The 45,658-nt window shown below is 65.6% G+C and carries 47 protein-coding genes; 21 read left to right on the top strand and 26 right to left on the bottom strand.

Features of this window, described 5'->3' with window-relative positions:
* From WAZ62_RS10105 to WAZ62_RS10070, 8 genes are all read left to right on the top strand, one after another.
* On the top strand, positions 1–529 hold a 529-nt coding region (locus WAZ62_RS10105; protein WP_422643398.1), incomplete at its 5' end, for an SDR family oxidoreductase.
* 53 nt (positions 530–582) lie between these two features.
* Entirely contained in the window at positions 583–1,005 is a 423-nt protein-coding gene (locus WAZ62_RS10100; RefSeq protein ID WP_422643397.1) for a tautomerase family protein, read from the top strand.
* Positions 1,002–1,310, top strand: a complete 309-nt coding sequence (locus WAZ62_RS10095) for a 2Fe-2S iron-sulfur cluster-binding protein (RefSeq protein WP_422643396.1) — start codon at positions 1,002–1,004, stop codon at positions 1,308–1,310. Before WAZ62_RS10100 ends, WAZ62_RS10095 begins: the two co-directional genes overlap by 4 nt.
* Positions 1,311–1,534: 224 nt before the next feature.
* Entirely contained in the window at positions 1,535–1,852 is a 318-nt protein-coding gene (locus tag WAZ62_RS10090; RefSeq protein WP_422643395.1) for a hypothetical protein, read from the top strand.
* A gap of 90 nt (positions 1,853–1,942) precedes the next feature.
* Positions 1,943–2,518: a YSC84-related protein gene (locus tag WAZ62_RS10085; RefSeq protein WP_422643394.1), complete on the top strand. Its 576-nt coding sequence runs from the start codon at positions 1,943–1,945 to the stop codon at positions 2,516–2,518.
* Between the two features lie 47 nt (positions 2,519–2,565).
* Positions 2,566–2,808, top strand: a complete 243-nt coding sequence (locus WAZ62_RS10080; protein ID WP_422643393.1) for a YMGG-like glycine zipper-containing protein — start codon at positions 2,566–2,568, stop codon at positions 2,806–2,808.
* Between the two features lie 43 nt (positions 2,809–2,851).
* Positions 2,852–3,310, top strand: a complete 459-nt coding sequence (locus WAZ62_RS10075; RefSeq protein WP_422643392.1) for an OmpA family protein — start codon at positions 2,852–2,854, stop codon at positions 3,308–3,310.
* Between the two features lie 19 nt (positions 3,311–3,329).
* A complete protein-coding gene (locus WAZ62_RS10070) occupies positions 3,330–3,662 on the top strand; it encodes a hypothetical protein (protein WP_422643391.1) in 333 nt (110 codons plus the stop codon).
* 31 nt (positions 3,663–3,693) lie between these two features.
* Here the strand turns inward: WAZ62_RS10070 and WAZ62_RS10065 are convergent, their stop codons facing one another.
* Genes WAZ62_RS10065 through dps form a run of 3 tightly spaced genes read right to left on the bottom strand, consistent with a single transcriptional unit; the run spans position 3,694 to position 4,956 of the window.
* Positions 3,694–3,930 (bottom strand): hypothetical protein, encoded by a 237-nt coding sequence (locus tag WAZ62_RS10065; RefSeq protein ID WP_422643390.1) that lies wholly within the window; start codon positions 3,928–3,930, stop codon positions 3,694–3,696.
* Positions 3,931–3,934: 4 nt separating this feature from the next.
* Complete coding sequence (locus WAZ62_RS10060; RefSeq protein ID WP_422643389.1) at positions 3,935–4,477, bottom strand: hypothetical protein; 543 nt, start codon at positions 4,475–4,477, stop codon at positions 3,935–3,937.
* The gene (gene dps / locus WAZ62_RS10055) at positions 4,474–4,956 is read right to left on the bottom strand and encodes a DNA starvation/stationary phase protection protein Dps (protein ID WP_422643388.1); all 483 of its coding nucleotides are present in this window, start codon (positions 4,954–4,956) and stop codon (positions 4,474–4,476) included. The genes WAZ62_RS10060 and dps overlap by 4 nt, the downstream gene beginning before the upstream one ends.
* Before the next feature lie 410 nt (positions 4,957–5,366).
* On the opposite strand from dps, the gene WAZ62_RS10050 reads away from it, so the two are divergent.
* From WAZ62_RS10050 to WAZ62_RS10035, 4 genes are all read left to right on the top strand, one after another.
* Positions 5,367–9,719, top strand: coding sequence for a chemotaxis protein CheB (locus WAZ62_RS10050; protein ID WP_422643387.1), 4,353 nt, complete (start codon positions 5,367–5,369; stop codon positions 9,717–9,719).
* A gap of 288 nt (positions 9,720–10,007) precedes the next feature.
* Positions 10,008–10,166, top strand: coding sequence for a DUF3309 family protein (locus WAZ62_RS10045; RefSeq protein ID WP_422643386.1), 159 nt, complete (start codon positions 10,008–10,010; stop codon positions 10,164–10,166).
* Between the two features lie 54 nt (positions 10,167–10,220).
* Positions 10,221–10,376, top strand: coding sequence for an entericidin A/B family lipoprotein (locus WAZ62_RS10040; RefSeq protein ID WP_422643385.1), 156 nt, complete (start codon positions 10,221–10,223; stop codon positions 10,374–10,376).
* Between the two features lie 25 nt (positions 10,377–10,401).
* Positions 10,402–10,572, top strand: a complete 171-nt coding sequence (locus tag WAZ62_RS10035; RefSeq protein WP_422643384.1) for a CsbD family protein — start codon at positions 10,402–10,404, stop codon at positions 10,570–10,572.
* A gap of 63 nt (positions 10,573–10,635) precedes the next feature.
* On the opposite strand, the gene WAZ62_RS10030 is transcribed toward WAZ62_RS10035, so the two are convergent.
* The 3 genes from WAZ62_RS10030 to WAZ62_RS10020 all read right to left on the bottom strand — a co-directional run bounded on the left by WAZ62_RS10030 (position 10,636) and on the right by WAZ62_RS10020 (position 14,528).
* On the bottom strand, positions 10,636–12,414 hold the full coding sequence (locus tag WAZ62_RS10030) for a glucan ABC transporter ATP-binding protein/ permease (RefSeq protein WP_422643383.1): 1,779 nt from the start codon (positions 12,412–12,414) through the stop codon (positions 10,636–10,638).
* Positions 12,415–12,465: 51 nt separating this feature from the next.
* Entirely contained in the window at positions 12,466–13,602 is a 1,137-nt protein-coding gene (locus WAZ62_RS10025) for an SbmA/BacA-like family transporter (protein ID WP_422643382.1), read from the bottom strand.
* A gap of 314 nt (positions 13,603–13,916) precedes the next feature.
* Complete coding sequence (locus tag WAZ62_RS10020; protein ID WP_422643381.1) at positions 13,917–14,528, bottom strand: TetR/AcrR family transcriptional regulator; 612 nt, start codon at positions 14,526–14,528, stop codon at positions 13,917–13,919.
* 268 nt (positions 14,529–14,796) lie between these two features.
* Between WAZ62_RS10020 and WAZ62_RS10015 the strand changes: the two genes are divergently transcribed.
* From WAZ62_RS10015 to WAZ62_RS10000, 4 genes are read left to right on the top strand one after another with little or no spacing between them, the layout of a single operon-like run.
* Positions 14,797–15,636 (top strand): alpha/beta fold hydrolase, encoded by an 840-nt coding sequence (locus tag WAZ62_RS10015; protein ID WP_422643380.1) that lies wholly within the window; start codon positions 14,797–14,799, stop codon positions 15,634–15,636.
* Positions 15,633–16,622: a VOC family protein gene (locus WAZ62_RS10010; protein ID WP_422643379.1), complete on the top strand. Its 990-nt coding sequence runs from the start codon at positions 15,633–15,635 to the stop codon at positions 16,620–16,622. The genes WAZ62_RS10015 and WAZ62_RS10010 overlap by 4 nt, the downstream gene beginning before the upstream one ends.
* Before the next feature lie 11 nt (positions 16,623–16,633).
* The gene (locus tag WAZ62_RS10005) at positions 16,634–18,364 is read left to right on the top strand and encodes a bifunctional 3-(3-hydroxy-phenyl)propionate/3-hydroxycinnamic acid hydroxylase (RefSeq protein ID WP_422643378.1); all 1,731 of its coding nucleotides are present in this window, start codon (positions 16,634–16,636) and stop codon (positions 18,362–18,364) included.
* A gap of 18 nt (positions 18,365–18,382) precedes the next feature.
* Entirely contained in the window at positions 18,383–19,183 is an 801-nt protein-coding gene (locus WAZ62_RS10000) for a 2-keto-4-pentenoate hydratase (RefSeq protein ID WP_422643377.1), read from the top strand.
* Positions 19,184–19,191: 8 nt separating this feature from the next.
* Here WAZ62_RS10000 and WAZ62_RS09995 read toward each other — a convergent pair whose 3' ends face one another.
* The 20 genes from WAZ62_RS09995 to WAZ62_RS09900 all read right to left on the bottom strand — a co-directional run bounded on the left by WAZ62_RS09995 (position 19,192) and on the right by WAZ62_RS09900 (position 41,004).
* Positions 19,192–20,574, bottom strand: coding sequence for a DUF1329 domain-containing protein (locus tag WAZ62_RS09995; RefSeq protein WP_422643376.1), 1,383 nt, complete (start codon positions 20,572–20,574; stop codon positions 19,192–19,194).
* On the bottom strand, positions 20,571–21,398 hold the full coding sequence (locus WAZ62_RS09990; RefSeq protein ID WP_422643375.1) for an alpha/beta fold hydrolase: 828 nt from the start codon (positions 21,396–21,398) through the stop codon (positions 20,571–20,573). The genes WAZ62_RS09995 and WAZ62_RS09990 overlap by 4 nt, the downstream gene beginning before the upstream one ends.
* 14 nt (positions 21,399–21,412) lie before the next feature.
* On the bottom strand, positions 21,413–22,462 hold the full coding sequence (locus WAZ62_RS09985; protein ID WP_422643374.1) for a 2Fe-2S iron-sulfur cluster-binding protein: 1,050 nt from the start codon (positions 22,460–22,462) through the stop codon (positions 21,413–21,415).
* The gene (locus tag WAZ62_RS09980) at positions 22,459–22,647 is read right to left on the bottom strand and encodes a 2-hydroxymuconate tautomerase (RefSeq protein WP_422643373.1); all 189 of its coding nucleotides are present in this window, start codon (positions 22,645–22,647) and stop codon (positions 22,459–22,461) included. Before WAZ62_RS09980 ends, WAZ62_RS09985 begins: the two co-directional genes overlap by 4 nt.
* A 1-nt stretch (position 22,648) precedes the next feature.
* On the bottom strand, positions 22,649–23,419 hold the full coding sequence (locus tag WAZ62_RS09975) for a 2-keto-4-pentenoate hydratase (RefSeq protein WP_422643372.1): 771 nt from the start codon (positions 23,417–23,419) through the stop codon (positions 22,649–22,651).
* Position 23,420: 1 nt separating this feature from the next.
* Positions 23,421–24,218 (bottom strand): 2-keto-4-pentenoate hydratase, encoded by a 798-nt coding sequence (locus WAZ62_RS09970; RefSeq protein ID WP_422643371.1) that lies wholly within the window; start codon positions 24,216–24,218, stop codon positions 23,421–23,423.
* 12 nt (positions 24,219–24,230) lie between these two features.
* Positions 24,231–25,691, bottom strand: a complete 1,461-nt coding sequence (locus tag WAZ62_RS09965; protein ID WP_422643370.1) for a 2-hydroxymuconic semialdehyde dehydrogenase — start codon at positions 25,689–25,691, stop codon at positions 24,231–24,233.
* Positions 25,692–25,703: 12 nt separating this feature from the next.
* Positions 25,704–26,627 carry a catechol 2,3-dioxygenase gene (locus WAZ62_RS09960; protein ID WP_422643369.1) on the bottom strand — a complete coding sequence of 308 codons (924 nt, stop codon included), beginning with the start codon at positions 26,625–26,627 and terminating at the stop codon, positions 25,704–25,706.
* 3 nt (positions 26,628–26,630) lie between these two features.
* Positions 26,631–26,969, bottom strand: coding sequence for a 2Fe-2S iron-sulfur cluster binding domain-containing protein (locus WAZ62_RS09955; protein ID WP_422643368.1), 339 nt, complete (start codon positions 26,967–26,969; stop codon positions 26,631–26,633).
* A 3-nt stretch (positions 26,970–26,972) separates the two neighbouring features.
* Entirely contained in the window at positions 26,973–28,040 is a 1,068-nt protein-coding gene (locus tag WAZ62_RS09950; RefSeq protein WP_422643367.1) for an NADH:ubiquinone reductase (Na(+)-transporting) subunit F, read from the bottom strand.
* Positions 28,041–28,055: 15 nt separating this feature from the next.
* A complete protein-coding gene (locus WAZ62_RS09945; RefSeq protein WP_422643366.1) occupies positions 28,056–28,415 on the bottom strand; it encodes a phenol hydroxylase subunit P4 in 360 nt (119 codons plus the stop codon).
* Positions 28,416–28,488: 73 nt separating this feature from the next.
* Positions 28,489–30,024 carry an aromatic/alkene/methane monooxygenase hydroxylase/oxygenase subunit alpha gene (locus tag WAZ62_RS09940; RefSeq protein ID WP_422643365.1) on the bottom strand — a complete coding sequence of 512 codons (1,536 nt, stop codon included), beginning with the start codon at positions 30,022–30,024 and terminating at the stop codon, positions 28,489–28,491.
* Positions 30,025–30,037: 13 nt separating this feature from the next.
* The gene (locus WAZ62_RS09935) at positions 30,038–30,328 is read right to left on the bottom strand and encodes an MmoB/DmpM family protein (protein ID WP_422643364.1); all 291 of its coding nucleotides are present in this window, start codon (positions 30,326–30,328) and stop codon (positions 30,038–30,040) included.
* Positions 30,329–30,338: 10 nt separating this feature from the next.
* Positions 30,339–31,337, bottom strand: coding sequence for an aromatic/alkene monooxygenase hydroxylase subunit beta (locus WAZ62_RS09930; RefSeq protein WP_422643363.1), 999 nt, complete (start codon positions 31,335–31,337; stop codon positions 30,339–30,341).
* Between the two features lie 30 nt (positions 31,338–31,367).
* On the bottom strand, positions 31,368–31,721 hold the full coding sequence (locus WAZ62_RS09925) for a phenol hydroxylase subunit (RefSeq protein ID WP_422643362.1): 354 nt from the start codon (positions 31,719–31,721) through the stop codon (positions 31,368–31,370).
* 276 nt (positions 31,722–31,997) lie between these two features.
* A complete protein-coding gene (locus WAZ62_RS09920) occupies positions 31,998–33,407 on the bottom strand; it encodes an outer membrane lipoprotein-sorting protein (protein ID WP_422643361.1) in 1,410 nt (469 codons plus the stop codon).
* Between the two features lie 30 nt (positions 33,408–33,437).
* A complete protein-coding gene (locus WAZ62_RS09915; protein ID WP_422643360.1) occupies positions 33,438–35,315 on the bottom strand; it encodes a hypothetical protein in 1,878 nt (625 codons plus the stop codon).
* Between the two features lie 79 nt (positions 35,316–35,394).
* Positions 35,395–37,755 carry an efflux RND transporter permease subunit gene (locus tag WAZ62_RS09910; protein ID WP_422643359.1) on the bottom strand — a complete coding sequence of 787 codons (2,361 nt, stop codon included), beginning with the start codon at positions 37,753–37,755 and terminating at the stop codon, positions 35,395–35,397.
* On the bottom strand, positions 37,752–38,846 hold the full coding sequence (locus tag WAZ62_RS09905; RefSeq protein ID WP_422643358.1) for a WD40/YVTN/BNR-like repeat-containing protein: 1,095 nt from the start codon (positions 38,844–38,846) through the stop codon (positions 37,752–37,754). Before WAZ62_RS09905 ends, WAZ62_RS09910 begins: the two co-directional genes overlap by 4 nt.
* A 313-nt stretch (positions 38,847–39,159) precedes the next feature.
* Positions 39,160–41,004 (bottom strand): hypothetical protein, encoded by a 1,845-nt coding sequence (locus WAZ62_RS09900; protein WP_422643357.1) that lies wholly within the window; start codon positions 41,002–41,004, stop codon positions 39,160–39,162.
* 1,092 nt (positions 41,005–42,096) lie between these two features.
* Between WAZ62_RS09900 and WAZ62_RS09895 the strand changes: the two genes are divergently transcribed.
* From WAZ62_RS09895 to WAZ62_RS09875, 5 genes are read left to right on the top strand one after another with little or no spacing between them, the layout of a single operon-like run.
* Positions 42,097–43,593, top strand: a complete 1,497-nt coding sequence (locus tag WAZ62_RS09895; RefSeq protein ID WP_422643356.1) for a toluene monooxygenase — start codon at positions 42,097–42,099, stop codon at positions 43,591–43,593.
* Positions 43,594–43,649: 56 nt separating this feature from the next.
* The gene (locus WAZ62_RS09890) at positions 43,650–43,910 is read left to right on the top strand and encodes a toluene-4-monooxygenase system B family protein (RefSeq protein WP_422643355.1); all 261 of its coding nucleotides are present in this window, start codon (positions 43,650–43,652) and stop codon (positions 43,908–43,910) included.
* Positions 43,911–43,930: 20 nt separating this feature from the next.
* Positions 43,931–44,269 (top strand): Rieske 2Fe-2S domain-containing protein, encoded by a 339-nt coding sequence (locus tag WAZ62_RS09885; RefSeq protein WP_422643354.1) that lies wholly within the window; start codon positions 43,931–43,933, stop codon positions 44,267–44,269.
* A 14-nt stretch (positions 44,270–44,283) separates the two neighbouring features.
* On the top strand, positions 44,284–44,598 hold the full coding sequence (locus tag WAZ62_RS09880) for an MmoB/DmpM family protein (protein WP_422643353.1): 315 nt from the start codon (positions 44,284–44,286) through the stop codon (positions 44,596–44,598).
* A gap of 30 nt (positions 44,599–44,628) precedes the next feature.
* Complete coding sequence (locus WAZ62_RS09875) at positions 44,629–45,621, top strand: aromatic/alkene monooxygenase hydroxylase subunit beta (protein ID WP_422643352.1); 993 nt, start codon at positions 44,629–44,631, stop codon at positions 45,619–45,621.
* Positions 45,622–45,658 lie beyond the last annotated feature (37 nt).

Raw genomic sequence — 45,658 nt, 5'->3', positions numbered from 1 at the left:
GCGCATCGCCGTGCACGGCCCGGGCCTGTCGTCGCCCGGCGGCGTGACCACGGTTTCGACCGATGCCCTCGCCCAGGCGGTGAATCTGAAGGCCGGGGGCTTCCTGCGGCTGGCCCGGGCGGTCGACGCGCGGCTCGAGGCGAATTCGCGCCTGGTCGCCATCGCCGGGCATTACGGGCTGGAGCCGACGTCCTATGCCGCCGCGCCCGGCGTCGCCAATGCCGCCCTCATCAATCTCTCGCGCCAGCTCAGCCTGGCGCTCGGCCCGCGCGGTATCACCGCCCATGCGATCGCCCCCGGGCCGGCCGATACCGAACGCCTTTGGCGGATCGCGGAAGCCGAGGCGACCCGCAAGGGCACGACGGCGGAAGCCATCATCGCCGACATGAAGAAAGATTCGTCGACCGGGACCCTGACCAGCCCGGACGAGGTCGCCTGGGCCGTCGCCCTGCTGCTGGCCCCCGAAGCCACGGCCATGACCGGCAGCACCCTGATGCTCGACGCCGGACGGAGGCGCGGCCTGCCGTAACCCCCCGAAACCAAACAACGACAACAATCATCCGTCGGGAGGCGGAGACCACCATGCCGATCATCCATTTCCATCTGGCGGAAGACACGGCCAGCGCGGATCAGGAACGCAGGCTGCTGATCGCGGCCTCGAGGCTCTATGCCGAGGTGCTGCAATGCCCGATGGACCGGGTGCGGGCCTTCGTCGTGCCCTATGCAAGGACGCGCTGCGCCGTCGCGGGCGTGATGCTGGATGACGGCGGCGCTGACGCCCCCTATTTCGAGTTCCTGGTGCTCGAAGGGCGCCCGCTCGAGACCCGCCAGCGCCTGCTGACCGGCTTCACCGATCTCGTCGCCGACATTCTCGGCGTCGAGAAAGGCCTGATCCGCGGCCATTGCAAGCGGGTCCAGCCCGAGGAATGGTGTATCGGTGGCCGCATGGCGCAGGACTTGCGCAAGGCGGACATCGAGAGGTTCAGCCAGGCCGGCACGGCATGAGCCGCCACCGCGTCACCATCGGCGAGACCGGCGAGTGCTTTCCCTGCGACGAGAGCCAGTCGGTCCTCGACGGCATGGTGCGGCTGGGCCGGCGCGGCATTCCCGCCGGCTGCCGGGGCGGCGGCTGCGGGGTCTGCAAGATCGAGGTCCTGGAAGGCACCTATGATCCCGAGGTGATGAGCCGCCAGCACGTCAGCGAGGAAGATCTTCGCTGCGGCAGGGTTCTCGCCTGCCGGATCCGGCCGCGATGCGACCTGACCGTCCGCGTCATCGGGAAAATGACCAAGGCCTGGTCGCTGCCCTGAGCGCGGCTTTTTCCTGAACCATCACGCCCCGCCCCCTTTCCGGGGCGGTTTTGCCTCGGGCGATGGCGCCGTGGCGGGGCGGGTCGCCGCGTCGCATCGACAGGAGCCCGGCCGGCCCCGGCGACAGTCAAAAAACAATCACGGACAAATCGCGACACCGACCGAATTACCGGGACTTGAGTATTTTCCGATACTTTCGCCGCGATCTCGCGCGGCATTACCATGTGCCCAATCTTGATAGAGCCAGTGAAGATACTGATACTGGCGATCAGTTCGATCACCTGTTCATAATAATTCCATTTTTGAAATGGGCTGAAAGCGGGAATGTCGTTTATTTTCCCTTGCTTCCAACCGTCATCGGAAAGAACGACCTCATGCTGATTCTCATCCTGGTCCTTCTGCTGGTCTTTGGCGGGGGCGGATATTATGGCTTCCGTCGTCAGTATTATGGCGGCCGGGGCTTCAGCCTGATCGGCATCTTGCTGCTCATCCTCATCGTCATCGCCTTGTTCGGCGCGCCTCGCATGGGCTACGGCTGGTAGACAACCAGGCGCCGGCATCCCTCGACACTCCACTCAGCAGGCCCGAAATCGCCTTCGTGGCGAAGCGGCCCTCATCAGTCAGGAAAGCCAATGACCAAAAGACACATCACCACCGCCCGCGCCGTCACCCTCGCCGTCATGCTGGCGGCGACGCCGCTGATTTCCGCCGGCATGACCTCGCCCGCGATCGCGGCGACCACCGAGGACCTCGATCGCGACAGCCTGCAGGCCCTGCAGGCGCTGTACAAGGTCAACCCGCTGGCCGAGACCCTGTCGCACAAGGCCAAGGCCATCCTGGTGTTCCCGAACATCGTCAAGGCCGGGCTCGTGTTCGGCGGCAGCTACGGTGAAGGCACCTTGCTGCGCGGCGGCAAGGTCACGGCCTATTACAATTCCGTCACCGGCTCCTGGGGGCTTCAGGCCGGCGCGCAGTCCTATTCCTACGTCGTGTTCCTGATGACGGAAAAAGCCGTCAGCTATGTCGACAAGTCGGATGGCTGGGAAATCGGCGTCGGCCCGACGGTCGTCGTCGTCGATGAAGGGGTGGCCAAGAACCTCTCGACCTCGACCCTGAAGGACGATGCCTATGCCTTCATCTTCGGCCAGCAGGGCCTGATGGCCGGCGTCAGCATCGAAGGCACCAAGATTTCCCGTATCAAGCGCTGACCCCTCGGACCCGACGCCGGAGCCAATGGGACAATGGGAGATACATCATGACGAAAATCCTGACAGCGGCAGCCCTGTTCCTGCCTCTCTGCCTGCTCGGCGCCTGTGGTGACACCACGGGCGACCGGGCCCTGAGCGGCGCCGGCATCGGCGCCGGTGTCGGCGCCGTTGGCGGCCTCCTCTTCAACGCGCCCCTCGAGGGCGCGCTGATCGGTGGTGCCGTCGGCGCGGGCACGGGCGCCCTGACCAACCGCAACCAGATCAATCTCGGCCGGCCGATCTGGCGCTAGCCGGCGGCCGGACCCGAAATCACGCCGGATCATGGAGGTTACAATGACATCATTTCCGAGGCGCTCCGCCGCGATCGCCGCCATCTTTGCCTTCGGCCTGCTGGCCGGCTGCGCCGATCAGGGCGAACCCGCCTCCATGACGACCTCGCCCGAGCTGGCCGGCGCCTGGTATCAGGTCTATTTCGACACCGGCAGCGTCGAGATCAATGAGCGCGGCAAGGATATCGTCGAGCGGGTGGCCTATATCGCCACCAACAACGCGGCGACCAGCGTCAACGTCATCGGCCGGACCGACCGTGTCGGCGAGCCGCCCGCCAATCTCGCGCTGTCGCGCCGCCGCGCCGATACCGTCCGCGATGCGCTGATCAGCGCGGGCGTGCCGGCCAATCGCATCGAAACGAGCTGGACCGGCGAGGGCAAGCAGGCCGTCGCCACCGCCAATCAGGTCGACGAGCCGCGCAACCGGGTGGTGGATATCACCATCGTCAAAAACACGCCTTGAGCCCCAAGGGGCGAAAGTCATGACCGAGAGCCCGCGCGCCAAGACCGACAACATGGCGACCGCGCTCGATCGCTGGACCGGCGAGGGCGGCGCGCCGGCCGCGCTCGCCGCCGGAGCCGCCGCGTCAGGCGATCACCATCTTTTGCTGCGTCTTGGCATCGCCACGCTGGAAGAATGGGACAGATTGCCCACGGACGTTCAGCGGGCGATTTTCCGCCGGGCCGCGGACGATCGCGGCGAAGCGCCGGCGACCATGCTGGAGCTTGCCCGCTTCCTGCACGACCGGGCGACCCGCCGGACCCCGGACACCCCCGTCACCGGAGAAGCGAACGGCTCGGCCAAACAAGCGTGAACGGCGACCCGGGGGTCCCCGCGCGGCGGCATCAGCGGCCGACCACGGATCGCCGCGCCCCGTTGAGCGCGAGGGTCAGGATGGCGCCGCCGGTGATCGTCCAGGCGGCGAAAATGCTCCAGACGCCGGTATCGATACCGGGCACATTCGGAAAACCGGGGCCATCCAGCCCGATGCAGATGCCGAGCACGACGCCGACGCAGGCGGCAAGCTCGAGCCGCCGCGTCCCCGAGCATCCCGCCGCCAGGGCTGGCGATGGAGCGAGCACGGACTCATGCCGCCGGATGTTCGACGGCGGGAAGACGCCGGGCGTCCTCGCCGGCATGGCGCTTGGCCGCCTCGTCACCGTGGAACAGGGCGCATTGCGCCTCGGTGCAGGCGCTGCCGGTGTCGCTGATCGCCAGCGCGATATCCGAGGCATCGCAACTCTCCATGGCTTGAAGATGAAGGCGGGCCGCGCGTTCGTGATGGATCGCCGCGCGGGCATGATGCGCCGAGACGCCAAGTCCGGCTTCCAGCGCCCCCGCCGCCTCGACGGCCTCGACCGAGGCCCTGGTGATCGGCCCCGACCCGGCGGTGGCGAGATCATCGTGATTCCGCCGGTAGTAGTCGGCGGCGTGGCTGCCCATGTCGATCCCCAGCAGGGCATGGCCATGGGCCAGGGAAGCCTGATGCGCGGCGTGGGCGAAATCCTTGCCGCTCTGAAAATGCCGGCCGGCCTCGTGATGGTGCGCCGCCGCCTGCTGATGGTAGAGCGACGCGGCGGCGTGCGCATCAAGCGCGGCGGAGCGGGCCGGATTGGGCTGGTGCTTCATCGCACCGGCACCGCGTGGGATTCGACGAACCAGAGTTGCTGATCGACACCGCTGGCGATCTGGGTGAAGAGATCGGCGGTGACGGCATCGCCGGCCGCGGCGGCAAGATCGATCGCCTCGCGCGCCGATTGGCCGAAGGCGGCGAGGGCGCCGGCAATCGCGAAGATATGCTCGCTCTCGTCCGCGATCCCGGGGGAATAGGGCACGAGGAAGGACTGCGCCGCCGCGATCTGGACCGTTCCGAGCGCCGTGCCGCCAAGGCCGGCGGCCCGTTCCGCGAGCCGGTCGGAAAAAGTCTCGACCTCGACCGAGACCCGGTCGAACAGTTCGTGAACGGCGATGAAGCCCGGCCCCCGGACGTTCCAATGCGCCTGCTTCACCTGGGCATGGAGATCGATCGCCGCCGCCAGATGCCGGTTCAGCAGTTCGATGGCTTGCAGCCGGATATCTTCGGGTAGCGTGTTGCGTGTTGGTCGCATGATGAGCACTCCACTGTCATGAGACGGAGGCAAGGCGGCGCTTGTTGGCGGTTGGCGCTTGGGGGCCTGGCATCGACGCCCTGGGTGTCCCGTGACCTGTCATTCCGAGGGTAAGAATTTCCGGTCACGGGACGGGGCCGCAGCGGTCCTCGGGCAAGGGAGGCCGCGACATGAATGAGGTGAAAAATGGGACCCCCGCCGTATCCGGCCGGGGCCCAAGTCGAGGGGATGGGATGCCGTTTCGATGGACATTCTGTGGCCGGGTTTCTTGCCTGGCTCATGTTCCATCATCCTAGGCCGCCCGGCCGGTCCTGCGCAGGCTCGGAAAATACTCAAAGTCCGGCGGATATCCTCCCTGAGTGGTGAGATCATGCTACGCTTGCGCATTATGAGCCGCGGGGATATCGGGCATGTCTGGCAACCACCCGCATCGTGACAGGACCGCCCGGGGGCAGGCCCGCCGCCGGGCGGCCATGCCTGTCTCGAACCCCGAAGCCGACATCCTGGTGGTCGGCATCGGCGCGTCGGCCGGCGGCCTGGAAGCCTGCCGGAAACTGCTCGACGCGCTGCCGGACAGCCCGGGCATGGGCATGGCCCTGATCCTGGTTCAGCACCTCGACCCCACCCATGACAGCATGTTGGTCGACCTGCTGGCCGCCTCCACCGCCATGCCGGTCCGTCAGGCGATCGACGGCATGAGGATTGAGAGCGATCACCTCTATGTCATTCCGCCCGGCACCTATCTCTCGGTCGGCGAAGGTCTCCTCCATCTCTCCCGCCCCCGGGCCCGCCATGGGGCGCGGATGCCCTTCGATTTCCTGCTGCAATCCCTGGCCACGGCCTATGGCGCCCGCGCCGCCTGCGTGATCCTGTCGGGCACCGGAGCCGATGGCAGCCTGGGGCTCGAGGCGGTCGGCAAGGCTGGCGGCCTCGTCATCGCCCAATCGCCTTCGGAGGCGGGTTACGACGGTATGCCGCGCAGCGCGATCGCGACCGGCGGCGTGGATCTCGTGCTGCCGATCGCCGAAATTCCCGCCGCGCTGGTCCGCCACGCGCGGGGCACGCCGCCCGCGGACCAGCCGATGAACCCGGAAGGTTGCCCGGATCGCATCATCGCCCTGCTCCGCCAGCGCACGCCCCATGATTTCACACTCTACAAGCCCGGCACGCTGCTGCGCCGGATCGAGCGACGCATGGGCCTTGCCGGCATCGCCCCGGACGGGGCCGATCGCTATTTCGAGCTGCTGAACAAGGACCCGGCCGAACTCGACCTGCTGGCCAAGGACCTTCTGATCAACGTCACCAGCTTCTTCCGCGACCCCAAGACCTTCGACATGCTGGCGACGCAGATCGTTCCGGAGCTGGTCCACCGCCAGCCGCCGGATCATGCGATCAGGATCTGGTGCGTCGGCTGCAGCACCGGCGAGGAGACCTATTCGCTGGTCATGCTCTTTCAGGAAGCGATCTCCAGCGCGCAACGCAACGTCAAGCTCCAGGTCTTTGCCTCGGATGTCGATGCCGACGCGGTCGCGGCGGCACGGGAGGGGTTCTATCCGGCCACCATCGCGGCCGAAGTCTCGGCCGCCCGCCTCGCCCGCTTCTTCACCCGGGAAGACCAGGGATACCGGGTCGCGCCGGAGCTGCGCGCCGCCGTGATCTTCACCGTGCAGGACGTGCTGGCCGATCCGCCCTTTTCCCGCATCGATCTGATTTCCTGCCGCAATCTCCTGATCTACCTGCGCCCCGAGGCCCAGGCCAAGGCTCTGTCGCTGTTCGATTTCGCCTTGCGGGACGGCGGCATCCTGCTGCTCGGCGGCGCCGAAACGGCGGGCGACGGCGACGGCCGCTTCGCGCTGATCTCGAAATCCGAACGGCTCTACCGCCATGTCGGCCGGGGCCGACCCGGCGACATCGCCTTTCCGGTCGCGACTTTCGCACGGGACCAGGGGCGTATCGGCCAGGGCCCGGCGACGTCGCGCCAGGCGATCCTGGCCGCGCTCTGCCAGCGCCTGGTGCTGGAGGCCCATGCCCCGGCGGCCGTGCTGATCAACGAGAAGCACGAATGCCTCTATTCCCTCGGGCCGACCGACAGATTTCTCCATGTCGCCCCCGGCACGCCATCGCACGACCTTCTGGTCATGGCCCGGCCCGAACTGCGCAACCAGCTTCGGACCGCGATCCAGCGCGCGGCCCTGGAAAAATCGCTGGTCCGGGTCGCCGCCGGCACGCGGAAGCCGGGCGGCCCGCCGCCTTTCAGCATCGAGGTCCAGCCGGTACTGAACAGCGGCGAAGCCCTGCTGCTGGTCTGCTTCGTCGAAACGCCGACCGCGTCGGCACAGATCACCGGGCCGATCACCCCCGCCGACGTTCCCCGCGTCGCCCAGCTCGAACAGGAACTGGAGACGGTACAGGCCGAATTGCATGGCGCCATCCGCAATCTCGAACTGTCCAGCGAGGAGCAGAAGGCGATCAACGAGGAAGCCCTGTCGGTCCAGGAGGAATATCAGTCGACCAACGAGGAATTGCTGACCTCGAAGGAAGAACTGCAGTCCCTGAACGAGGAACTGACCGCCCTGAACAGCCAGCTTCAGGAAACGCTGGAGCGGCAGCGCACCACGTCCAACGACATGCAGAATATCCTCTACAGCACCGACGTCGCGACCCTGTTCCTCGACGCGGCGCTGAATATCCGCTTCTTCACGCCGGCGACGAGGGCATTGTTCACCGTCATTCCCAGCGATGTCGGCCGCCCGCTGGGCGACCTCGCCTCCCTGGCGGACGACGCGGCGCTGCCCGGCGACGCCCGCGCCGTCCTCGAGACGCAAAAGCCGATCGAGCGCGAGATCGAGGCGCGCAACGGCGCCTGGTTCCTGCGCCGCATCCAGCCCTATCGCACCCAGGAGCAGGCGGCCGAAGGGGTGGTCATCACCTTTGTCGACATCACCGAACGCCGCCGCACCGCCGAGGCGCTGGATGCCGCCAAGCGCCAGGCCGAACTGGCGAATGTCGCGAAATCGCGCTTCCTCGCCGCGGCGAGCCACGACCTGCGCCAGCCCCTGCAATCGCTGGCCCTCATCCAGGGCCTGCTGGCCAAGGCCGTGACGGGAGACGACGCGAAGAGGCTCGTGACCCGGCTCGACGAGACGCTGGGCGCCATGTCCGGAATGCTGAACGCCCTTCTCGACATCAACCAGATCGAGGCCGGCACGGTTCAGGCCCATATCGTCACCTTCCGGGTCGCCGACCTGCTGGAGCGCCTGCGCGCCGAGTTCGCCTATCATGCCGCGGCCCGGGGCCTGTCGCTGCGTGTCGTTCCCTGCGGGCTTTCGATCCGCAGCGACCCCGGCCTTCTCGAACAGATGATCCGCAACCTGCTGTCCAACGCCCTGAAATACACGGCGAAAGGCAAGGTACTGCTGGGGTGCCGGCGACACGGCGACAGGCTCGCCATCGAGATCCGGGATACCGGGTCCGGTATCGCCGAGGATCAGCTTCAGGCGATCTTCGAGGAATATCATCAGGCCGGGGACACGGCGCGGGACCGTGGCCAGGGTCTTGGCCTTGGTCTTTCCATCGTCAGGCGCTTCGGCGACCTGCTCGGTCACCGGATCGAGGTCCGCTCGCGCCTGGGCAAGGGCTCGGCCTTCGCCATCTGGACCGAGCGGGATGACATGCCGCCATCACCCATCCCGGCCGCCGGGGACACGTTCGACGACGAGCGGCGCCATGCCACGATCCTGGTGATCGAGGATGACCCGGAACTGCGCGATCTGCTGCAGCAACTGCTCGGCGCGGAAGGCCACCGCACGATGGCGGCGGAAGACGGCACGGCGGCCCTCGACCTGGTGGTCCGGGGCGGGATCCGTCCGGATCTGATCCTCGCCGATTACAATCTGCCGGGCGACCTGGATGGCCTTCGCCTCGTGACACGCCTGCGCGAGAAATTTCGCCATGCGATCCCCGTCATCATGCTGACGGGCGACATCTCGACCGAAGCCCTGCGCGACATCGCGCTCGGGCACTGTGTCCAGTTGCACAAGCCGGTGTCCCTGCCGGGCCTGACCGCGGCGATCCAGCATCTGCTGTCCGATCAGCCGGTCCCCGCCCCGCCGCCGCCGCCCCATGCCCCGACGCCCGCCATCGCCCCGCCCACGCTCGTCCATATCGTCGACGACGACCGCCATATCCGGGAAGGCTTCCGCGCCCTGCTGGAGGCCGAGGGCATGAAGGTGGAAACCTACCCGAGCTGCGAGAGCTTTCTCGCGTCCTATCGGCCGGCGCCCGGCGCCTGCCTTCTGGTCGATGCCTATCTGCCGGGCATGAGCGGGATCGAGCTGCTGCGGCTGCTGCGGGCGACGGACCGGGCGCTGCCTTCGATCATGATCACCGGCAGCAGCGATGTGCCGACGGCGGTCGAGGCGATCCGGGCCGGGGCCTCCGATTTCATCGAAAAGCCCGTCAGTCGCGGCGAATTGCTGGCCGGCATCGAACGCGCCCTCGACGAGGCCCGGGATACGGGCAAGCGCCATGCCTTTCGGGCCGCCGCCGCCGAACATATCGCGGGCCTGACATCGCGCCAGCGCGAGATCATGGACCTCGTGCTGGCCGGCCACCCCAGCAAGAATATCGCCGCCGACCTCGGCCTCAGCCAGCGCACGGTCGAGAACCACCGCGCGGCGATCATGCGCCGGACGGGCGCCAAATCCCTGCCCGCCCTGGCCCGGCTGGCCCTCGCCGCCGGCGACGAGACCGACGCGACCTGATCCGCGGCGCCCGCGTCAACCCGGACGATCACGCGTCACCAAGAGGCCCAAGGCCCGCGCGTGAGTATTTTCCGAGTCTGCAGGCGCGAAGAGAATGCCCGCTATTCTGAATCCCAGGCGCCAGTTCGATCCGCGAGGGCGGATGCATCGCCGGCTCCCGCGCCATGACGGCTTGTCCCGATGCCCGGTCGATGATCGCCGGGGCGGGCACCGAACGGCGGGCGGGAATGTCCGCGATATCATGCAGATTACGCACCCTCGCCGATCCCTCCAAAGGAGTTCAAGGACATGAGTCTCGGTACCATCCTGCTGATCATCCTGTTGCTGTTCCTGGTCGGCGCCCTGCCGCGCTGGCCGCACAGCGCCAACTGGGGTTACGCCCCGAGCGGTGGCCTTGGTGTCGTCATCGTCATCATCATCGTTCTCATGCTGCTGGGACGGATCTAGGCGCGACGAACCTCGCCCTCCCTCCCCGCGCCTCCATTCGCCAAAGGTGACCAGATGTTCAAGAAGACCCTGCCGACGGCTCTCGTCCTCATCACCCTGCTGGGCGCCGCGCCGCTGATCGCGGCCTGCCACACCGTGGCCGGGGCCGGCGAGGACATTTCCCGGACCGGCGACGCCATCGGCAATTCCGCCAAGAAGAACACCCCCTGATCCCCCAACCCGAAGGAGTTCACCCATGAACAAAGACCGTATCGTCGGAGCGGCCAAACAGGTCCAAGGCTCGATCAAGGAAACCGTCGGCAAGGTTGTCGGCGACGCCAAGCTGCAGATCGACGGCAAGGCCGACAAGGCCGAGGGCAAGGTCCAGAACCTGGTCGGGGCGCTCAAGGACAGCGTGAAGCCCTGACACCGCCAGACATTCGATGAAAGGGGCGCCCCTCACCGGGCGCCCCTTGGCGTTTCCGCCCCCTCAGGCGGGAGGGCCGGCGGCATCGGCCCTGGCGGCGATGAACTGTGCCCGGGCCAGGCTGGCGAAGCGGCCGTTCGCCTTCACGAGGTCGTCGAAGGTCCCGGTCTCGACGATCCGTCCGGCTTCGAACACCAGGATGCGGGAAGCGTCCCGGATCGTGGACAGGCGATGGGCGATCACGAAGGTGGTGCGGTTGCGCATCACTTCATCGAGCGCCTTCATCACCTTGGCCTCCGTATCGGCATCGAGGGCGCTGGTCGCCTCGTCCAGGATCAGGATCGGCGGGTCCTTCAGCAGCGCCCGGGCGATCGACAGGCGCTGACGCTCGCCCCCCGAGAGCGAGCGGCCGCGCTCGCCGACAAGCCCCTCGAAGCCCTGGAACTTATGCTCGATGAAGGCCAGGGCCTGAGCCCCGGCGGCGGCGGCGCGCAGTTCCGCCTCGGTCGCGTCCGGCTTTCCGACGCGCAGGTTCTCGGCGATGGTGCGGTTGAACAGCAAGGCTTCCTGGAACACGACGCCGATATTCCGGTGCAGGGCTTCAAGCGTCAGGTGGCGGATGTCGACGCCATCGATCTCGATCACGCCGCTCTGGGGATCGAAAGCCCGGTCCAGCAAGGCGATGGCGGTCGATTTTCCCGCCCCCGTCGCGCCGACGAGGGCGATGGTCTCCCCCGGCAGGGCCTTGAAATTCAGCCCTTCGACCGCCGGTTGCTGGCCGTTGTAGGAAAAGCTGACATCCCTGAACTCCACGAGACCGACCAGTCGCCCGGGATCCACCGCATCCGGCAGGTCGCGGATCGCCGGCACCGTGTCGCAGACCTGGAAGAATTCGGCCAGCCTCGGCGCCTCGAGCACGACCCGGCTGACGAAGCTGACCGTCTGTTCCAGCCGGGCGATGATCAGGCTGGCGAAGGTCATGAAGGCGACCATCTCGCCGATCGTCGCCTGTCCCTCGATATGCAACAACGTGCCGAGGATGATGATGGCAAGCACGGTCAGCGTGGTGGAGGTCCGGGTCAGCACGACGGCCAGCGCCCACCACGACAGCACGGGCATCTGCGCCGCCAGCAGGCGGTTGACGATCCGGCGCAGATCCGTGACCTCGGCCTCCAGCCGCGCGAAGCTCTGGACCAGCGCGATATTGCCCAGCGTGTCGGCCGCCCTCTCGGCCAGATCGGCGTAATGGTGCTCCACCGAACCCTGCAGGCTTTCGGTCTTGCGCACGATGAGCGCCGTCAGCAGGCCGAAGAATATCGTGAGCACGATCAGCAGCAGCGCCAGTCGCCAGTTGATGACCAGCGAGACCGGCAGCAGGACGAGCAGCGAGACGAAGGACGACAGGTGATCGCGGAACAGCCCGACCCAAAGCCCCCAGAGCGAATCCGTGCCCTGCAGCATGACCTTCATCAGCCGGCCCGAATGGGTATTGCCATGATAGGACAGGGGCAGTTGCAGGACATGCTCGAAATAATCGGTCAGCACGGCCTGGCGGCGGCGATGGGCCAGGCGATCGGCGTGAAGCGCGATCAATGTCCCGCAGACGATGGTGAACAGGCCAAAGCCCGCCCAGGCGGCCAGAAGGGGCACCAGCTGCGGCCACAGGGGCGCCGCGGCGGGATTTTCCATCCCGGTCAGCCGGTCGATGATGCGGCCGAGCAGGACCGGCTCGGCGAATTGGGCCGATGCCAGGGCCACGTTCGCGAAGGCCAGGGCCCAGGCCAGGCGTCTCTCCCCGCCAAGCAGGGCGAGAACGCGGCCATAGAGACGAAGAATATCCATGCGAACCCCGATCGGGTGCTGAATGACGGGATGGGTCTTGGCAAGCGCGGCCTACTCCGGCGAAACCTGCCGCGGCTCGGGGGCCGGGGTCTTGAGACTGGTGCCGCCGACCAGATGGATGCCGGTTGCCCTGCCCGGACGCTCGACCTCGTCGAGCGCCAGCAGCAGGGAGGCCACCCGGTTGGCGGAAGCCGTCCATTCCGCCAGGCGGCCGTAACTGTCGGTGATCCAGTTGAAGGCGCCCTGCACCATGACGAAAGCCGCCGCAGCCTGGACAGCCTGGCCCAGGCTCATCGTATCCGCCAGATATTTCGGCATACACAACAGAAGACCGACAACGGGCGTTAGCAGACCATTCGTGTGGGTGACCAGGGTCATCCGCATCAATTGCCAGCAATAGGCCCGCCACCAGCGGATGACTTCGTCCAGCGCCGCCCTGATGGACCGCCTCTCGCCCCCCGAGACATCGGCGATGAGAGGTGCCTCGCCGGTCTGGCGAAGATGGGCGCCGACCGAGCGCAGATGGGCCTCGGCCCGCTTGCTCTCGGTGATCACCCGTGTCAGATGCCGGCCGATGATCATCATCGCCGCCGTCAGCACGACGGAGTAGATGACGACGGCGATCACGAGATAGCCCGGCAGCGTCATCCCGCCGGCCCCAAGCGGTAACGCGCCACCGACTTCCCACAGGACGCCGATGAAGGTAATGGCGGTCAGACAGGACGAGAACAGCCCGAGCACCAGGTCGATCGGCAGATCCGTCGCCACCCTGGCATCTTCCGCGATCCGGTATTCCGGCCCCTGGTGATCGCCGTTCATGAAGCGCAATCGCCGATGCCGGTCGTGTTCCAGCCAATAATCGTAGAGATGGTTGCTGAGCCAGGCGCGCCAGCGTCGCTGGGTCGTCATGCGGGCCCAGACGGAGACGATGGCCAGCACCAGGCTGCTGGCGCCGAGCGGGACAAAAAGCAGCGCCTGACGCCACAACTGATCGCCATCCTTGCGCTCGATCGCGTCGAAGAAATAGCGGTTCCAGAAGTTCAGGCCATAAAGAGTGAGCAACTGGAGCAGCATGACGGCGATCATCAGCGCGACCAGCAGCCACACGCGCCATGACGACGGTCCCCGCCAGAAACCCGCCGCGCTGTGCCAGAAGCGCTTGAGCAGCTGCTTCTGCCCCGGCGGCATCGGCCTTGATCGGGGGGTGTCCAGAGGCAACGCCCGCGCCTAGGCGCTAAAGCCCGAAGGGTCGCGATGGCACGGTGCCGGACAGCCCGCCCTGGGGCCATCGGTGGCGCTTCGCCCTTGTGTCATCTCGTCAATTCCCTCCGCCAAAGCCGCGAAAGGCACGGCACCGCCCCATCGCGCAAATTGCGACGGGACAATATCCTGGCCTTGCCATGGCGCGCGCGACAGCCTCGGAAATTACTCACCCGGGCAACTCGCGCCCGCCCGACCGGAACGATCGCGTCCCGGCGCGGCGAAGGCGGGCTTGCCCGGGATCAGCCGAAATGGACCAGTTCCGGCAAGGGGCGCGCCGCCAGTTCGTCGGCCTCTTCCCTCGCGATGCCCAGCGACCGGAGCACCATGGCCGCGACATCGGTGCCGGCATCCCGCCAGGTGCGCAGACCTTCCAGCACCAGAACGATCCCGGCCAGGGTCGAGCCGGAAATGACCGCGAGCGCGGCCGACACCCGCCCCTCGGCGAGGTCGTAGCGGCCGCTTTCGATGCCGCGCGCCAAATCCTGCGCCGGCGGCCCCGTCCAGATTTCCCGGACCGCCTTGTTGGTCATGGCGAACTGGACCAGGAAGCGGCCCCAATAGGGCTCTTCATGGGCGCGGCGGATATAGAGCCGAATGCCGATGGCAAGACGCAGCGCCGGATCCTCGACCCCGCGATAGCTCTCCACCACCTGCTGGTCCATTTCCTCGGCCAGTTGCAGGGCGATGGTTTCGAACAGCAGCTCGGGCGATCGCACATTCTTGTAGATCGTGCCCCTGACGACACCGGCGGCGGCGGCCAACTCGCTGATCGTCACGTCGGCCGTGCCTTTCTCGGCGAACAGCTCCAGCGCGGCCTTCCGGATGCGCTTCTGCGCGGCACTCACCCTCACTGAACACACCCGTTCTATCTGGACAGCGGCGTGCACAGCATGGGTGCGCGTGTCGCCCGCCGTCAAGGGTGACGGGCGGACATAAATACTCTTGTTTGAACAGTTATGTTCATTTAAATAATTATTCGTTCGATAGAAACGGGAACGCCCCGGGACTTCGCGACACGGCCGCGATGTCGACCGGGAAGCGGGCCGGCAGGCAGGCACAAGAGAAACCTGGAGGAAAAAGGCAGTGACAGCGCAACGGACGGAACCCACTTCGCGGCATGTGAGCTTCGGCAATCGCAAGATCTTCATCAGCGAGGCCGGCACGGGTTATCCGGTCGTGCTGCTGCATGGCGGCGGCCCCGGCGCCTCGGGGCTTTCGAACTATTCCCGCAATATCGACGCGCTCGCCCGGCATTTCCGGGTGATCGTGCCGGACATGCAGGGTTACGGCCGGTCGACCAAGGGGGTGAACCGGCAGGACCCCTTCGGCGATCTCGCCGATGTCATGCTGGGCCTGCTCGACGCTCTGGACATCCCGCGCGCGCATTTCGTCGGCAATTCGCTGGGCGGCGCCTGCGCGCTTCGTCTCGCGCTCGACCGGCCGGACCGGGTCTCGGCCCTGGTGCTGATGGGGCCGGGCGGCATCAACACGACCCGTGCCCTGCCAACGGCGGGCCTTGGCAAACTGCTCGACTATTACGGCGGCACGGGCCCGAGCCTCGAGAAGCTGCGCAGCTTCATTCGCGAATATCTGGTCCATGACGGCGCGGCGGTGCCCGAGGACATGATCCGCCAGCGTTACGAGGCGAGCATCGATCCCGACGTGGTCGCGGCCCCGCCCCTGCGCCGCCCCCCCAGCCTCGCCGCCGCCCTCCGCATGGATTTCACCCGCGATCGGCGCCTCGCCAAATGTACCATTCCGACGCTCGTGCTGTGGGGCACCGCGGACAAGGTCAACCGGCCGAGCGGCGGCAAGGCCCTGCAATCGCGCATGCCCAATTGCGATCTCTATCTCTTCGCCAACACGGGCCATTGGGTGCAATGGGAGCGGGCGGAAGAATTCAACGCGGCGACCACCGCCTTCCTGCGCCAGCAAAGCCCGGAGGGGGCACGGCGATGAGCGACGAAACCGATCTCTTCGGCGCGGCGCGCATGGGTTACGTCGTCGTCGAATCCGACCGGCTCCACGACTGGCGGCGCTTCCTGAAGCAGGGCCTCGGCCTGCACGAGGCGCTGGCGGACGAAAGCACCCTCGCCTTTCGCATGGATGACCACGAGCGCCGCCTCATGATCCGCAAGGGGCCGGCCGAGGATGTCGTCGCCACGGGCTGGCAATTGCGCGACCAGGCCGCGCTCGACATCGTGCTCCGCCGCCTCTCGGACCGGGACATCGCGGTCGAGACCGGCAGCGCCGAGGAGGCTGCGTTTCGGGGGGTGGCCGGCTTTGTCCGCCTGACGGGACCGAAGGCCATGGCCATCGAACTCTTCACCGAGGCCCGGACGACCGCCGCGCCCCTGAACATGCTGGCCAGCGGCTTCGTCACCGGCGACAGCGGCATGGGACATCTGGCGATCACATCGAGACGGCCGGAGAAAATGCTGCGCTTCTGGCAGGAAATCTTCGACGCCCGCCTCAGCGACCGCATTCACCAGCCCCTGTCGGGGGTCATGCTGGACATCGACTTCCTCCGGCTCAACGAGCGCCATCACACGATCGCGATCGCCGCGACGCGCGGCCTGCACCTCGACCCCATCCGCACCAGGGTCCAGCATGTGAACATGCTGGTCCCGACGCTCGACGACCTCACCGGAGCTTTCGAGCGCCTGTGCGATCTCGGCTACGAGATGGCTCATGAAATCGGCCAGCATCCGAATGACCGCGAAGTTTCCTTCTATGTCGTCTCCCCGTCCGGCTTCGAACTGGAACTCGGCTGGAACGCGCTGACGGTCGACGAAGCGGCCTGGCGACCAACGTCCTACAACGCGATCAGCGTCTGGGGCCACCGGCCGCGCAGGAACTCCCGGCTCGATCGACTGGCCATCAATGCCGGCAACTTCCGCCGGGGTCTGCGCTCGCTCCTCCATCCCGAATACAGCCCTCTGTGACAGGTCCCGCCATGAGCCAGCGCCACGCGCCGCCCTTCGCGGCGGATGTCATCATCACCGGGCTGGGGCCGACCGGCCTCGTCCTTGCCCATGTGCTCGGCAAACGCGGACACAAGGTCGTCGTGATCGAACGGGAACCCGTCTTCTACGGCAACGCCCGCGCCGTCTATACCGACGACGAATGCCTGCGCATCTTCCAGTCGATCGACCTCGCGGACGAGGTCTCGGCCCGTATGATGCCCGAAACCCCGGTGCAATTCGTGCGCAAGGACGGCCGCGTGCTGGGCCAATACCGGCCCTTGAAGCGGATCTTCGGCTGGCCGGTGGTGAATTTCTTCTATCAGCCCTATCTCGAGACTCAGCTGTCCGACCTGCTCGCCCGCTACCCGAATGTCGAGGTCTGGCGCGGGCGCGAACTCGTCGACTTCACCCAGGACGCGGACGGCGTGACCGCGTCCCATCGGGCGACCCAGGATGTCCGCTTCGGCGACGCGACGGACGCCCGGGTCAGTCGCGATATCGCGGAGGATGTCCAGACGCTTCGGGCCCGCTACCTCGTCGGCGCCGATGGCGGGCGCAGCGTCGTGCGCAGCCGGCTCGGCATCGAGATGACGGGCCGCAATTTCCCCGAACCCTGGCTGGTCGTCGATCTCGTCCGAAAGCCCGGGCATGACGGCCTGCGCCACCTCCCCTACTTCAATTTCGTGGTCAATCCGCGAATGCCGGTGGTCAGCTGCGTGCAACCGGATGGTTTCCACCGCTTCGAATTCATGCTGATGCCCGGCATGACCAGGGAGTGGATGGAAAAGCCGGAAACCGTTCGGCAACTCCTGTCCGACTATGTCGATCCCGACCATTTCGAGATCAAGCGGAAGCTGGTCTATACGTTCAATGCCCTGATCGCCCGGGACTGGCGTCGGGGCCGCGTCCTGCTGGCCGGCGACGCCGCCCATATGACACCCCAGTTCATGGGCCAGGGCGCGAGTTCAGGCATCCGCGATGCCAGCAACCTCGGCTGGAAGCTGAGCGGCGTGCTCGACGGCCTGTTCGGCGATGCCATTCTCGACAGCTATGGCCGCGAGCGCCACGGCCATGCCAAGGCGATGATCGACATCTCGGTCCTGATGAAGGACCTCGTTTCCATGACCAACCCGATCGGCACGCTGCTGCGCGATGCCCTGCTGCGCATCACGCAGTTGGTCCCGCCGATGCGGCGCTGGTTCGAGGAGGGCGGCTTCAAGCCGATGCCCGTCTATGACCGGGGACACTATCTCGGCCTGCCGCGTCGGCGCCGCGACGGACCCGAGGGCGCCCTGGCGCCCCAGCCCGAAGTCCGCCTGATCGACGGCCGCCGGGTACGGCTCGACAGCATGTTGGGCGACGGCTTCGCCCTGATCGGCCTGAACTGCGACCCGCGCGACGGCCTCGCGGCCGGGCAGCTTGAAGGCCTCGCCCGCCTCGGCACCCGCTTCGTCACCCTCTACGGCTACGCCGGTCGGCCCCAGGGCTTGAAGGACGTGGCGCGGTCGGGCGCGCCCGACCTGCCGGAAGTCGAGGATATCGGCGACCTGATGGTGGGCTGGTTCCGCAAGGCCGGTTTCCGCGACAAGGGCGTGGCGATCCTGCGCCCCGATCGCTTCGCCTTCGGCCTTACCGCCGCCGGCCGGACCGGCCCCGCGGTCGACGAATTGTTCCGGCAACTGGCGATGCGGCCGGCCGAGGCCGGGTCCATCGCCGCCTGAAAGCAGGAGACGAACGAAATGACCGAGATAGCGGGCGCCGATCCCGAAGCCGTGGCGCGGCGGCTGCGCGAAGCCTATGCCGCCGGCCCCATTCCGCCCTTGCGTGACGGGTTGGATGCGACCGACGCCGAAGCCGCCTATCGCATCCAGTCGATCAATACCCGATACTGGCGGGATCGGGGACGGCGCGTCATCGGGCGCAAGATCGGTCTCACGGCGAAGGCGGTTCAGGCCCAACTCGGCGTCGACCAGCCCGATTTCGGCATCCTCTTCGCGGACATGGCGATCGAGGATGGCGGCATCCTGATGCCGACAGCGGTGATCCAGCCCAAGGCGGAAGCCGAAGTCGCCCTGGTGCTGGAGCGCGACATCGACAATCCGGCCGCCACGGTGACTGACGTGATCCGGGCCACCGCCTGCGCCCTGCCCGCGATCGAAATCGTCGACAGCCGCATCGCCGACTGGAAGATCACCTTCGCCGACACGGTCGCGGACAATGGCTCATCCGCCTTCTTCGTGCTCGGACGGACCCCCAGGACACTGGCCGGCCTCGACCTGCGGACCTGCGGCATGGTGCTGGAAGTCGATGGCCGGATCGCGTCCCTCGGCGCTGGCGCCGCCTGCCTCGGCCATCCGCTGACCGCCGCCGCCTGGCTGGCCCGCGCGCTTTCGGCGACGGAGGATCACCTGAAGGCCGGTGACATCATCCTGACCGGCGCCCTTGGCCCGATGGTGCCCATCAAGCCTGGCGATCGCATCGCCACGAGCATCGGCGGCCTCGGCCACTGCGCCTTCGATTTCGCCCCGACGGGAGGATGACGGCCCGGCTAGTCGCGCAGCCGTTCGATATCGAGGAAGCGAGCCATGTCGAGGCCGAGGATCGACCAGTCGGCCGTCATGGTGATGCGGTTGTAACGCTTGCCGATCACATTCCACAGCACGTAGTTGCGGGCCATCCACAACCCGCTCTTCGGATCGAAATCCAGGGCGTCGTCCAGCACCCGCCACAGGTTGCCGCGCTGGTCGTACATTTCCTGATACTGGGCGTAGTGGAATTCCTTGTCGATATAGAGCCGGCGCCGGCCATAGACGTAATTGCCGGTCTTGTCGGTGACGTCGAGGATCCACACCGGCCGCAACTCGAGATCGATCGTGTCGAGTTCGCATTCGTTCGACGCATATTGCGCCGGATCATAGGCATGGCCCACCTCGGGCTGCGACAGGACGAAGCCCTCGCCCACGATGTTGAAATCGAACTTGCGCGGATCGGGTTTCAGCCAGGACTGGCGCCACTCGTCCCAGGTCGCCTCGATGCCCGGAGTCATCGGGTCCTGGGTGTCCGAGCCGCCGAGGATGCGCGTCCGCTTCATGGTCGGGACATAGCCCCGGAAATCGTCCGGTTTGTCGGCCGAGGCAAAACGGCGCCGCGTCGCGGCGAGACCCTTGATGTCGCGAGGCGAGAGGAAGACGATCGAGCCCGCCTCGACCGTGTCGTCCTCGCCCCGGACCCCGCCGAGCGGCGCGGCATCGACCCGGCCATGCATCTTCTGCCACCAGAGATGCATCACGTAACGCCGCTCCACCCTGTTGTCCGGCAGGCAGGAGGCGAGTTCCATCGGCTTCAGCGCGGCATTGTCGTTGCCGACACCGCGCGAGAGGAAGGCCCAATAGAGTTCGAGGCCATTGTTCGGCTTGATGAAAGGCAGGCCCGCCTCGGTCAGCATGGCGAAATTGCCCTGAGCATCGAGCAACTCGCCCTTGGGGCTGATGGTGAAGCTGGCGTTCTTCCTCGTCGCCTCCAGCCGGGCCCGCGACATCGTGTAGGGCGTCGTCGGCACGATACGGATGCGGTGCCAGCGGAACCAGTCGCCCGACACCAGCCGGTCATGGCTGGGACCGGGCAGGTAATCCTTCAGCCAGGGGTATTTGCCCGCGGACTCGGCCGTGATCTCGAGTCCCGGCTTCAATTCGGGCGGCAATTTGGCGGCGGCGACCAGGCTGCGCGCCGAATAGCCGCGGTAAGCCTCCCAATCCTTCGCCAGCTGGACCGCCGCCGGATCGGCAAGCATGTCGGCGAATTGCTTGTGCCCGGTGAAGCCGGTCTTGGCGGCCAGGGCCTGCCATTCGTCGACCCAGTCGGCGGCCGCCGCCGGCAGGGCGAGGGCCGTCAGGACCCCGGCCAGGGTGAGCAGTCGGCGAAACCTGATCATGCGTCACCCGAGAGGAAATTATCGACGAGAGCGTTGAACCGCGCGGCATGTTCGATCTGGGTCCAGTGACCGCAGCGGCCGAACATATGAAGCTCCGCCCGGGGCAGCAGCTGGAACAGGCGAAGGGCGTTGGCGGGCGGGATCACCCGGTCCTCGCGCCCATGCAGGATCAGCGCCGGCTTGTCGATCGCGGCGATTTCCGCCTCGTCGGTCGCGAGGGCCGAGACCCAGCGCTGGCGCGGGGCAGGAAACAGCGCGGCGAAGCGCTCGTGCACCCCGGGGCGGATGCTGGCTTCATAGCGAAGGCGCACCAATTCCTCGGTCGCGCGGGCGGGATCGAAGGAAAAGATCCCGATCAGCTCGCGCATGGTCTCGATCGAGGGTTGATAGCCCCAGACCCTGTCCAGTCCCTCGGTCAGCTGGAATTCGACCCCCGCCGCGCCCATCAGGACGAGGCGGCGGACCCGCTCGGGCGCATAGGCCGCCAGCGCGAGCGCCAGGGCACCACCGAAGGAATTGCCGACGACATCGACCGGCCCGAGATTCAAGCCCTCGATGAAACCGGTCAGGTGGCGGAGGCACCGTGCCATGGAGAACTCGGGACCGGCGGGGGTTTCGGTATAGCCGAAGCCGATCATGTCCGGCGCCAGCACACGCCGGTTGGCCGACAGCGGCCCCATGTTGAGCCGCCAGTTGGCGAAAGCCGAGACCCCGGGACCGGAGCCATGGATCAGCAGGACAGGCTGCCCCTGACCCAGGTCGTGGTAGTTGGTGGCGATACCATCGACCACGATGCGCCGGCCGATTTCCGGGTTCGTTTCCATGTTTTTTTTGGGCCTCAGAAGAAGCGGTCGTAGTGGATCTGGTTGAAAGGCACCTTCAGGTCGATCATCAGCAGGCGTTGCAGGGCCTCGGCCATGGGCGGCGGCCCGGCGAAATAGATTTCGGCCTCGCGCAGGGCCTCGCCGAAATGCCGGCCGACGACCTCGTGGACGAAACCGCTCAGGCCAGTCCATCCCGCGCTGAGGGGATCGTCGAGGCTGGAGATCACCGGGTGGTAACGCAGCGTATCGCCAAAGCCCGGCAGGCCGGCCAGATGCGCCTCGCCGCAGACATCGGCCGCCGTGCGCCCGCCATAGAAGAAATCGAGCTTGCGGGCCGGATCGGCGCCGACCGCCCGGGCGATCGAGACCATGGGCGCGAGCCCCGAGCCACCGGCGACGCAGACGACGGGACGGGCCGAGTCCGCGACCAGATGGGCGAGGCCATAAGGCCCGTCGATGCCGATCTCCGCCCCCGGCGCCATGTCGAACAGCGCATTGCTGACCTTGCCGCCCGGCACGCGCTTGATCTGGAAATCCCAATAGCCTTCGGCATTGGGCAGGTTCGACATGGAATAGCAGCGGCGCAAGCCTTCGGCGGTGCGCAGGATGGCGTATTGGCCGGGGATGAATTCCGCCGCCTTCTCGCCACGGAAACGGAATTCACGGATGTCGCGGGTCAGGTCCCGCACCCCGGCGAGTTCCAGCCGCGTAATCCGGGGCATCACCTTCGGGGCACAGGCCGCGTCGAGCCCGACCTTGATCGTGACATCGCCGCAGGCGCGGGTCTGGCAGGCCAGCTGCAGGCCCTTGCGCCGGTCACGCGGCGAAAGGCCGGGGGCGTCGGGCCACAGGCTTTCGGTCTCGCCCGACAGGACCTGGATGCGGCAGGAGCCGCAGCCGCCGGACGAGCATTCGTAAGGCAGGCCAAGGCCACCGCGCAGCGCCGCCTGCAGGATCGAGGCATCCCCGATCCCCTGCACGAAGGTGCCGCCGCCTTCGACGGTCACGATGGGGGCGCGATCGTCCACGACGCCGCCCTGCTGCGCGGCCGACGCCGCCGTCATGGTGATTCAGCCTTGGAGACTCCGGCGACGCCGAAGTGAGCCGCCGGCACTTCCCAGATGATCACGCGGACGGCGGCGCGCGGCACGCCGGTCGCCCGCTCCGCCGCGTCGGTCAATTCCTTGATCAGGGCGCGCTTGGTCTCGGGCGTGCGGCCTTCGATCAGCGTGACATTGATGATGGGCATTTCATTCCCCCACGGTGATGGCGATGCGGCCGAGACCTTCGATCTGGGTCTCGACATATTCGCCGACGCTGAGCGCATGGGCGGCGGTGATCCCGCCCGCCATGACGATGTCGCCCGGCTCCAGGCTCTCGCCCCATTGCGCGACCATGCGGGCCGCCGCGACGAGGGAGCGCACCGGATTGCCGAGCAGGGCGGCGGTCGAGCCGATCTGGCGCGGCATGCCGTCGACCGACAGGACGACGCCGAGGTTGGACAGGTCCAGCCGGGGCGAGGTGAAACTGCCGATGACGAGCCCCGAGGACGAGGAATTGTCGGCGATCACATCCGGCAGGGCGAAGCGGAAGGCCTGGTAGCGGCTATCGATGATTTCCATCGCCGGCGCCACGCCCTCGACCGCGGCCATGGCTTCGAGCGCCGTCACCTTGCCCGACAGGCGCCGGCCCATCAGGAACACGACCTCGGGTTCGGCGCGCGGATGGACATAGCGCTTGCGGGACAGGGAAGCCCCCTCCTCCAGCACCATGGCATCGGTCAGCCGGCCCCAGATCACTTCGTCGACGCCGACCTGCTGCATCTTGGCCCGGCTGGTCAGGCCCATCTTCACGCCGATGCGGCGCTCGCCGCGTTCCAGCCGGCGGCGGATCGACAGGGTCTGGATCGCATAGGCATCGTCGATGCCGAGATCGGGCAGGTCATTGGTCAGCTGCGGGATCGCGGTCGCGCTGCGCGCCGCCTCGTCGACCCGGGCGGCCAGTTCATGCAGGGCCGTCATCTCAGGCCTCCCCCTCGAAACGGCAACGGACAGCGCCGAGGCCGGAAATGCGCAATTCGACGACATCGCCGCCCTTGACCGGCGTCAGCGGGCCAAGCGCGCCCGACATGATGGTGTCGCCCTTCTTCAGCGGGCGGCCGACCTCGACCATCTTGCGGGCCAGCCACAGGGTAGCGACCAGCGGATTGCCGAGGCAGGCGACGCCTGCGCCGGTCGCGACCGGCTCGCCCCGGCACGACATGACCATGCCGCAGAGCACGGGATCGAAGGCCGACAGCGGCCGGGGCTGGCTGCCGAGGACATAGAGGCCGGAGGAGGCGTTGTCGGCCACCGTATCGACGATCTTGATGTTCCAGTCGGCGATGCGGCTGCCGACGACCTCGATCGCGGCGACGGCATATTCGATGGAATGCATGACATCGGCGAGGGTGAGATGATCGCTGTCGAGATCATCGCCGAGATAGAAGGCGATTTCGCCTTCCACCTTGGGCTGGCTGACGCGGGAGACCGGAATGGTCTCGCCGTCGCCGAAGGCCATGTCGGCGAACAACATGCCGTAATCCGGCTGGTCCAGCCCCAGCATGGACTGGACGGCCTTGGAGGTCGCGCCGATCTTGCGCCCGACGAGGCGGCGGCCCGCCGCGATCCAGTGCCTGGTGTTCGCTTCCTGGATGGCATAGGCCGTGGCCGCGTCCGCATTGGCCACCCGATCGCGCAAGGGGGCGATCGGCTTGCCGGTCTCGACCGCCGTGCGCAGCAGTTCCGCTGCCTGCTCGACGCTGAGAAGTTGCTCTGTCACGTCCCCGGCTCCTTACAGCTTCACGCAGACATTGGAGAGTTCGGTATAGAATTCGAGGCTGTGCACGCCGCCCTCGCGGCCGATGCCCGAGCGCTTGGAGCCGCCGAAGGGCGTGCGCAGGTCGCGCAGGAACCAGGAATTCACCCAGACGAGGCCCGTTTCCATCTGCGCCGCGACGCGATGCGCCCGGCTGGAATTCTCGGTCCAGATCGAGCAGGCGAGGCCGTATTCCGTGTCGTTCGCCCGCGCGATCACCTCGTCCTCGCCATCGAAGGGCGAGATGTGGCAGCACGGACCGAAGATTTCCTCGCGCATGATCGCGCTGTCGTCGGACAGGCCGGTCCAGATCGTCGGCTGCACCCAGGCGCCTTCGGACAATTCGGCCGGCACCTGCGGCACGCCGCCGCCAGTGACGACAGTCGCCCCCAGCTCCCGCGCCCTGGCGTAATAGGACAGGACCTTCGACTGATGCTCGCGCGAGACCAACGGCCCCATGTTCGCCGCCGCGTTGTCGGGCGTGCCGACGACCAGGGCTTCCGCCCCCGCCTTCAGCCGCGCGACGAATTCGTCGAACACCGGACGTTCCACGAAGACCCGCTCGGTGCCGAGGCAGACCTGGCCGCAATTGGCGAAGACCGAACGCATGGTGCCTTCGATCGCCTTGTCGAGATCGGCGTCGGCGAAGACGATCGCCGGATTCTTGCCGCCGAGTTCGAGCGAGACCGGACGGATGAAGCCCGCGCCCGCCTTCATGATGGCCGCGCCCGTGCGGGTCTCGCCGGTGAAGGTGACGGCGTTGACATCGGGATTGCTGGTGAGGAATTCACCTGCGCTGTCGGGGCCGAAGCCGTGAACGACATTGTAGACGCCGGGCGGAACGCCGGCTTCGTTCATCACCTCGCCAAGGAGAGCGGCGGTCGAGGGCGTCTCTTCCGACGGCTTGACGACGACCGTGTTGCCGCAGGCGAGGGCCGGGCCGACCTTCCAGGTCATCAGGAGAAGCGGCAGGTTCCACGGGCAGATGACGCCGATCACGCCCTTGGGACGGCGCAGGGCATAGTTGACGGCGCCCTTGCCGTCCGGCGTGTCGAGAACGAAGCTCTCGGTCGGGACATTCTTCACGAGATCGGCGAAGATCTTGAAGTTGGCGGCGCCGCGCGGGATGTCGATATGGCTCGCCAGGCTCTTGGGCTTGCCCGTGTCCCGGCATTCCGCTTCGAGGAATTCGTCGAAGCGGCGGGTGATGCCGTCGGCCACCTTGTGCAGGATGGCGGCGCGTTCATGCACCGTCATCTTGCCCCAGGGACCGCGCAGCGCCTTGCGGGCCGCCGCCACCGCGGCATCGACCTCGTCCCGGCCCGCCTCCGCCACCAGGGCGAAGACGGCATTGTCGCAAGGATTGCGCTTTTCGAACCAGTCGCGACCCTCGCGATAGGCACCGTCGATGAAATTCAGGATCTTTGCCGTGCTCATGGATACACCCGATCAGGTCACAACCGTCATGAAGCGGTCGTTCAATGCGCGTTCGTAATAGAAGATGGCCTTGCCGACTTCGTCCGTCGTCCAGGTCCGCACCGGATGGTCCGGATAGAACTGGTAGCCGCCCGAGAAGACTTCGTTCCGGTTGCCCGAGGGATCGAAGAAATAGATGGTCTGGCCGCGCGTGATGCCGTGGCGGGTCGGACCGATGTCGACTGACATATTGTAACGGCTCATGATATCCGCCGCGTGGCCGATATCATTCCAGCTTTCCAGCAGGAAGGAGATGTGGTGCAGCTTGCCCTTCTCCTCGTGCCGGACGATCGCGATGTCATGCGCCTTGATGCTGCAGGACAGGAAGGTGGCGATGACCGTGCCGTCCGGCGCCACCACCTGTTCGGTGGTCGTGAAGCCGAGCACGTCGATGAAGAGCTTCTTCATGCCGTCCAGATCGTCGCCATAGAGCAGGCAATGGTCGAAGCGCAGCGCCCGCATCCCGCGCGGTTCCGCGTGCCAAAGCTCGGGATTGTTCACCATGGGGCCGGTCGGATCGAGGCCGATGGTCGCGTAAAGCTCGATCCGGTGGCCGGTCGGCGAGACGAACGACAGCCGGCGACCGACCGACGGCATATCGCCCGGCGGGATCTCGTCGACCGTGACGCCGGCGTTGATCAGCTTTTCGTGGAGGATGTCGAGATCTTCCTCGGACGCGACCTTGAAGGCCAGGAAATCGAGGCCCGGCTCGTCGGCTTCGCGCAGAATGATCGAGTGATGGTCGAACTCGTCATAGGCCTTCAGGAAGACGCGGCCGTCGTTGCCCTCGGTGACCACGTCGAGACCGATACGGTCCCGGTAGTGCACGAGCGCGGCCTTCATGTCGAGTACGCGCACCTGGACATATCCAGGTCGCAGGACACCAGAAATCGCCATAGTCTACCTCCCGTTCTGCCCCTGGGGGCGTTCTTGTTTCGCGGCCTCGCGGTCCATCTCGCACGCCAGCCGGACCTTCAGGTCCGATTGGGGATAGATCCGGCAGGCCAGGGCGAGGCCCCCGGCGCATTGCCCCGGCGGCACATGCCGGCAGCTCATGGGACCCGTCCTGAAAGCCCCCTGCGTCACCCGAACGAGACAGCGCCCGCAGCCGCCGTTGCGGCAGCCGACAGGGATCGCGCGCCGGCCCTGGCGTTCCATGGCCTGCAGCAACCCCTCGGATTCCGGGCACCGGAAGGTGCTGCCGCAATCCTCGATCTCGATCGTGTGATGAACCGTCATCGATTACATCCTCTGCGACAGCGGACTGCGCTGGGGTGCCTTGTCGTCCGCCTTGGTGAGGAAACTCTCGGTATGGATGTCGCGGTCGAACAGTCGGCCCTTCATCAGGGCGCGAATGCCGGCATCGATCATCGGCGGCGGCCCGCACAGATAGGCCTTGTGCCCCCGGAAGGCGCCGTCGAACAGGCGCACGGCCGCTTCGTGGACGAAGCCGGTCTCGCCGGTCCAGCCGTCAGCCGGCTGCGGGTCCGAGAGCACGGGGACATAGGTGAAATTGTCGTGTTTCTCGGCCAGCACCTTGAACAGGTCGTCGTAATAGAGATCCTGCCGCTGGCGGACACCATGGAACAGCGTGATCTTCTGGCTGAAACCCCGGGCCAGCAGATCCTCGACCATCGACTTCGGGCTGGAGAGTCCCGAGCCCCCGGCGATGAAGATCATGGGCAGCGGCGAGGATTCCCGGACATAGAAGCGGCCATAGGGACCCGAAAGCGGCAGGCGGTCGCCCACCGCCAGCTTCTCGTGAAGATAGGTCGTGCCGAGCCCGCCCGGCACCTTGCGGATATGCAGCTCGAGAAGCGCGCTGCCCGGCGCGTTGGCCAGCGAAAAGGCCCGCTCGCCCTCGACACCCGGGATCTTCAGCTGGACATACTGACCGGCCTGGAAATCGAAATCGACGCCGCCCGCGTCGAGCCACAGCCCGATGATGTCGCGCGCCAGCGGCCGGATATCGACCACCCGGGCTTCGACGTCATGGACCCTGCAGTTACGCGCGTCCGGATCGACATCGATATCCGCCTCGATCGTGACATCCGACATCGGCCGCGCGCAACAGGCTAGGGCACGCCCCTCCTCCCGCTCGAAATCCATCAGGGCGAAGGGCGAGGCCTCGCCGAGGTCCACCTCCCCGTCGACCACCGTGACCTTGCAGGTGCTGCAAAGGCCATGGTTGCACTGATAGGGCAGATAGATTCCGTTGCGCAGGCAGGCGTCGAGGATCGTCTGTCCCTCGGCGACTTTCACCGTCTGGCCCAGCGGCTCGATCGTAACGCTATAGGTGGTTCCGGTCATCACGTCCACGTCCGTTCAGGTCGCGCAGCCGCCGATACCGTGCAGCCCGGGGGTCCAGAACCGCAGCAGCGACTTGTGCCCGATGTTGTTGGCGGCGAGACTGGCGTCGAGCACCGGCTTGAACGGCCGCTGGTCCAGCATCCAGGTGACCGTGTCCCACTCCACCCGCGACCATTCGGGGTGCAGGTTGTAGCAACCAGGCAGGATATCGGTGAGCACCGTGCGGAACGGCATCGACGGCGGCAACGGCAACGCGAGCGCCGCGCAATACATCAGATGCTCTTCCCAGTGCCAGTAAACGACCTGGTTGCCGTGAAAATTTTCCAGCCGATCCCGCGATTTGAACTCGTAGCGGCCGATTGCTGTAACTGTCATGTTGCCTCCCTGATCCCTTGGGGCAGGCGCCCGCCGCGCCCGCCCCCTTTTTTCCGCCCGACGAATGCAGTCGTCAGACGGGGTTTGTCGCTTTCTGGGCCTGCCATTCCTCCCACAGCTTCTGGTCGGGCGAGCCTTCATAATCGAAGTTGTCCGTGCCGAAGTTGAGGTGGTACCAGGCGAGGACATCCTTGACCTCGGCGCCGCCGCAATTGCCCTGATAGATCTGGTGCACGGGCAGCCACGACTGGATGTATTTCTCGGGCTCGTTCTGGAAGATGTCCTTGCAGCCATCCGAGCAGAAGTGATAGCGCTCGCCCTTGTAGTCGGCCGAGCGGAAACAGATCGTGGTCGGATCGTCCGGCTCGGTGAAGCCCATGGGGATCTGGCAGGTCACGCACAGCTGGGGCAGGGTCGGGTTGTAGAAGCGCTTGCCCTCGGCCTGCATCTCGGTCCAGCACTCGAAGCGCGGCCGGTAGTGTTTGTCGAAAGTGTCGGGATATTTCGCCGACAGCCAGGTCATTTCCTCTTCCGTCGGCATCCAGGTATGGAAGGCCGCCGCGTGGGTGTAGTTGTAGAAGATCGACCAGACTTCGTGGCTGAGCCGGTGCTTCTCCTTCGAGGCGACCTCGTGGTACTTCGGCTTGCGAATACCGTAACGCGACAGATCCTCGAAGAGGGCATCGCCGGCCTGCTCGAAATACATCTCCCAGGCTTCGGCCCAGGACATGATGCGCTTGGGCAGCATGTAATCCATCATCATGGAGACAAGGCCCAGCAGGCGATAGCCGCGCCAGAACCACTTGTCGATCCACTTCTGGATGATCGGAACATTGGCCTCGTCCTGCTCGAGCATGAACTTGATGATCTCGAGGCCGAGGGTCATGTGCCGCGCTTCGTCCGACTGGGCGGAGAAGCCGAAGGTCACGGTCGCCATGTCGCCGTTGTAAGCGGCACCGGACATGAAGGGCACGAACAGCAGGTTGGTCAGTACGTATTCGAAGCTGAAGGAAATCGCCGTCAGGAATTCGAACGGCCCGGCCGAGCACGCGTCCTCGAAGAAGGACTTCGGCACCGAGAGGTACCAGACACGATCATGCATGTGACGCGGATCGTGCAGCCCGTCGAAGAACTTGTTGTAATGGCTCATCGTGTGGATCTGCGTCTGGGCATGACGCAGTTCGTCGATCGCCTGCATCTGGCAGGCGATGCGCGGCCCGGCGCCGACGAAATGCCGGCCGACATGGGCATAGCCCCGGTGCGCCGAATATTCGAGCGGCGAGACCCCGGTCAGGAACAGCTTCAGCGCGTTGACATAGCGCGCGTCGGTGATGTTCAGGTGGCCGTTGTTCTGGGCGAAGCTCTCGATCACGGCATAGAGCTTGCGCTCCTTCTCCGCCTGGTATTTCCAGTAGGCGTCCATGGTCAGACGGAACGGGTCTTCCCAGGCGTCCCAGTCGTGGATCTTGATCCCTTCATAGGAGACATAGGGAAACACCTTGTCCATCGGCTGGTAGGTGGTTTCCCAGCCCAGACCGCGGGTCAGGTGGGCGTAGCGTTCCTTGAGGCTGAGTTTGCGCTGCTTGGGCAGCGGCGGCATCGCGTTCATCGGTTCTGTCTCCTCAGGCTTTGCGTGAGCCGGCGCCCTGCGCCCAGGCGAGAGTGAAACTGTCGTCGTCTTCCTCGACATTGCCGGCGAGGGAAATCAGGGACAGCTGGAGTTCCTGCAGGTCGTAGCGGCGACCGAAGCGCGCCTCGATCGTCTCGCGACGCAGGCTGAGCCGATCCTCGCAATCGATCTTGGTCAGCGCCGGCATCCAGGAGACTTCGGCCGCCGGATTGTCGGCGACGATCGCCTCGACGAGGAGACGTCCCTCGTCGGTGTTCTGCAGCGTGATCGATACTTTGCTCATGCCTGTCTCCTCAGACCGCGAGGCCGATCTTGCGGCAGCGCGCCGCGAGATCCGCCATATGGGTGTCGATAGCGGCCTCGGCCTGCGGCCCCAGGACATCGGTGGCGATGGGCAGCAGGGCATCCCGCGCGCGCACCGACCATTGCGCCGCCCAGCCCGACAGATGGCTGGCATTGGCGGCGGATTCCCGGGCGGCGGCACCGATCACCGCGTCGACCCAGCGCGACGTCTCGTCGAACCAGTCGAGCATGAATTCGGTCAGCGGCGAGAGCGAGGCGCCGCCATGGGCGAGGCCCGCCTCGTCGAAGCCACGGTAGACCAGGGGGTAGAGCAGCCCGTCCAGGACGAGGTTCTGCGCGACGAAGACTTCGAACCAGTCGGGGGCGACGAAGAGATCCTCCATCGCGTGGCGCAGGCCCTGCCAGGAGGCATGGTCGAGCCAGGTCTGCTTGGCCGCCGACAGGCTGGCGCCGGTGCCGCCATCCATCAGCAGGCCGATGCGGCTGATCACCTGGGCGATGCCGAGACGGTCCATGGTCGCGAACATAGCCGCCTCGGTGATGGCGGAGCCAAAGCCGATATCCGTGATGTTGCAATTGTTCATGTTCGCGCCCCACTCGTAGTGGCGGAGCGGCAGCAGATAGTGATGCACGGACTGGAGCCATTCGGGCGAGATGCCCGCGACATGGCCCCGGCGCTCGGCGTAGGCGAAGGCTTTTTCCGTCGCCTCCATCATGCGCGAGCGGGTGATCGTGTAGGTGCCGTAGTAGAACTGCCTGGGATCGCGCAGGACATGCCAATCCTCGAGCACGATCGCGGTGCGCCGCGCGTCGAACAGCTCGAGTTCGGGCGCCCAGGTCGGGCGATAGTGGAATTCACCGGTCGCCTGCAGGTCGAACATCGACTCGTCATAGCGCGACGCGGGCTTGTCCGCCCCGATGCGCCGCGCGACATTGGCATAGGTCTGCCGGCGCGGCTGTATGGTGGCGGTCTTGATTTCGATGGTCATGGGCCGTGGTCCTCCGGATCTGATCGCGGGTCATTGCCTGCTGGAAAGCGCGGCGAAGGCCCCGGCGGCCTCGTCCGCGATCTCCAGCACGGCGTGCTGGGCGCTTCTGAATTCGAACAGCGCATCGATCGGCATGATCATCTCGACCATCAGATCGGGATCGCCGAGCGTGAACTCGAACAGGACGAAAGGCGCCTTGACGGCCGTCACGCGTATCCAGCGGGCGTCCAGATCAATCGAGAGTGCTTCAGCTTCTGCCGTAGCCATTGGCGCTTCACGTCCCTGTGATTGTTGTCTTTTTGGGCGTTGTTCGCCGCCCTGTCCCAAATCTTGCAAGCACCATGCCAAGCATGGGCGGATCGTCGTTTGTGGAACCTTGTGCATCGCACACAGATATTGCGCACGCGCACTTCTCCGCTTTCCCTACGTTCCTGGCCTTTCCGCCCCATGGCCGCCGCTGCGTCGCAGCAATTCTCCGCATGAATTGGTGCAGGAGGCTCGACGAAATGATGAAGCGGGGGCCTTTGGCTTCGATCATTTGCGACAACAAAAAAAGGGCAACGCGTCTGAGTGATCGCGTTGCCCTCAAGTGACCTGGGGGGGGACCCAGGCGGGGAAGAGCTGGTGAGTTTCGCCGCCCGTCAAAGGGCGGCGAAACAATTACTTGTAGTCGCGCAGCTGGTCGATATCGAACAGGCTGGGGGTCGGGTTGGTGTCGAGATCCTGCCAGCGGGATTGCATCTCGAGCCAGGAGACGCGCTTGGAGATGACGTTCCACAGGGCGACCTGGCGCCATTGGGCCTGGCCGGTCTGGGGGGTCCAGTCGCGGCTGTCGTACCAGACACGCATCAGATTACCACGGGCGTCGAAGAACTCGTTGGCGACCGGATAATAGAACTCCTTGTCGAGGTAGATCCGGCGCTTGGAGTAGATGTACTTGCCGGTCTTGTCGGAGATCTCGAGGATGATCACCGGACGCAGCTCGAGCTCGACGGTATCGACCGCGCAGGAGCCGGCGCGGGTCGCCGCCTGGTAGAAGTGACCGGTCTGGGGGAAGCCCAGGGTCCAGCTTTCGCCGACGATCTTGTAGTCGAACTTGCTGAGATCGGTCTTCACCCAATAGGCACGCCAGTCGTCCCAGATCAGCTCGAGGCCGGCCGCCAGCGGATCCTGACCGTCGGTCGCCGAGAGGATGCGGGTGCGCTTCAGGGTCGGCACGAAGACCTTGAAGTCGTCTTCCTTCTTCGCGTCGGCGAAGCGTTTGCGCACGCCCGACAGGCCACGCACGTCACGGGGATCGGTGAAGTAGACCGCGCCGCCCTCGACGACGCCGTCCATGCCGCCGATGTCGCCGAAGGGCGCCACGTCCTTGCGGCCGTGCATCTTCTGCCACCACAGTTCCGCCTTGTACTGGCGCTCCAGGCTGCTGCTGCTGTTGCAGACATCCATGGTGATCGGGTGGAAGTTCAGGTTGTCGTTGGCGATGCCATGGGCGACGAAGGACCAGGTCGCCTCGAGACCGTCCTTCGGATTGAGGAAGGGCAAGGCGCCCTGGGTCGACAGGGCGAACTTGCCATCCGGCGTCAGCAGGTTGCCATCGGGCGTCGCGTTGAAGGCGATACCCTTCGCCTTCGCGTCCTCGGTCTGCTCCAGCGTGCCCTTGGGCATGTAATAGGACGCGGTCGGCACGATCACCGCCTGCTTCCAGCCGAACCAGCCGCTGTCCTTGAAGCGTTCCGCCAGCGCCGGAAGGATGAAGTCCTTCAGCCAGGGCGCGTCGACATTGCTCGCGTTGATGACGGTGCCGGGCTTCAGCTCGGGCGGCAGCTTGGCCTGGGCCAGCAGGCCGGGAGCGTCATAGCCGCGCAAGGCGGCCCAGCGCTTGGCGATGGCAAGCGCCTCGGGCGAGCCGAGGGCGTCGACGAACTTCGAACGGCCCGCGCCGTCGCCGTTCTGGGCGACGAAGGCTTTCCAGGCGGCGACGCCGTCCTCGGGGCTGGCCAGGGCGACCTGCGCGCCGCCAAGTGTCAGGGCGGCGATAAGGCCGGCCGCCATGGTTCTGATCTTCATGGATTATCCTCCCGTTGGTGATCTTTATGGTCAGAACTGGTAGGTGAGCGAGAACTCGATCGCATCCGCGTTGTCGTAGAGGCCGAACAGACCCTGCTCGGTCTTGCCCTCATAGTGGATGATCTCGATACGCGGACGGACGTTGTCGCCGAAGTAGTTGAAGTCGACGCGCTGGCGATAGGCGAAGCCCTCGTTCTGGAAGTCGTAGGCGGCGAGGCCCTCGAGATAGAGCCTTCCGTCATCCAGCGCCTTCCACCACAGGAACGAGGCATAGGTCTGCACCGGATGGGCCTTGGAGCCGAAAGCCGCGTAGGGCGACTGGAACATCAGGTCCTTGCTGTCGTCGGTGATGATGTTGAACAGCTGGAAGCTGGTGAAGATCGAGCTTTCCTGGTTCTTCCAGAACGGCAGCCACAGGAAGTAGTCGAAGCCGACCATGACCGAGATCTGGTCGCGGAAGGTCACGCTCTCGTCTACCGAGGAGATCAGGGCCGGCGTGCCATAGGCCTCGCCCCCGGTGTTGGTCTTCACCCGGTAGCGGTTGAACGGCTTGTCGAACTCGTAGGACGCTTCCATGCGGAACACGGGGGCGACGTCCTTCGGGCCGAAGGCGAGTTCCACCATGTCGCGGGTGAAGGTCGCGCCGATCAGCTTCTTCCGATATTTGTAGTCGAGATCGAAATTGGCCGTGACCGAGCACAAGGGCGGCAGGATGCCGGTGGCGCAGCCATAGAGATTGATCGGATAGGCGCCCAGCAATTGCCCGAGCGAGCCGAGCAGCCCCCCGGTCGTCGTCCGCATGGCATCGAGATAGCCGACGCCGGGGGCATGGACCAGGGTTTCCAGCAACGGTTGGCTGAGCGGAACATTCAGCAGGGCCTGGCTGGAATCATTGGTCGCGCTGCCGACATGCAGCGTGGACTGCCGCAGCTTGACGATGGGCAATTCCTGCCAGCCGTAATAGGCGTTCAGCGTGCCCTCGCCGTGCAGGGCCTGGAACTTGAAGCGCGCCGCGACGGTCGAATCCGTCACGCTGAACTCGCGCGGCGTTACATCGCTCAGGTGGGCCGCGAAATAGGGGATGCCCTTGCCCGACTCTGGGTCGATCAGATAGGGGAAGGGAAATCCGTAAAGGCCGCCCGAGGTCGTGTCGCCCGGCGTCGGGTTGTTGATGACGAACTCGTCGTGATGGGTCTCGGGCATGAAGATCAGCTCGAGGCCGGGCTTGGTCATGCCCAGCCATTCGAAGGGCTTGGCGATGCCCAGCTCGTCGAAGTTCAGATCGAGCGCCGCCATCCAGTTGGGGATGCGGATCTCGTCGCTGTCGCCCAGCACGCCCTTCATGCGCAGGTCCTGCGCGTGAAGCACGTCGAGCAGGCGGATACCATCCGACTGACCCCAGCCGCGCACGAACTTGCCGATCTTGAGGGCGTAGCGGTTGTAGTCATCGGTGAACTTGACCGCGAATTCGCGGATCATGTCGTCCTCGAAATCATCGAGATAACGGTTCTGGTGATCGACCGTATTGCCGAACGGATCGTCGCGGCCCCCACCTTTCCGGTTCAGATGGTAGCCGTACTGCTGGGTGGCATTCTGACTGTAGGGATTCTGGATGCCGCTACCCATCAGGTCGCCACCCCAGCTGTCGACCCAGTCGCCACGCAGCCAGAACTTGCCGGTCACCGCGACGTTCTTCGACGGCTTCCAGCTGATGTCCCCTTCGACGACATAATTGGCCTGGGCCAGCTTCAGCATTCCGTCGGTGAGATCGGAGTAACCGAAGGCCACGCCCTGCTTTACACGCCCGCCCACGCTGACATCGCCAAAGTCACCCGCGAAGCCGGCCAGCGCGCCAGCCGCGGCGCCGCCCAGGATCGTCGTGGCCAGCAAGATATTTGCCAGTTTCATATCAGTCCCCCTGCCCTTGCGACGGCACGCGGCCGCGCTCCTCCCGATTGCATTCGTGTTTGTTCTGGTCTTGCCATCGTCACTCGGCGGCCTTGCCGAGAGCCTCGCCCTGCAGCTCGAGCGCGCGTCCCGCCCGGCCATGGTTGCCGCTGACCAGCGATTTCGGCTTGAACAGCAGCACCATGCAGGGAACGAAGATCAGGGCGCCCAGCATGTTGAAGAACAGGACGACGGCGTGAAGGACGCCCATCTCGGCCTGGAAGCGCAGGGCCGAGAAGAAGGCCCAGGGCATCACCGGCGCGATCATGGTGATCGCCGTGATCATCACCGCGTTGCCCGAGGTGGTGAGGGCGTGATGGATGGCGTCCTCATGGCTTTCGCCTTCTGCCAGGGCCTCCCTCACCCGGTGCAGGATGTAGATGCCGTAGTCCGCGGCGAGGCCGACGCCGAGGGCGGCCAGCGGCAGGGTGTTGATGTTGAGACCGATGCCCATCAGATACATGAAGGTGTCGGTCATGAAGGTCGAGGTCAGCAGGGCGAAGATGAGCACGCCCGTAACCCAGAGCGACCGGAAGGCCAGAAAGATGCAGCCGGCGATGAAGATCACGATGGCGACGAGAACAGCGTCCTTCGTGTTCGCGATCTCGGTGTTCACCGCTTCGGCGATGCCGACCTGGCCACCGGCGACCAGCAACCGGGCGCCATGAGGCAGTGGCGGCATGGCGGCGATGAAGTCACGGGCCAGCGCGGTGACCGCCTTGACCGTGGTGCCGGTCTTGTCGTCCAGCGGCACGAGGATATTGCCGATGCGCCAGGTTTCGTCGGTATAGGCCTTGAAGTCGCCCGGCTCGCCCTTGGACGAGAACAGGTAGACATTGAAGGCCACGGCATCGACATCCCCCGGCACGATCGCGTAGGACGGGTCGCCTTCATAGAGCACCTGGTTCACGGCCTGGACCATGGGCACCATGCTCTGGGCGTGGCGGGCCTTGGGCTCGTGCTCCCAGATGTAACGGGAGAGTTCCTCGATCGCCCGATAGGTGGCGGGCTGGATCATGGTCTCGTCCGGGCCCTCGACATAGATCAGCATCGTGTCGGTGCCGACGCCGGCGAAGCGCTCGTTGATCAGCGCGTTGTCCTGGTTGTAGCGGGCATCCGGCCACAGGATCGGGCTGCCCACGGCATCGCCGATGACGACGAAGCGCGCGCCGAAGATGCCGACCGCGAGGCAGGCCACGGTGATGGCGATGACGACGCGCGGATAGCGGTCGAAGCGGGCGACGCGCCAGATGGTCTCGACCCAGGTGGTGCGGGCGCGGAAGCGCTTCGGCCGAGGCATCAGGCACAGCAGCGAGGCGGTGAAGACCAGCGCCGGGGCGATCGCCAGCAGCCAGGCGCCGCAGATGATGCCGAGCGCCTGCAGGCTGGGCACGCCGATCATGACGAGGACGAAGAAGCCGCCGGCCGCCGCGACGATCGCGGTCAGGCTGGGCACGAAGACCTGGGCAAGGCCTCCCACGACCGCGTCGCCCATGGCGACGCCGGGCTGCAGCCGCTCGAACACGCGCGACATGAACTGCACGCAATGCGACAGCACGATGGCGAAGACGAAGACCGGCAGGATGATCAGCAGCGGATCGAGGTTGTAACCGACCAGCGCCATGGCGCCGGTTCCCCACAGCGTGCCGACACCCGCCGTCAGCATGGGGATGACCACGCCCATCCAGGACCGGAAGTAGATGTAGAGGATCAGGCCCGAGAAGATCAGCGAGATGACGACGAGCAGGATGGTGGCGCCCAGGTCGTTGTAAATCGTGCCGAGCAGGACCGGCCGGCCGACCATGTGCACCTTGATGCCGTTGGCGGCTTCCTTCTGGCCCAGCTCCTCGATGAAGGTGACCAGCGTCGCGTAATCCGTGTCGTCCTTGAAGTCGGCGATGATCATGCCGGCCTTCTCGTCGTTGGAGACGAGGAGACCGCGATACTGCGCCTTCACCGCCGCCTCGAAGGTCGCCCATTCCTCGGGCGCGCGCGGCAGGTCGGGCCAGGCGATCGCGTTGATGTCGATGCGCCCGGCGGAGCCGACGATGGCCTTGGTCTTGCGTAAGGTGAGCGCCTGCACCAGATGGCGCTCGGCGGAAGGATGGAAGAAGATCTCGTCCGCGACCCGCTTGTAGGCGGACATGAACTTCTCGTTGTAGATCGTGCCCTCGGTGTTCTCGACCATGATGAGGGTCGTGTTGGCGCCGCCGAACTGCGCCCCGAACTTGGCCATCAGCTCGACGTTCGGGTGATGCACCGGCAGCATCGCTTCCAGCACCACCTTCAGCGACAGCTGGGTGAACGACATGTAACCAAGAAAGGCCGTCAGGGCGATCATGCAGGTGGCGATAATGGCGGCACGCCGCCGCACCGTCGCCGCGATCCTGTTCGCGATCATTGCGTCACCTCCCGGGTGGCGAGGGAAATGGGGGCCGGCGAGAAGGTCCCGGCGGCATTATCGGCGACGAGGATCAGCCCGCCTTGTCCGACCGCGATCGCGCGGCCGTCCTCCGCGAGGGCGGCGCCACCGAGCCAGGTGTAGTTGAGCTGGACCTGAGGGGCGATGGCCGCGGCCTGGAAGCCCGACTTGCCGAGGGTGAGCAGGAGACCGTTGCCGCCGATGAGGGCTTCCCGGCCGGATGCCGAAATGGCCACGCAGAGCATGTGCTGGGTGGTGCCGGTCGCCTGAGGCTCGACCGTCCAGCGCCCGCTGGCGTCGGCGGCGAGCGCCAGCAGCGTGCCGTTCAGCCCGACGGCATAGCCCCGGTCACCCGCGATGGCGACATCGAGAAGCGAGGGATGGGCCTGCTCCGTCACGACCTTCCAGACCTGACCGCCGTCCTCGGTGGCCGCGACCACGCCGAATTCGCCCACGGCCACGGCCCGCTTCTCGTCGATGGCGGCGATGCCGCTGAGCCGGGGCTTGTCGCGACCGGCGTAATCCGAAATCTCGCTCCGCAGCCAGCTCTTGCCGCCATCCCTCGTCATGAGGATGGCGCCCTCGTGGCCGACGGCCCAGCCGGTGCTTTCGCTGGCGAAGTCCACGGCGCGCAGATAAAGGCCCGATTCTTCATGAATGGCGCGCCAGTCGCGACCCTGGAGATTACTCTCGAGGATGCGGCCGCGATGGCTGACGGCGACGAAGCCGGCGCCCGGCCGCCGCACGACACGGCGCAGGAGGTCGTCGCTGCCGCTCGACACCGAAAGCCATTTCGACGGATCCCCATCGGCGACGGCAACCGCGCCATGGTATCCGGTCGCGACGGCGACGCCGCCGTCGACCGCGATGCCGAACAGCGCATCGGGATAGAGACGAAGACCGGATTCCGCCGCCTTCGCCTTGCCGGTCAGGGCCACCGCGACCGCGGCGCCGAGCCCGAGGGCCAGGACTTGCCGGCGCGAGGCGCCTTCGGCCGGGCGACTGCCCGCCGTTCGTGTCGCATCAGTCAGACGGTGCTGGACCGTCTCCCATTTCGAGAACGCTCTCACTGCGTTGTTCCTCCCGTGGATCGCGGTTCTTGCCCGCGTTTGCCTCCCCTTCCTGCAAGATCGTTGCCAACCGCGCCATTGCGGCAGCGCGAAAATCGCAAACCATTGTAATTATTTGATTTTCACGAACATCGTGACGCTGTGCGATACGTCTTTCCGCGCGAATGACGCAATGCACATTTCTGATTTGAGACAGCGCCGGAGAGGAGTGGCGAATTTGAATAATCCGATGGCGCGCAGGCGCGACCCTCACCGCGAAACCGGGCGATGTATCCTGATCGGATACACGGCCCGGCCGCGAAGCCCGTCCGGATCAGAACTGCAGGGTCAGCGAGAATTCGACATTGTCGGCCTGCTGCGCGATGCCGAGCACGCCCTGCTCGGGGTCCGCTTCGAAATGCGTGATCTCGACGCGGGGACGCACATTGTCGCCGAAGTAGTTGAAGTCGAAGCGCTGCCGCAGGGCGAAGGCGTTGTTCTGCACGTCATAGACGGCGAGCAATTCGGTGCCGAGCTTGCCATCATCGAAATTATGGCTGGCCAGCAGCGTGGCGTAGTTCTGCACCATGTGCAGCTTGGCGCCATAGGCGGCATAGGGCGCCTGGAACAGCAGGTCCTCGCCATTGGGCGTGACGATGGTGAAGAACTGCACGCTGGTGAAGACGCTGGTGTCCTGCGTGGTCCAGAACGGCAGCCACAGGAAATAGTCCGCCCCGATCATGAAGGAATACTGGTCCCGCTCCGCCACCCCGCGCGAGGGATCGACGATCAGCGCCGCCGTGCCCTCTTCCTTGTTGCCGAACATCGTGGTGGCGACCGCCCGGTTGAACGGCTTGTCGAATTCATAGGAAAACTCGGTCCGCAGCACGGGGGAGACTTCCTTCGGCCCCAGCGCCAGCTCGACCATGTCGCGGGTGAAACTGCCGCCGATCAGTTTGCGCCTGTAGTTATAGTCGAGATCGAACTGGACATTGACCGAGCAGAAGGAACCGCCGGGATAGGGGCAACCCAGCACCCCGGTCTGGATATCTTCCGCGCTGCCGCCACCGCGCAGCATCGGGACATAAAGTCCCTGCACCACGGCTTCGGTGGTCGCGGCGTCGAGCGGGACGACGGTAATGGCGTTGCTGCCGTCGTGAAGCGCGTTGCCGATCACCGCCTGCGCCCCCCGCAGTTTCAGGATCGGCATGTCCTGATAGCCATAGAGCGCGTTCAGCGTCGCCTCGCCCCCGGCAATGTCGAATTTCAGACGACCGCCCAGGGTCGGCTCGTCCATCATGAGGCGGTCGGGTTCATTGTCGGTCAGGTTGGCGCCGAAGAAAGGGATGCCCCGGTCGCTGACCTTGTCGGCCAGCAACGGAAAGGGCAGGCCATAGAGCCCGCCCGAGGTGGCGTCGCCCGGCGTCGGATTGTTGATGACGAAACGGCTGTGGTGATACTCCGGCATATAGATGAGTTCGAGCCGGGATTTCTCGAAGCCGATGGCCTCGAAGGCGTCGCCGAGGCCGAGGCGGCCAAGATCGAGATCGATCGCCGTCATCCAGCTGGGAATGCGCATCTCGTCCGCGTCGCCAAGGATGAATTTCTGCCGATAGTCCTGCGCCTGCAGGACATCGAGCAGACGGATACCGTCGGACTGGCCCCAGGCGCGCACGAACTTGCCGATCTTCAAGGCGTAGCGATTTTCCGGATCGGTCACCTTCAGGGCGAATTCTCGGATCATCTCGTCGTTGAAATCGGACAGGAAGACATTCTGTTCATCTTCGCTGCCATAGGGATCACGCGGCGGATTGGCCAGCGGCCCCCCCGCCGTGCCGGCGCCCCGACGATTCAGGTGATAGCGGAACTGGTCGCGGAAGTCGGCCGAGCCGTAATCCTGAATGCCGCGACCGACCAGATCGCCACCCACATCATTATAGAGGTCACCACGCAGCCAGAAATCGGCGGTGACGGTGACATTGCTGGCCGGGCGCCAGGCCGAGGTCAATTCGAGCAGATAGGCCGCCTGGCCGATCTCGACGCCGCCGCCCGTGATCCCCTTGTCGTAAGCGATGGCGATCCCCTGCTTCAGCCGGCCTCCGATCGTGAAGCCATCGGCGATTTCGGTTTCAGCCTGCGCCGCCCCCGCCCATGCCGACAGCACGAGCGTGGAGAGCATCGCGCCCGTCCTGAAACCACCCTTGCACCTTGAACTTGTCATGCCTTATTCCTCCCCGGCATTCGATCTGTTTTCGCCTTCGGCAAATCGGCGACATGTCTTCTCGAATTCGATCGACTTCGCACCGATTTGGAGAATTAAAAGCAAGCGACATGCCAGATGGCGCGCTGCGGCGCAACGTGGCGAGGACCGCGCTACACGGCGGATTACAAGCCGGCGTCGCTGCGATGCGGCAGAAGCGGCAGGCTCAATTGATCAACAGGGCGCGGGAGGGTTTGATCAAATCCGCCACCGGGGACCGCGCCGCCGCCCCGCCAATCCGGGCGCATCATAATCTCATTGATTACGTGCCCGCGGCCGCTGCCCGCACCCCGTGTGCCCAGGCCCGCGACCGGCGGCGAATAAGGCGTCCAAGGCGTTTCCATCGCCATTTTGCCCCAGATCCCGCATGACAGGGTGAAACCGCCGGACTAGGCTCCAAGCCGAAAACACCGGGGCATCATGTATGGGCGTCGCCTCGGCCATAACGATAATCAAGAAGTGAGGACCCCATGCAGCCGTCCCGCGCCCTCGCCGCGTCTGCCCCGATAGAAAGACATCGCCTGGCGAGCGATCGCCGGTCCACGGCGCGCCGTCATCGCTGACGGCGACCCCACGGGCGATATGCCGCAGGCGATCAATGCATGAAATCAACAAGTCGTGTCCCGACCGCCTTCGGACCGCGCCCGACAATTTCATGAATCGATCAACCGGCACGCCGCGTCGCCCGGCCCGATGACCGGCAGCGGCAAAAGCAGCCACCCCCCCGGAAACCGCGATGCGCCGCAGCAATCGGAGCACCCCGGGATGGCGAGGAAAGCGTGAAAGGCGCGCGGCGATAAGCACAGGGCCAAAGATGCAGTGCAGCAACGACTGTATCCGCTGCGGTGCCACGGATCACCCGGCGCCTTCGCGCGGATGACACTGGGCAGATCACCGGGGGGATTGGCACGATCATTGCTGAGAACAGGGGTAGCGGCGGCGAGTTATCGATCACCGCCACGCCGAAGACGGTATCTGGCCGGAACACAATGGCCAAAGGGAGGGACAGCAATGTCGAAGCTGGCTTCAAGCGAATATTATGACCTCGTCAGGACGACGAACTGGACCCCGAGCTACGTGCCCGAGTCCGAGCTGTTTCCCGAGGCGATGTCGGGCGCCCGCGGCATTCCCGCCGAGGCCTGGGAAACCTTTGACGAACCCTATAAGGTTACCTACAGCGATTATGTCGCCACCCAGCGCGAAAAGGACGCCGGCGCCTATTCGGTGAAGGCCGCCCTCGAGCGCGCCAATTATATCGACAGCGCCGATCCGGGCTGGATCTCGACCCTCCAGGCCCATTATGGCGCCCTCGCCGTCGCCGAATATGCCGCCGCCACGGCGGAAGCCCGCATGGCCCGCTTCTCGCGCGCGCCGGGCAACCGCAACATGGCGACCTTCGGCATGCTGGATGAAATGCGCCACGGCCAGATCCAGCTGTTCTTCCCGCATGAGCACACCAAGCGCAGCCGCCAGTGGGACTGGGCGCACAAGGCCATGCACACGAACGAATGGGCCGCCCTCGCCGCGCGTCACATGTTCGACGACATGATGTTCACCCGCGATGCCGTCAGCGTCGCCATCATGCTGACCTTCGCCTTCGAGACCGGCTTCACCAACATGCAGTTCCTCGGCCTGGCCGCGGATGCGGCCGAAGCCGGCGACCATACGTTCGCCAGCCTGATCTCCTCGATCCAGACCGACGAATCCCGCCACGCCCAGCAGGGCGGCCCGGTTCTGAAGATCCTGATCGCGAACGGCAAGAAGGACGAAGCGCAGAAGATGATCGACATCATCTTCTGGCGGGCCTGGAAACTGTTCTCGGTCCTCACCGGCCCGATCCTCGACTACTACACCCCGCTCGAGCACCGGAAGCAGTCCTTCAAGGAATTCATGGAGGAATGGATCATCGGTCAGTTCGAGCGCCAGCTGAACGATCTCGGCCTCGACCTGCCCTGGTACTGGGACGAGTTCGTCCGCTCGCTCGACGAGACCCACCATGGCATGCACATGGGTGTCTGGTTCTGGCGCCCGACCGTGTGGTGGAACCCGGCCGCCGGCGTGTCGCCCGAGGAGCGCGACTGGCTGGAAGAGAAGTATCCGGGCTGGAACTCCACCTTCGGCCGCTGCTGGGATGTGGTCACGGAAAACCTGCAGAAGGGCCGCGAGGACCTGACCCTGCCGGAAACCCTGCCCACCATCTGCAACATGTGCAACCTGCCGGTGGTCGGCACCGCGGGCGACGGCTGGAATGTCAAGGATTACCAGCTGGTCCACAACGGCCGGCTCTATCACTTCGGCTCGGAAGTCGACCGCTGGTGCTTCCAGCAGGATCCGGAGCGTTACCAGGGCCACATGAACGTGGTCGACCGCTTCCTGTCCGGCGAAATCCAGCCGCAGAACCTCGCGGGCGCGCTGCTCTACATGAGCCTCAATCCGGGCGAAATCGGCGTCGACGCGCATGACTACGCCTGGGCCGGCATCGGCAAGAAGAACCAGGCCGCCGAGTAAGGCGGGCGGGAGGGGGCCGAGCCCCCTCCCCCATTCGTGAATAAGGGGAGGAATCCATGGCTATTTTTCCGTTGTCTTCGAATTTCGAGGGCGATTTCGTGATCCAGCTGGTTGTGGTCGATGATGCCGCGACCATGGACGAAGTTGCCTCCGCCTGCGCCGTTCATTCGGTGAACCGCCGCGTCGCACCGCGCCCCGGCAAGGTGATGCGCGTCCGCCGCCATTCGACCGGCGAGGTTTTCCCGCGTGACCTCCAGGTGAAATCGGCCGGCCTGATGCCGACCGAGACCATCGACGTCATTTTCTCCGACATCTGACCGCGCACGAGAGAACGAGCATGGCGTTCGAGAAAATCTGCACGCTCGACGACGTCTGGGAAGGCGAGATGGAGGAATTCACCACGGGCAGTGGCCGTGATGTCCTCGTCGTCTGCGTCGACGGCGGTCGCATCAAGGCCTTCCAGTCCATGTGCCCGCACCAGGAAATCGCCCTCATCGATGGCAGCTTCGAAGGCGGCGTGATCACCTGCAAGGCTCATCTCTGGCAGTTCGACAGTGAAACCGGCGCAGGGCTCAACCCGACCGACTGCCGGATCGCGCAATACCCTGTCGAAATCCGGGGCGAGGACGTCTTCGTGAATGTCGAAGGCATCGAACCCTGCAAATCACACACCTGACGCGGGAGAGCATCATGTCCAAGCACACTTCAGGTGACGCCTATCGCAACAACCGCGTCGGTCCGATCCTGCGCGCCGGCGAAGTCGCCCAGGCAGCCATCCAGGCGGTCGAGGACGACAATCCAGGCAAGAAGATCCACGTCGAGGACCGCACCGCCTATATCCGGATCGAATGCGAGGATGAATGCATCCTCACCCGCGCGTCGATGGAGGAGGCCCTGGGCCGCCCGTTCCAGATGCGCGAGATCGAGATCAATCTCGGCTCCTTCTCGGGCCAGATCGATACTTCGGAAGAGCGCGTGCGCTTCTACCTCGCCAAGCACATCTGACAAGAAACGAATTCCGGGAAGGAACCCCCAATGTCCGCCGCCCCCGAACCCTTGAAGCCGTTGAAGACCTGGTCGCATCTCGCGGATCGCCGCAAGCGTCCGAGCGAATACGACATCGTCAACACCCGCCTGCACTATCGCCAGCGCGATCCGAATGTTCCCTGGGAACTGGATCCGAACCTGCACATGAACCAGTGGTACCGCAAGTACTGCAACGAAAGCCCGCTGAAGCATCATGACTGGGACCTGTTCCAGGATCCGGACCAGCTCGTCTACCGCACCTACAATATCCTGCAGGACGGGCAGGAGACCTACGTCAACAGCCTGTTCGACCAGTTCAGCGACCGCGGCCACGATCAGATGATCTCGCGCGAGTGGATCAATACCCTCGCCACCTTCTACACCCCGGCGCGCTATCTCTATCACGGTCTGCAGATGGGCTCGGCCTATGTCGCCCAGATGGCGCCGGCCAGCACCATCACCACCTGCCTCTATTTCCAGTCGGCGGATTCGCTGCGCTGGGTCACCCATACCGCCTATCGCACGGCGGAACTCGCCAAGTCGCAGGCCGGGCTTGGCCTCGGCACCGACGAACGCGCGCATTGGGAGAAGGCACCGCAGTGGCAGGGCTTCCGCCGCCTGCTCGAGGAATCCCTGGTCGTCTGGGATTGGGCCGAAGCCTTCGTCGTCTTCAACCTGGTGCTGAAGCCGGCGGTCGAGGAAACCCTGCTCGGCACCCTTGCCGAAGTCGCCAGCAGCAATGGCGACACGCTCTACAGCCTGCTGTCGCAAGCGCAGATGCGGGACGCCGAGCGTCACCGCCGCTGGGCCTCGCGTCTGGTCGCCATGGCGTCGGAGATCGAGGGCAACAAGGAATGGCTGCGCGATCGCGTCGCCGCCTGGACCCCCCGGGCCGAAGCGGCGATCACCGCCTATGCCGGCGCCCTGACCGAAAGCGACGGCGGCGCGAGCGCGATCGCCCGCCTGCACGGTTTCCAGCGCAACCTCGGTCTTCGCGACTGATGTTGCGCGGCGGATCCGCGAGGGTGCGCGGATCCGC

Source organism: Zavarzinia sp. (assembly GCF_049306435.1).
GTDB lineage: Bacteria > Pseudomonadota > Alphaproteobacteria > Zavarziniales > Zavarziniaceae > Zavarzinia.
Note: the sequence above shows the minus strand (reverse complement) of the source record. Positions and strands in the feature narration are given on the sequence as shown.

What these genes read in the sequence shown, in the direction of transcription:
- WAZ62_RS10100 (WP_422643397.1), top strand. Translation starts at nt 583, where the DNA reads ATGCCGATCATCCATTTCCATCTGGCGGAAGACACGGCCAGCGCGGAT.
- WAZ62_RS10095 (WP_422643396.1), top strand. Translation starts at nt 1,002, where the DNA reads ATGAGCCGCCACCGCGTCACCATCGGCGAGACCGGCGAGTGCTTTCCC.
- WAZ62_RS10085 (WP_422643394.1), top strand. Translation starts at nt 1,943, where the DNA reads ATGACCAAAAGACACATCACCACCGCCCGCGCCGTCACCCTCGCCGTC.
- WAZ62_RS10080 (WP_422643393.1), top strand. Translation starts at nt 2,566, where the DNA reads ATGACGAAAATCCTGACAGCGGCAGCCCTGTTCCTGCCTCTCTGCCTG.
- WAZ62_RS10075 (WP_422643392.1), top strand. Translation starts at nt 2,852, where the DNA reads ATGACATCATTTCCGAGGCGCTCCGCCGCGATCGCCGCCATCTTTGCC.
- WAZ62_RS10070 (WP_422643391.1), top strand. Translation starts at nt 3,330, where the DNA reads ATGACCGAGAGCCCGCGCGCCAAGACCGACAACATGGCGACCGCGCTC.
- WAZ62_RS10060 (WP_422643389.1), bottom strand. Translation starts at nt 4,477, where the DNA reads ATGAAGCACCAGCCCAATCCGGCCCGCTCCGCCGCGCTTGATGCGCAC.
- dps (WP_422643388.1), bottom strand. Translation starts at nt 4,956, where the DNA reads ATGCGACCAACACGCAACACGCTACCCGAAGATATCCGGCTGCAAGCC.
- WAZ62_RS10050 (WP_422643387.1), top strand. Translation starts at nt 5,367, where the DNA reads ATGTCTGGCAACCACCCGCATCGTGACAGGACCGCCCGGGGGCAGGCC.
- WAZ62_RS10045 (WP_422643386.1), top strand. Translation starts at nt 10,008, where the DNA reads ATGAGTCTCGGTACCATCCTGCTGATCATCCTGTTGCTGTTCCTGGTC.
- WAZ62_RS10040 (WP_422643385.1), top strand. Translation starts at nt 10,221, where the DNA reads ATGTTCAAGAAGACCCTGCCGACGGCTCTCGTCCTCATCACCCTGCTG.
- WAZ62_RS10035 (WP_422643384.1), top strand. Translation starts at nt 10,402, where the DNA reads ATGAACAAAGACCGTATCGTCGGAGCGGCCAAACAGGTCCAAGGCTCG.
- WAZ62_RS10030 (WP_422643383.1), bottom strand. Translation starts at nt 12,414, where the DNA reads ATGGATATTCTTCGTCTCTATGGCCGCGTTCTCGCCCTGCTTGGCGGG.
- WAZ62_RS10025 (WP_422643382.1), bottom strand. Translation starts at nt 13,602, where the DNA reads ATGCCGCCGGGGCAGAAGCAGCTGCTCAAGCGCTTCTGGCACAGCGCG.
- WAZ62_RS10010 (WP_422643379.1), top strand. Translation starts at nt 15,633, where the DNA reads ATGAGCGACGAAACCGATCTCTTCGGCGCGGCGCGCATGGGTTACGTC.
- WAZ62_RS10005 (WP_422643378.1), top strand. Translation starts at nt 16,634, where the DNA reads ATGAGCCAGCGCCACGCGCCGCCCTTCGCGGCGGATGTCATCATCACC.
- WAZ62_RS10000 (WP_422643377.1), top strand. Translation starts at nt 18,383, where the DNA reads ATGACCGAGATAGCGGGCGCCGATCCCGAAGCCGTGGCGCGGCGGCTG.
- WAZ62_RS09995 (WP_422643376.1), bottom strand. Translation starts at nt 20,574, where the DNA reads ATGATCAGGTTTCGCCGACTGCTCACCCTGGCCGGGGTCCTGACGGCC.
- WAZ62_RS09990 (WP_422643375.1), bottom strand. Translation starts at nt 21,398, where the DNA reads ATGGAAACGAACCCGGAAATCGGCCGGCGCATCGTGGTCGATGGTATC.
- WAZ62_RS09985 (WP_422643374.1), bottom strand. Translation starts at nt 22,462, where the DNA reads ATGACGGCGGCGTCGGCCGCGCAGCAGGGCGGCGTCGTGGACGATCGC.
- WAZ62_RS09980 (WP_422643373.1), bottom strand. Translation starts at nt 22,647, where the DNA reads ATGCCCATCATCAATGTCACGCTGATCGAAGGCCGCACGCCCGAGACC.
- WAZ62_RS09975 (WP_422643372.1), bottom strand. Translation starts at nt 23,419, where the DNA reads ATGACGGCCCTGCATGAACTGGCCGCCCGGGTCGACGAGGCGGCGCGC.
- WAZ62_RS09965 (WP_422643370.1), bottom strand. Translation starts at nt 25,691, where the DNA reads ATGAGCACGGCAAAGATCCTGAATTTCATCGACGGTGCCTATCGCGAG.
- WAZ62_RS09960 (WP_422643369.1), bottom strand. Translation starts at nt 26,627, where the DNA reads ATGGCGATTTCTGGTGTCCTGCGACCTGGATATGTCCAGGTGCGCGTA.
- WAZ62_RS09955 (WP_422643368.1), bottom strand. Translation starts at nt 26,969, where the DNA reads ATGACGGTTCATCACACGATCGAGATCGAGGATTGCGGCAGCACCTTC.
- WAZ62_RS09950 (WP_422643367.1), bottom strand. Translation starts at nt 28,040, where the DNA reads ATGACCGGAACCACCTATAGCGTTACGATCGAGCCGCTGGGCCAGACG.
- WAZ62_RS09945 (WP_422643366.1), bottom strand. Translation starts at nt 28,415, where the DNA reads ATGACAGTTACAGCAATCGGCCGCTACGAGTTCAAATCGCGGGATCGG.
- WAZ62_RS09940 (WP_422643365.1), bottom strand. Translation starts at nt 30,024, where the DNA reads ATGAACGCGATGCCGCCGCTGCCCAAGCAGCGCAAACTCAGCCTCAAG.
- WAZ62_RS09935 (WP_422643364.1), bottom strand. Translation starts at nt 30,328, where the DNA reads ATGAGCAAAGTATCGATCACGCTGCAGAACACCGACGAGGGACGTCTC.
- WAZ62_RS09930 (WP_422643363.1), bottom strand. Translation starts at nt 31,337, where the DNA reads ATGACCATCGAAATCAAGACCGCCACCATACAGCCGCGCCGGCAGACC.
- WAZ62_RS09925 (WP_422643362.1), bottom strand. Translation starts at nt 31,721, where the DNA reads ATGCACAAGGTTCCACAAACGACGATCCGCCCATGCTTGGCATGGTGC.
- WAZ62_RS09920 (WP_422643361.1), bottom strand. Translation starts at nt 33,407, where the DNA reads ATGAAGATCAGAACCATGGCGGCCGGCCTTATCGCCGCCCTGACACTT.
- WAZ62_RS09915 (WP_422643360.1), bottom strand. Translation starts at nt 35,315, where the DNA reads ATGAAACTGGCAAATATCTTGCTGGCCACGACGATCCTGGGCGGCGCC.
- WAZ62_RS09910 (WP_422643359.1), bottom strand. Translation starts at nt 37,755, where the DNA reads ATGATCGCGAACAGGATCGCGGCGACGGTGCGGCGGCGTGCCGCCATT.
- WAZ62_RS09900 (WP_422643357.1), bottom strand. Translation starts at nt 41,004, where the DNA reads ATGCTCTCCACGCTCGTGCTGTCGGCATGGGCGGGGGCGGCGCAGGCT.
- WAZ62_RS09895 (WP_422643356.1), top strand. Translation starts at nt 42,097, where the DNA reads ATGTCGAAGCTGGCTTCAAGCGAATATTATGACCTCGTCAGGACGACG.
- WAZ62_RS09890 (WP_422643355.1), top strand. Translation starts at nt 43,650, where the DNA reads ATGGCTATTTTTCCGTTGTCTTCGAATTTCGAGGGCGATTTCGTGATC.
- WAZ62_RS09885 (WP_422643354.1), top strand. Translation starts at nt 43,931, where the DNA reads ATGGCGTTCGAGAAAATCTGCACGCTCGACGACGTCTGGGAAGGCGAG.
- WAZ62_RS09880 (WP_422643353.1), top strand. Translation starts at nt 44,284, where the DNA reads ATGTCCAAGCACACTTCAGGTGACGCCTATCGCAACAACCGCGTCGGT.
- WAZ62_RS09875 (WP_422643352.1), top strand. Translation starts at nt 44,629, where the DNA reads ATGTCCGCCGCCCCCGAACCCTTGAAGCCGTTGAAGACCTGGTCGCAT.